This is a genomic window from Lysinibacillus sp. TE18511 (assembly GCF_054062295.1).
On sequence record NZ_JBSSFD010000026.1, the window covers coordinates 1 to 56,496 of the forward strand.

Below are 56,496 nucleotides of genomic sequence, written 5' to 3' on the forward strand. Positions count from 1 at the left end.
TTTCCGTCGCTCTGGCCTTTCTTTCCGTCGCTCTCACTTCTTTCCGTCACTTTGAGGGTTCTATCCGTCGTTTGGCCTGTTCTTTCCGTCGCTCTCACTTCTTTCCGTCACTTTGAGGGTTCTATCCGTCGTTTGGCCTGTTCTTTCCGTCGCTCTGGCCTTTCTTTCCGTCGCTCTCGCCTTTCTTTCCATCGCTCTACCTCAGCATTCAGTCGCTCTGATTCTATCCATCACTTTGCAGGTTCTATCTGTTTTTTTGCCTCTTCAATCCATCGCACTGGCTTTTTTTATCCATCGATCTGAATTCTATCCGTCGCTCAGGCTTTTCTATCGGTCGATTCAATTCTTCTATACATCGCTCCGATCTTCATAAAAAAACAGCAACCAAAATCGGCTGCTGTTTCAGGTTATACGGCAATTGGTGCTTTAATTGCAGGATGTGGATCATAGCCCTCAATAGAAAGATCTTCGAGTTCTATATCAAAAATTGACGTTTTATCCGGATTGATTTTTAAGGTTGGTAGTTCCTTAGGCTCGCGTGATAGCTGTTCGTTCACTTGCTCCACGTGATTTAAATATATATGAGCATCCCCAATGCTATGAATAAATTCGCCAACTTCTAAGCCACATTCATGGGCAATTAAATGTGTCAGTAATGCATAGGACGCAATATTAAATGGACAGCCCAACAATGTATCAAGACTTCTTTGCATTAGCTGACAGCTTAACTTACCATTCGCCACATAAAATTGAAACATTACATGACACGGAGGTAATGCGGCTTTACTGCCTTTCGCTCCAGCATTGATGACATCCTCAGGATTCCATGCATTGACAATAATGCGTCGTGAATCTGGATTGTGCTTAATTTGGTGGATCACATCTTGTAATTGGTCAATACTTTCTCCTGTTGATGTTGTCCAATTACGCCACTGCTTACCGTAAACATTCCCAAGCTCCCCGTATTGACGTGCAAATTCATCGTCTGTTAAAATTCGCCCACAAAACGATGCTAACTCTTGTTGATAGACGGCATTAAAAGACTCGTCCACTAAGCAACGACGTCCAAAATCCGTCATATCAGGGCCTGAATATTCATCAGACTCAACCCATTTTTTAAAAGCCCATTCATCCCAAATATGATTGTTGTTTTTCAGTAGATAACGAATATTTGTATCCCCTTTAATAAACCAAAGTAGCTCACTTGCTACAAGCTTGAAAGGTACACGTTTAGTCGTTAAAAGAGGAAAACCTTTACTTAAATCAAATCGCATTTGATAGCCAAATACACTATATGTACCTGTTCCTGTACGATCTTCTCTTTTAACTCCATTATCTAATATATGTTGTAGTAAATTTAAGTACGCGATTTCTGGGTGCGTCATGTCAATCAACAGCTCCTTCAAGTATGCTGTTGACCATTATAATCTAATAACTACATTTGGTCGACCAAAAATAAAAACAATCATTCCATGTTTACAAGCCTGAGCCAAAGGAATTGTATTCTAGCTCCTTTGAAATTTCGCTTGCAGTCGTGAAGAAAAACATTGGCAACAAAATAATATTAAATACAATAGGGCCAAAAATAAATAATAGATCCATGCCTGGGTTAAAATAAAGCCCAAACGCAGTCACTAACCCTGACATGACTAGAAAAACAATTTGCACAACAATAATCATTAACGGAATGATTTGATACATATATTTGAGCTTTCGGAACTGATGCATCGTTTCTGGATCTTCAATAATTCTCTTTTTAAAGTGCCTTGATAAAAGTATACAGGCAATAAGCTGTGCAATCATAAAGTTAAAATAAATGATACAATGTAGCATCATTTGACCTTTAATAACTGTTCCATTAAAATGTCCTACTCGCTGTTGTAATAGCTCGTTAACCGCTCCCTCAAATACATATTCCTGATCACTAAAGTAACTGAGCGGTTCCACAAAGCCGAGAGTTGTCCAATCCGTTGTGTTGACTTTCCAGTTAGTTAGTTTGCTCGCCAAAATACGTAATTGAATGGCATCATTTTCGCCAAACATTCCTAGTAAAATATTATAGGGTATCGCTACCTTCATCTGCCCATCTTGTTGTTCATGAATTAAATCATTAATAAAAAAAGTATACGTAACTTCCGACTGTTGGGCTTCATAATGGGCATCCCCGACCTTCCAATGCCTCGCTAATGAAGATTCAATGTTATTCTTCATTTCATAATACGGCGTATTATCATGTAAATGTTTTGGAATCTTATAAACAAAATGATTGTCACCCCCGCTAATGCAAATATCTACTTTCACCACATCATTTTCAAAGTTCTTAGCGATAGTTGTCATTGGGTACGACATTATGACGACTAGAAAAAAAAGGATCAGTGACAATCCACGCTTTTTCATGCAACGCTCCCCCTTTTCGTCACATATGCTAGGTTTACACTATCATATCCTTCTCCGAAAAGACTATTTCGTTATTCCGAAAAAGTAATAGTGGTTTTCCGAAACACCATATTTCGGTATTCCAAAATTACCAAAAATTATGGATAATATATAGCATACATAATGAAGAACGGGGCATTTCGATTATGCAAAAAGACGAGAGAATGATGAGCAAATGGACATATAGTGTTTTTATAACATACCTACTTCTTGGTATTTATGTGCTCGTAGTAGCAATACGAGTACCTTTTATTAGTATTTCCGTAGACACAACTAGCGGACAACCAGTGATTGTTGATTTCTATTATCCTGACTGGGCACAGCAACAAAACATTGAAAAAGGTGATATTTTACTAACAATCGATGGCAAGCCAGCACAAGATTTTAGGTCAATTCAGCGCTATTCTCTCGCTAGAAGTGCAAATGAGCTAACCATTTCCAAGCCAAATGGCGATATTCACAATATTTTAGTTCAGCATAAAGATATTCCCGAAGAATTATATTTACAAGTTATCTTTCCACTATTTTATTTCATCTTATCTTTTATCGTTGCCATCTACTTATGGCAAAGTAAGAAAGATCATCAACTAACAAATTTACTAATATTATTTTTATTAACATGTTCACTAGCCTATATAAGTACAGGAGCCTCAGCTAGAGGAGATGTAATCGGAAGGTTAATCATAGGTATTTGTATTGATTTATGCCTTGTGATATTTATTCACTTTTTACAATACTATTTCCGCTATCTTCATATAAAATGGCCCTATATCAATACCAAATGGCTATATGGAATACTGCTACTTATACCTTGCTTTATTCTCATTGAAGTATTTAATTCCGAATTTAATATAGCGGGTATCGTAAACCTTGCTATGTTTGCTGTTCTTGTACTTTATGCCATCTATATTTTACTAACGAGTTACATACGAACGAAATTGGCCAAGATCCGTCTTATCGCTATTGCATTTATAACTCCATTTCTGCCCTTTTTACTTTTTTTCGTCATACCTGAAATATTAGGGCATCAACCTATTTTAAAATCTGACTTAGCTGCATTATTTTTATTGTTTATTCCTTTTTCTTTTATCTTCATTCAAGTGAATGAACGATTATTCGATATTGAATATCAATTATCTCGTTTACGTTATTATTCAACACTAGCCTTTTTTAGTACATTAATATTGTCTTCGAGCTTGATGATCGTGTTTTTAGACCAATTGTCGATTGTTAAAATTACGAGTGTCTTTATCCTTACTTTCCTTATTTTCGTTGCTTGTTTCTATATTAAGGAGCAGCTTGATTATAAGTATCGGAAAGTTATCTTCTCTTCTACTGGAAATTATGTACATAATTTATATGGTGCCGTTAACCGTATGGGTAAAGCAAAAAATCAGCAAGAATTACTTAATCTGTTTAAATATGAAATAATAGAAAAGCTTGGTACTGCATCCTTTACTATTACAACAATAGCGGAAGATGTGCCAATTAGCCCTGGTGAAGTTAGCGCAGAGACTGACAGGACTTATCTGTTATTACATGATACGGGTGAAGAAAAGATTATTTTAAAAATTAGACATGCCCTACACAAAGAAGAACGTCTTTGGTTGGAGTTACTTGCACTCTATGTTTCAATGTTTATTGATAGTTTAAAGCTCATTGAAGATTTAGTGTGTGAAATACAGCATATGAAGGATAACCATGATACACAGCTTCCTTGGCTCGATAAATTGTTATGGACGATTACTGAAAAAGAAAAGAGTATTTTAGCACAAGAATTACATGACACTATTTTGCAAGAGCAGCTTCATATAGCGAGAGAATTAGATGTGCTAGCTGGCTCATCGATGATAAAAAAGGAAAAAGTTTTAAATATTCGGGAGCAATTACTAAATGCAACGAAAGATTTACGTGAATATTGCGAGAATCTAAGCCCTCCTTTGCTCGACACATTTGGGTTACAAATGGCCTTAAAAAAACTGATACAAAAAGTGAAAATACGTGCCGACTTTATGTTAACCACGCAAATAGAACGGGTTCAATTCCATGATGCAACCTTACATTTAGTCGTTTATCGCCTAGTGCAAGAACTTTTAAATAATGCGATCAAGCATGCTGAGGCTACCGAGGTATCACTAAAACTACAAGCGACCCATCGTGGTTTTATCCTCCAATACGACGATAATGGCATTGGCTGTAATATTGAAGATTTACTGCAATCTTCAACTTCTATGGGCATTAACGGTATTCGAGAACGTGTCCGTGCTTTCAATGGAAATATCGCCATCACCTCCAGCCAAAATGAAGGAATGCATATATTTATTCAAATACAAGAGGACGTGAAATCAAATGATTGATATTCTAATTGTCGATGACCATCCTGTGGTTTTAGATGGTACAAAAACATTATTACAGGATTTAACAAATGTTCGTATAGACACTGAGCAGGATAGTGCTTCTGTACTGTCGAGAATGGATGCTCAAGATTTCCAATTATTTTTGATTGATATTAATATGAAACCACTCAACGGCATCCAGCTTTCAGAAATGATTAAGAAAAAGCAACCAGAAGCACTTATTTTACTCTATACTGGATACGAACTTTCCGATTATTACGAACTACTTATCGAGAAAAAAGTCGATGGTCTATTATCCAAGCTTGCCACGAAAGAGCAAGTGATTCAAACGATTCAAGCCGCATTAAGAGGTGAAATCTTATTAGCAGCAGATTTTTTAGATTTTGTACATCAGCGCACCAATCGATCAAATGCTCAGCAAGACGTTTTACTAAGCGACAAGGAGCAAGAAATTTTACAGCTTGTCGCACAAGGCTGTACGAATAAAGCAATCGCTTCAGCCATAGGGGTTACTCAACGCACCGTTGAAAACTATTTATCCAAACTTTTTGTCAAACTAAATGTAGAATCTCGTGCAGAGGCAGTCATTGTCGCTAAAGAGAAAGCATGGATCAATTAATAATATAGAAAAACGAGGCTCATCACCAAAAGTAGTGGATGACATTTGTTAAAACGTATGGTTTGTATATACGTTGATTGTAGTGGAGACTGGGCGACTCCTTGGGAATTAGCGATAGAGGAACGAAGGCTAAGAACATCACGTCCTGTGATAACCCCTTCGTGACCAACATCCTGCTACTGTCGCTTCGCTTTCGCACAGACGAAACCCTTTTGCTGTAATGAGCCAAAAACGATGCGATGTAAATTTTTCTTTCTAAAAACGGAATATACTGGATAAATATACGAATTTGTTATATAATAAAAAAAATAATTATATTACTTCATCTTAATCATTAAAATCACGTATTCAAAAGTAATACGAGCTTTTGAATTCGTGATTCTTTGCGAGCGTTGAAGGAATTTGATTGTTGAATTTTTTTAGGAGGGTGTTCACATGACACAAGGTACAGTAAAATGGTTTAACGCAGAAAAAGGTTTTGGCTTTATCGAGGTAGAAGGTGGAAATGATGTATTCGTACATTTCTCTGCAATTCAATCAGAGGGCTTTAAAAGTTTAGAAGAAGGTCAAAAAGTGGAATTCGGCGTAGAAGAAGGAAACCGCGGACCACAAGCAACGAATGTTGTAAAGCTTTAATTCCAGCTTTATAATAAACAAATGCAAATTCAAGAGACATCCCAATTGCGGATGTCTCTTTTTAAGTTCTAACATAAATGAATGCAGCCTCTTATGCATAAGAATGTAAACCTGCAATGACTAAATTCACAAATACCTGATTAAAAACGATAATGCCAAATCCAACAATCGCTAACCAAGCTGTCCTCTCCCCTTCCCAACCTTTAGAAAGTCGTAAATGAAGGAAAGCAGCATAAAATAAAAACGTAATTAGAGCCCATACTTCCTTAGGGTCCCAGCCCCAATACCTACTCCAGGCAATCTGTGCCCAAATCATGGCAAACAAAAGTCCTCCTAAAGCAAACAACGGAAAACCTATAACAACGGCTCGATATGTAATCTCATCTATTAATGCTGGTTGTACACGGTTTGTTAATGGCTTTAATAAAACAATTAATGGTCTTCTCGCAATGAGTACAATTACAGCATATAAAATCGTTCCAGCTATAAATGCCCATACGATCGAATTCAATTTCTTCGCGTCTATCTTATTTGTAATCTGTAAAACGCCAACCTGTTCCCCACTAGATGTTACTGCGTCTTTCGTGACAATGAGCGGCTTCATCGTATAAACGGCTGTTTCTTCTTTTTCTTGTACATTTTCAAAATGAACCTCGATTTTATCTGCTGCTAAGTTAAAATAAGTGCCCACACCGATAAAGCCAATCACGACAACTAAACAATACATTACAAATTCCAAGGCAAATGTACGAATCGAAAATTTAGAAACATCTAATGTTCTTAATAAATAAATAATACCTGTTGCGAACGAAATCGATAGTATAGCACTTGAAAATGCAACGGTCATAACGTGAATCGTTAACCAGTGACTTTGCAGCGATGGAACAAGTGGTGAAACTTCTTTTGTAAAAACACTTCCATAACCGAGAATAATTAATGACACAGGAATGGTGAACAAGCCAACCACGATTTGCTTATATAAAAAATGAATAATCAAATAACTACCCGTAAGCATGATGCCAAAAAACGTCATAAACTCATACATATTACTAACAGGTGCGTGGTCAACAGCAATCCACCTTAGAACAAAATAAACTAGTTGCAAAGTAAAGGCAATATAGGTAAGTATAAGCCCTACTTTACCAAACATTTTTCCTTTTGATTTCACGGCAAGTCCAATCGGTATAATAGCGATTAGCAGTAAAATAAAGGCCACGAACAATGAATTACTACTCAAACTCAATAATTCTTCTTTACTCAATGTAAAAACCTCCAATGTATTATTTGGGAGGCTAGATATTTACTGGCGCATCACCATAACGTGTGGTTGATTTCCGTTCCGACTGGGCGCTTTCCTGGGGGCGTCCGATGAGCCGCTTCGCTTCGCTCCAGGGTCTCGGGCCAACAGATGTTTTTTGCGCGAAAGCGTAGTGCTAACGTAGCGGCAGCAGCACCGATGTTGGTCACGAAGGCGTTATCACAGGACGTGATGTTTTTAGCCTTCGTTCCTCTATCGCTGATCCCCAAGGAGTTCCCCAGTCTCCACTCCAATCAACTATATGCATGCCATAAGTTTTGACAGATGTCATCCACAATTTTTGGCGATGATCCTATTTACTCCCAATGAAAATAACGTCATTCATTAAAAAAAGTGCCATCATTTCCCTTTAAACGCTTTTATTTTTTTGAATTGTTACAATTTTATGACGCGAAAGGAGGATACAAACAATGCACAGTAATACTATTCCGATACATTTTAGCCATTCTTGAAAATCTGTTGTCACAGACATTTGTTGGCCATCACTCAAATAAAAAACATTCATCATGCCATGTAATAGTGCGACTGGAATAATTAGCAACTTCTCTTATAATAGAAAGTACTAGTGACAATGCAAAAAGTATGAACAAATATACAGGAACTGAAAGAACGGGTGTTGTATAGGATTTGTATAATAAGGCGATGGGCAAATGCCATAATGACCAAATCACACCTATGAACAAAGCAGTAGGCCAAAAACTAAAACGTTGACGCAAATAATAATGATAATTCCCCCGCCATACCACTTCCTCCACTAATGCAGAAAACGCACTAATCGTAAGTCCTATAAGTAGTAAGGCTATGAATTGCGAAGGTTTAGTAATGAGAAAAAAATCTCCATGTGTGACATAAAAATAGGTATGAAGCCCAATGCCCATTATGATCGGCACAATAATGCTTATGAATACCCATTTATTCGAGGGACATGTCAAAGAAAATGTTTTAAGAATAGGTAGCCCTCTCCCCATTTTTTGAACGAGGAAAACGGCAAGGAGTGGAATTATCATTGTAAATCCTAAAAAGGCTCTTCCATTTTCAAAAGAATTCAAGAAAAAATGAACCACAATGGTGAGGACATATATACATAAAGTGGAAGACAATATTACATATTTTTTCAGTTAACTCCCTCCCCGATTTCATCATAAAAAAATAAGGTTTTTTTCTAAAAAGTCCTTCATAAGAATTCTAGCATAATTGTAAAAGGTAAAAATCCGCTTCGCTTTCCGTGGGCAAGACACGAGCCGCATCGGTCGCTAACGCTCCCTGTTGGGTCTCTTGCTCTTGCTTTTCCCGCAGGAGTCTACGCAGATTTTTACCTTTAAATCAAAAATTACATTATAGAATTTCTTTAACCATTCTATATTTACTTTTAGGTCAGCTCTAATTGCAAAAAATTGACATGCCTCTATCTACATCTTACTAAAATTTGAAATATAAGTCTATTTCTTTTTCAATAGCTATGGGACAATAATTATGCGCAAATGTTACATAACGTTATGTAAAACTAGTGGAGGTTTGACATGAAACAAAACATTTATGATCATCTAGAATTTTTCCGACAATACCGGAAATTACGGCAAACACCTTATAACTATAACCATTTACTGGAGCAACCAGCATTCAAATCATTGCTCCCTGATTTAATCCATTTACAAATGCTTGATATCGGTTGTGGAATGGGAGAATTCGCATACTATTGTATTGAAAATGGCGCAAAGCATGTAACAGCCATTGATGTTTCCAAAAATATGCTGTCAATTGCTCAACGTGAACATGCTCATGCAAACATAGACTACCATTTGCAAGCATTAGAGGATTATCATGCGGCCCCAGAAAGCTTTGATTGTATTACAAGCTCTCTTTCCTTACATTATATAGCTGATTTCAATTGCGTAATTGAAAACATTACAAGAATGCTTCGTCCTAATGGCTTGTTTATTTTCTCAGTTGAGCACCCGATTGTTACAGCTCGTAAAACGATAGAGGGCAACTGGTTTTATGATGAACATGGTAATAGAAGCGATTATGCAGTCGACCATTACCACGATGAGGGCAAGCGTGAGCAAACGTGGTTTGTAGATGGCGTTGTCAAATATCACCGCAGTGTTTCTACAATAATCAATACCTTAATCGCGCATGGCTTGACGATTGAAAAAATACTAGAACCGATTCCTAGCGATGAAGCTATGCAACAGCTGCCTTCTCTCAAAAAAGAGATTAGTCGCCCTTCCTTTTTATTCATAAAGGCAAGAAAATAACGAATGGCAAGTCTCGCAGTAAACATTCTACGAGACTTGCCATTTATTTCATTTTCACATAGATAATCTCTGGATCATCATCGTCTAAGTTTTCAATATAGCCACTTTTTACAAATCCTGCAGCTTCAAATACTTTATGCATACCCGTATTTGATTGGTTCGTAGAAGAAAATATTTTTCTTGTGTCTGCCATTTCTACATAAAAAGGTAATAATGCAGTAGCAACACCCTTTCGTCTCTCAGATGGCTTGACGATGATTAGTGAAATAAAGTTATTGTCAAAAAAGTCATTTGTAAAAATGAGAAAACCAGCAATCCCCTGTTCGGACTGTTGAATAAGACAACGTTTTTCTTGAACGGCTGTGCGAATAGTTTCACTTCTTGAGAAATCTCCAATTACATCTTGATCAATCGCACATATCTCCTCAAATTGCTCCATACATGCTTCGATTACTTGTGACTCACTTATGTAATAACTCATCACTTTAATGTCCGTAAATCCAACTGCCATCTTGCCTTCATCGACAAATCCACATTTTTTATACAATGCCTGTGCAGCAGTATTCGGTAAATTAACGCCTAATACAAGCTCATTTACATGAGGAAAATGCTTCGTAACAAAGTCCGGCAATAGCTGTAAAGTTGCTTTCGCATAGCCTTTACCTTGTTCAAAAAAGTCTGTAGAAAAGGCACGGATTAATATTGCTTGTTTATTAGAGGAATATGGCTTGACACCTTCTTTTTCATGGAGCACAAAGAAAGTTACGAGCTTGTCTCCGTCTAATGCCAAAATCGCATGGCGGTTTTTGTCCTGCTTCACTAATTCAATGCAATCCATTGGAGACTTCGTATAGCGAAGTTGCTCCTTTGTTAGGGTATATCGTTCAAGCAAGTGATCATCATTTTCTTCTAGAAACTTTAATCTCATAGAAGCTTTCCCTTCCGACATTAGTCGTAGTCCTCCTCATAGAGCGCAGTAAATTCATACTCCCCATCCATCAGCTGCTGTAAATATGCCTCAAAGGAAGGTGCAATCACTTCATAGCTATCTGGGTCATGCATATAGCGAATCACTTGTCCTACTACCCCACAATCATTCGGCTTGAAGTCAATATATAAACTAGACGTACCCCCATTGTTCATGCAATCCGAAAAGCATAATCGTTCTTTTAGCGGTACGTGAAGATTAATACGCTCATCCACTTCCACCCAATCTAAAAAATCTTTATAACGATCATAAATACTTACACTATCTTCTACTCGGTAATCTTTAATGATTTGCTCTACGGACTTTAAATAATATGGATATTCATCAAGACCCGAGCCGAGTACAAGTACACAAATCGTTTCATCACCATGCTTACAATAGTACGTTCCATTAACATCCTTTAATAGATTCATAAGTGACTCCGGACACTCTGGAAATACTTCAAGCAACAATTGTATTTGAGACTCTGTTGCTCCGATTGCCCGTTGTAATTGAAGGTGCTCCTCTTCAGGTAAGTATTTCATTAGACCATTAAAATATGGAGTAAAAGTACGCATGTATTATTCCTTCTTTCTGTCTTATATTGTTCATAGCATTAGTACATCATATTCTATTAATCAACTAAAAATGGGCATACAGCAGCAAAAAAAACCCTTGTTTTGTTCCTAATAAAATATTGAACAAATGACAAATATAATGTATTCTAACATGATTTAGAAATAAATTTAAGGGTAGGTGTAAATTTTGGAAATATTAAAGAGAGCGCAAGAGCGAAAAGAAACTGCCTTGACAATTCTAAACGAATTGGCGTTATTAGAAAAATGGAATAAAATCGGACAAGCATATGTTGTTGGAGCTACGGCCTATGATTTGCTAGTAGATCAAGACATCGATATCGAAACCTTTAGTGTCAGTCCTAATCCGGCTGAAGCCATGACGATCCTATCAGATTTAACTAACCATCCTAAGGTTTTAGAGTTAAAGTACCGTAATTATTTTGAAACAGCCTATCATGGGTACTATTTTAAAATACAATATCAGCATACTCCTTCAGACATTTGGAATATTGATATGTGGCTGTTTTCTGAAACACGAAATGGCCCTTTATCAAGAGATTTAGTTTCGCTTATGAATGATTCTTTAACAATTGATCGTCGAAAGTGTATTTTAAAAATAAAAGAAGACCTGCTACAGAAAACTTTAATACTTCCTTCAATCTATGTCTATCAAGCTGTATTAGATCACAATATTCGAGACACGGAAACTTTTCTTCAGTGGATGGAGCAACAAGATATTAATAATCAGACAAACTGGCGACCTTCAAAAAAAGCTACGTGAAAATAATTATTTCTATAAATTTCTAAAAATGCTATTATAAAGGTATTCGAACATAAGGAGATGTGCCAATGAGTGCGAAAAGTGCAGTAGATGTTTTATTTATTCAACAAATAAATCAAGGGATATCGCTCTAACTGCAGCCCTTGAACAAGGGAGAAAACCAAACTAATGGAAAATTATTTTAAAGAATTTCTTACAGGTCAATCTATTACTTTACAGCAAATGACATCTTCTGACTTAGAAGCATTTGTAAAAATTGAAAGTGAAAAAAAGTCGTTATTACTTGCGAATGACGAGATCCCCTTTCCAAAAACCTTTGAGGATCACTCCTCATTTTTTCAAAGTATTAGTGGGAAAAAGGAAGAGTTTTTCTTCGGGATATTTGAAAATTCATCTAATGAACTAATCGGCTCCTGTGCTGTATATGCAATTAACTGGCAAAATAGCACATGCTTTGTAGGCATTTCAATCGGTGAACAATGGCAAGGTAAAGGGCTTGGAACAGATGCCATGAAAACCCTTATTCATTTTATATTTAATTACATTTCCATTAATAAGATTAAGCTTCAGGTGTTTAGCTTTAATGAAGCAGCAATACGTTCCTATGAAAAATGCGGCTTTACAAAAGAAGGTACTTTAAGAAATGAGATTTTCCGCTTCGGCAAGTTTTATGATCTACTATTATTTGGTTTATTACGAGAAGAATGGCAAAGATAAAAATTCTTGATTTTCTCAGTAAATTATTTAAAATTCTCGATAAAACGAAATAAGGGGCTGCCATTTCAGCCAAATTCAATAACGCTCGTATGTCATATTACATACGAGCGTTTAAAGTTGGGTTCCCTGATGAAAATACATGTTCCACTCTGAGTCGTACAACACCCAAATTGAGCTTCTTAATGATTTTTTGTCGCTTGCAATTGAAAATGTACAATATGTAGCATTGCTGAATCGCAAAATCGCTAACAACAAATGGGCTATTCTGAAATCCACCTTCGTTCTCCAGCGAATTTAATTGTATTAATTTATCATACATTGTGCCCGAACTTCCAAATTCTCGATAATTATCTGCCAATATATTCTCAAAATCCGCTTTCCTATAATCCATTAATTGCTTTTCTAGCTTCAATATTTGTTCACATAATTCTTGTTCTATCTCTCTTATCCTACTCTCTCCAAATTCTCTGAACATCCCTTAACATGAAGTTTTCAAATGTAAGTTCATAGACATCTGGCATTGCAAGATCCTTCCAAAAAGTGTAATCAAATTGTGTATCAAAATAGTGCATCATCAAAACCATTATATTGCCATGTGTACCAATTACTACATTGTCATTTGGATGTGCAAGTACTATTTTTTGCAAGGTGGTAATTGCTCGTTCCATTGCGGATTCATTTGATTCACCACCCTCAAATGCAAAATTGGGCTGACTCCATAATTGATAAATGGCATCGTCAAAATCAAGGATCTCCCTATTAGATAGTATTCGTTCTCTTAAAGAATCCATCGTATTAATCTGTAGATTATGTTCTTGCGCTATGCCTTCCACCGTTTGGATGGCTCTTTTATATGGACTTGAATAGGCTGCGTGGATTATTTTATCTTTAAATAATTTAGTGACACGCTCCCTATCCTCAAACCCTTTTTCAGAAAGCGGGCGGTTGTACTCATCAGCTGTATAAGAAGAATGAGCATGTCTTACAAAGTAAATTACGGTCATTATAATCTCCTCTAGGAATGAATGTATGTTACATCTCTATTTACCTATTATTCCATTTATTTCGAAAATTCTCAACATTATTAAACAAAATGAAATCTCCTCAATAACAAACAACAAAAAAGTTTATTTGATAAATTATGACAAGATACGAAGTTCCATACAGGTTAAATCTTTATAGTAAAAAAGTTGCAAATCTATTAAACCTATCTCTACACGTTTTCTATCGTCTAGCAATAAAAAACTTTAATATAGTCGTATATAAGTCATTAGAATGCATACAATAACAATAAAAGTAAATCGAAATAGGTCGAAATACTTTATATTGAATCCTTTTATCTTTCCCCTCTTTTAAGAATTAGGATAATTTCCTGTGACTATATTACGAATTTCTCACCCTATACACAATATGACATATTTTTCATTTTAAGTGAGATACAATGAAAAAGTTGAATCGAGGTCATATAAATATTTTATTACAAGAATATTGAGAAGAAATTAGGAGGAAAAGATCTTGGGAAATAAATCGCGTAAACAATTTTTAAAAATGGAAATTGAAGTTAAAAGAAGAATTATGTATAGAAAGGCTATGGATTTAGGTTTCACCCATCCTAGTGTGGTAGATTGTAGTCAAGAACTAGATGTCCTATTAAATAAATATTTAAACGCTTCCTAATTGCAAGGGGTATTTTATTGAAAATACTAAACGATCGATAAAGTAAAGCCAGTCCCATATTTCAATGATTTGACTAGTTTTATCCTGTACTAGGTTCCCGTTATAAAGAAACATTAGATCCTGATGTCATGTCTACAATTAGGTATACATCAATACAATCAGTAAATCTTCTTTATAGCACGAAAAAGGAGGCCTAAAAATACTAAGTATCGATGTTAACATTGGTCGTTATTTCAAACTTTTTACTACCGTAGCCTCAAGATTCAGTAGAAAACACAGCACCTACACTTAGCATACCATCTGAAACTACATCTTAATAATATCCTAATAATCAATATCAATCATTTCGTACTGATGAGGAATATAACGAATGCTACCTTGAATTTTCGTCAAACATAGCCTTTAGGGTGTTCCGCAGGCTGAGGAAACATTTCATCTAAAAACTCAAATTGTATACATGAAAAATAGACCTCTCAACATACTTTTACTCATTCCAATTGACAAGTATATTTTTTAGCATCCTTTTTAAATACCTTATCATCGATGCTGAGATACAAACCATCCAATAGAAATTAACATCAAAACAATAGCACCTTTTCGTATATAGTTCGTTTGTTATTTAATTTATTGTATGCTTGAAAATTGATTAATAGTAGCAAATAAATGAAAAAACTAACAATTTTAAGTAAATTTTAAAAAAATAGTTTTTCACAACATTGCTTTCATGGCTTGTTTTAGCTCGACTCTATGGCAGTGACTAATTTCGATTAGTTTCACATGAACTCCTAGATGACGAGCTACAAGCCTTTTTATTTATTATACAAACATCAAAGTAGTTTAATTTCCTTCATAAGATAAAGCTTTTTGTTGTATCTCTTGCTTAATCTCCTCGATAAACTGCGCTATTGATTTTTCGGATAAAGCTTGCTGACCATATTGACGAACAGTGACATTTTGTTGATCCATTTCCTTATCCCCAAGCACTAAAATATACGGTATTTTTTTCAGTTGCGCTTCACGAATTTTTTTACCGAGCTTTTCTTGACGATTATCGATCTTTACACGTATTTGTTCCTTTTGGAGAGCATCTACTACTTGCTGTACATAGCGTTGATGCTGATCGGCAACACCAATCACTGTTACTTGTTGAGGTGCAAGCCATGTTGGGAATGCACCGCTAAAATGCTCTATTAATATACCTAGGAAGCGATCAATTGAGCCAAATACTGCTCGATGAATAACGACAGGTCTTACTTTTTCATTTTGTTCATTGATATACGTTAAATCGAACTTCTCAGGTAGCTGGAAATCGAGCTGCACCGTTGCACATTGATGACTACGATGAATGGCATCTTTAATATGAATATCAATTTTCGGTCCATAAAATGCCCCGTCACCTTCATTTATTGTATAAGGGAAGCCTAAATTTTGAAGCACCTTTTCTAACGCCGCTTCTGCCTGATTCCAAAGTTCAATATCGCCCATATAATTATCTGGTCTTGTTGATAATTCAATGTCGTACTGGAAGCCAAAAACTTGATACACTTCATCAATAATTTTCAAAGCAAGCGTAATTTCATCCTCAATTTGCTGTGGAGTGACAAAAATATGTGCATCATCTTGGCAAAAAGTTCGTACTCGTAAAAGTCCATTTAATGCACCACTAAATTCATGTCGATGAACTTGACCGAATTCTGCCATACGAATCGGAAGATCTCGGTATGAATGCAAATCATTTTTAAAGATCAACATATGACCAGGGCAATTCATGGGCTTTAATGCGAAACTCTGGTTGTCGACCTGTGTAAAGTACATATTTTCTTTATAATGATCCCAATGCCCTGACTGTTCCCATAAACGCTGATTCATCATTAATGGCGTCCGTACTTCTTGATAATCAAATTTTGTTTGCAAATTACGTAAATAGGACTCCAATTCATTGCGTATTATCTGCCCATTCGCTAAATAAAACGGCATCCCAGGTGCTTCTTCTGAAAACATAAAAAGCTCTAGCTCTTTTCCAAGCTTACGGTGATTGCGCTTCTCTGCTTCTTCTAAGAAAACAAAGTATTCCTCCAGTTCTTTTTTTGAGGCAAATGCTACTCCATAAATACGTTGAAGCATTTGATTATTACTATCTCCACGCCAATACGCGCCTGACACATGCATTAATTTAAAGTGTTGTATTTTTCCTGTAGAGGGTACATGCGGTCCACGGCATAAATCGTAAAATTCTCCTTGTTCATAAACCGTAACAACTTCATGTTCAGGAATATCCTCTAGTAGCTCTAACTTTAGCGCATCCTGAGCAAATAGCTGCTGTGCCTCAGAACGTGTTACTTCTTTGCGCTGTATTTGTATATTTTCTTGAACGATTTGCTTCATCATTTTTTCAATTTGTTGTAAATCACTAGGTGCTAATGAATGCGCAATGTCGATATCATAATAAAAGCCATTTTCTATTACGGGGCCAACCCCAAATTGAGCATCAGGGTATAAACGCTTAATTGCTTGGGCTAGTAAATGGGCTGTTGAATGACGAATAACCTGAATTCCTTCTTTTGAGCTAGCATCGTACAGGGAAATTTGTGTATCTTCCAAAATCGGGCGCGTCAAATCAATGATGGTTCCGTTCACACTCCCTACGATTGCTTTTTTGCGTAAAGCAGGGCTAATCGCTTGTGCAATGTCGGTTAGTGTAACACCTTTTGAAAAAGCTTGTTGTTTCCCATCTGGAAATTGAATGTTAATTAATTGATTTGACATGTTCTCTACTCCTTTTAACCTTTTTTAAAATAAAAAAACACATATTCGTCCCATAAAGGGACGAGTATGTGTTGATTACCCGTGGTTCCACCCAAATTCCCACTAGATGCACTAGTGGCTCATTGATTTTGCAGTAACGTTGCAAATACGGTGCAAGTTTCCAAGCACAGCTCAAAGGTAGTAAGCTTTGATAGCTGCATTAGGAAGCTTTCAGCCAATGCCTCCCTCTCTGTAAATCGCTTTTCAAACCTCGTGTCCTCGTCATCGCCAATTCCATTGTTTGATGAAATTGTTATTTACTATAACGAATACACCAATACTTGTCAATAGTTGAAATTTTATGGCTGATCACCATAATGTGTGGTTGATTTCCGTTCCGCCTGGGGCACTTCGCTTGCGCTGCAGGGTCTTCATCTGTGACGCTATCCCCAAGGAGTCGCCCAGTCTCCGCTCCAATCAACCTCTATACATGGCATGCGTCTTAACACATATTTGTTCACCAATAGTAAACAGCTGGTTATCATAATTATCTGTTGAACGGTCATAAGATTCTTGAGTTATGTGAATCCTCCTATGTCATAAATTGTGTAAACCAAGCAATATATTTTGCTCCCGGTATAAATAACAGCTGCGCCACGAATGTGCCTAGCAACCTTGAACCCATCATCATCACAGAAGCTCGTTTAAGACTTAAGTAGCTGCCTCTTTGATTGATAACATCATCAGCTAGAATGGAAATTTTAGGGTCAATAAAGATAATCAATAACATCGTTGCTACACCATTAATAAGCCCTGACGACATCACAGCAGTTGTCGATCTTTCAGGAACTAATAAAGAGGCGTAAAGTGCAGATAGAACACCAATTGTATAGATGGCCGTAATGGCAACATTAACGACAAATAATTTAATAGGTATATCACGCCAACTAATGCCCTTTAAGTATGAAAAACTTGGCATATGAATATGTTTTATTCCCCGTTTGATATACTCGATACTAAAGCTTTTTTTGAATAACGCTGGGATGGAGCCTCTTTCCTCAGACAAATGGATTATAGCCCTTGAAAAAATTGCTACAAATGTCGGCAATAGAAGAATGCCTACCAATGTACCTAGTGAAGCGGCGCCAATAAGTACGCGAAACTGCTGCTCCACAAATGCTAGTGTGTTTTCCTTTGGTGCTGTGTCAGTCAAACTTCCAGTAAAAGGTTGCTGCATCATATTTGCAAGCCTTGAAACCATGACCATGACATTGAACAAGGATAGTGCAGAGGCTAATAATTTTACACGTGCACCTGATAATCGAACTGCATACGCAAGTGTTTCTATTGAATGAATGATGAGAATAAACAAACCAATCATTATTAATTTATCTGTCAAAATATCCAAAGTTTTTTACCTTCTTTTTTTGTTGTTGATTGGCTGTCACTCTTGTATGAAATTGAGTAATCGTTTGATCCAATCTCGTACATATACTTCCCACTCTTCATAAGGAATTGTCACTGATAAGGAGAGCGATTGCAATTTTTCTGGTATCGTATGCATCTTACTTCTTAACAACTCATTATCTTCGGACTCCTCGTCGATAAAAAGTAAGTATCTCCCCTCTACGGGCTCTCGATAAACCTTCGAGCAATCTCTAGTACGATAAACCCTTGTGGAATATAGTTTTCCATCAATTCCCACTTCATAATGGCCTCTACTCCTATGGTTAATTCTGACATGCGTCCCATCTAAACGTTGGATAGCCGCTTCAAACGCTAAAAACTGCTCATCATCCATCCGAATACCCGAAAGCCAATTATTCCTATGGGGACTACCCACATTAGCATCATATGTATCATATCTTATATTAAATTTAGTTGGATCTTCGCTACTTTCCTCTGTTAAATAGTTTGCAATCAGCTCATCAAAGGCTTCTTCATCTAGATTATTACCATAGGTTAAGATAGCGATGTGCTTTTGAAGCTTTTGGGCATATTGAGTAAGTTCCTCCTCATTGTCAATCTCCCAAGGTTTTTCCTTATAGTATAGTAATGAATACAATATAGACACCCCTTCCTTTTTATATTCTACGAAATCCACTTTAATAGGTTCCTTTATTTTCCTGTCAAATAGAAAAGCTATTCATCAGGACTTTTCTCCCAATGAATAGCTTTCGTCAGTATTTAATGCTGAACAGCAAAGTCATTATGCCAACTTGTTGAATCAGACAGCTGATACGTCACCATATTAGCGGTTACCGCAAGAATCACACCTGCTCTAGATTTATCTGTAGAAATAGAGCCCTCAAGTACTATTACAACATACCCCTCACCCCGACCAAGATGATCTATTGCATTTGGAGAGTTTATTTCAAAGGTTGTATAGTTTTTTTCATTTGTAGCTGTGAGTAAACGTTTCTCGTGATAGGCTCCATTTTCCTTTAAATTATAGCAAACGGGCATCCATCCTTCTGACCAATCAATACTGCCTATTATGTCTTTTTTACGATGCGCCAGTTTGCCAATTGAAAACGTAAAGTATATCTTCATTATTGCTTGATCTAATTCATTTTTTCCTTCATATGTAGATGTTACTGTCAGCATAACATCACCCTTCGGAAGCTTCCGAATAACCACTAAAATCACAGTGAATATACAGATAACAAGTACTATACCAATGATGACGACAAATTCCATCGGGTCCCTCCTAACACTGCATTACTGTTACTATTAGATTATCATGTTTTAGGAGGAACAGTATTTTTTCACCAAACAATCTTATGAAATGACACGGGCATAAATGATAAGACAAAAAACTAGCATATAGTGCATTAGACACTTAAATCTTTTTCCGGCATTAACTCCCCGTAAAAGCCCAATTGGTGAAAACTAATAATCTGTTGGGAAAAGAACCCCACTGATTATCGTTTCACTTTATTTTTTAGTTTGTAACTCTGCTGTAAGAGTAAATGGCAATTTTAAATAATTGTACTTAATCGTTATGGTCTTAATATTTGGTGCCTCAACCTTTACAGCATAATGCTGAGGCTGCTTTCCAACGGCTTCGCGATCTATGTATTTACTAGGAAAAATGTTAATTTGTCTTAACTTATGATATGTAATATTCGGGTTATTTTCCAGTTTCGTTTCCGCTTCAAACGCTTCAGACTTACTGACGACAAGCTCGACATTTTCAGGCAATTTATCATTGACGAGTATTTGCTGAAGCTGAATCTCATGTAGTCCTTTATTCTCGATTTCAACAATTCTAATAGTTGAATCATCAGTAGGATTCGTATAGCTGTTCATGACAAGTGGTGGATTGCTTTTTAAATAAATGATGAAGCCCGCTCCCACCATAAGAACGCTAAATAATAAAACAAATAGTATTTTTTTCATTTAAATTCCTCACTTTCAAGCTCTCCATCAAGTATAGCGAGAAATGGCAGCTGATGATACCTAGAATATCAATTTCGCCTTGGCGTAATTGTAGCTGACGCTTTGCTTTCGCATAGAAAACATTTGTAGCTGTCGCTTTGCTTTCGCTACATAAAATACTTGTAGCTGACGCTTCGCTTTCGCTACTGAAAACATTTGTTGCTGTCGCTTCGCTTTCGCACAGAAAAGATCCGCTGAATGAAGATAAAAACAATCTGACTCATTAAGAGCCAGATTGCTTTTCTAGTCGTATTTCATCACGTATTGGAATCCCGTCATTGCCGATTAATGGAATTTCAGGTTTATATGCTCGTGCTTTTTCTACAGCATTCTGTAATATTTCGACTAAGTGATAGCCACGTTTTTGATAAAATCCCAACGCGTGTAAATTATCATTGGTCGTAATGAGGGTAATCATTGTACAGTTTTGTTCGGATGCATTTTGTTCAACAGCTTGTACAAGCAATGAACCAATCCCTCTTCCTTCTACAATACTGTCAAGAGAAATAATTTCACATTCTTTTTGACGAATAATATACGTTATAAGACCTAAAATAGTATTTTGTTTATCTACATAGGCAAAACCATGTAATTTGCTACAGTCATAAACTCCGCTAGAAATAACCATTTCTGTACTTCCCCAATGCTCTGTAAAAAACTGCAACACATCCGTTTGAGGTAACTGTTGAATAGAAATTACTGTCATCTATTATTCTCCTAACTAAATAGAAATATTAAAAATACCAGCAATGGCTTTTTGAACCCCAAGAAATACCGCCCACGAAACGATTCCTAGTCCAATGGCAAAAACAATATGGATCGATGATTTCATCGCCATATATATTACAAATAGCATGAACATAGTTGCTGGTAGTCCAACGATTACACCATAAGTAAATCGCTGAATATGCTCACTCGACTCACTTTGCACTGTTAGCCAAATGATACTTAAAATACTAACAAGAGGTAGTGCTGCGATCATGCCACCATAGGAAGGAAATCTTCTCGCAACCTCTGTTACAATACCGATTATAGCTGCTGAGCAGAGAATTTTCACAAGTGTATACATTATTTAGACACCTCGCTTAATAGACGAAATGCCTGTAAAATCGTTTGTTGTTGTTGTTCTGATAATTGATTTAATGCATGTTGTAGTTTGTCATCATCTAATTCTGTGTTTTTCTTGACAATCTGAAGCCCTTCCGCTGTTAAATGCAGATTTACTTTGCGTTGATCATCGACGTCTCGCTCTTTTTTCACCCAGCCGTTACGCTCCAGCTTTTTTACGTGCTCAGAGGCAGTATTTTGAGAAATATTCAGTAACCCTGCGATATCGCGAACTGTTACTTCCTCTTCCTTCTGAATCATCTGTAAAATACGAACGCTTTGATGCGAAATCACATCTTCATGTGCGGTATGTAGATGATAAAAAATTGATGTAAAATAGTTATTTATGTCTGTAATCATCAAATTTACTCCTTCAATATATCGTTCGATTCGATTATATCGTATAACACGATATATAAAAAGAGATTTGATAAAGTTTATATTTTCAGATAGTTTTTTAATAGCAGAAAAAAGACATGTCCTATTATATCAAAATATTCTCGTTATTTTTGATAAAAACCTATCTTTCTTATCTTCTTGCTAAATACGCAAAACAGGGACTTGTAAGTAGTTATTTCGCACAGTATTATTATACTATTCTGAACACAAGATCGAGGGTTTCATATGTTATATATTCTATATTTTATAGTGGGCGGCTCTATCATGGTATTAGCATTACTGTTAAGCCAATCAAAATATTTGTTTTTATCAGGCATCATTACGGCATTGCCTATCCTAACACTAATCAATATGGGCATGCAGATGAAAAATATGAAGGAAGATACTTTCCATAGCGTTTTACAAAATACTGTGTTCGGGGCTGTAGGTATGTTACTTTTCACGGTTCTTGCATTTTTATTAACAAACTGGTTTAAACCAAGTATTTCCGTAATTAGCGCTCTCGCAGTTTATGCCGTTTTTATGTTATCAGGTAAGTATATTATGTCGATGTTTGCATAAAGAGAAGGGGCTGTCGACTGGCAGCCCCTTCTACTTCGTTTATCGAGAAAACTCGTGAATTTATCGACTAATATTGTTAATTTATCGAGAGTTTTATATGATTTATCGAAACTTTTTTGTGATTTATCGAGAAACTAACAATTCGAAATAACAAAAACCCCACCACAATGCGAAATTGGGTGGAACTCTAGTTGGCATAGTCCTTTTAATAAAGGGCTAATTTCCTCATAGATAAAGTAAAACTCATCATCATCCCAATAGCTAATACTGTCTTTACGACATTTTTCCAACTGCTCTTTTGTTTCAAAAGCGATATCGCCAATAAAAATTTTTCCTGTTGGTGTTAATTGCTGCAATAATGCTGTGATGTATTGTACTTTCATGTCATCTGTAAAATGATGCAGCGCATAGGTGCTAATAATGGCATCATATGTTTGATCCATTAGCGCTGGTGGCAAGCCTTTTGATAAATCCCATTCCATTAAGTTAGCATCCGGCATTTTTCCCTTCGCAATTTCGATCATTTTCGAAGAGAAATCGAACCCATTAATCATATGGCCATTATCATAAAGCTTCGCTGTTAATACCCCTGTCCCAAAGCCAATGTCCAGTACAGTTGATTTTGGACTATACATGACCTCGTTAAAAATCGTATTTAATACGGCCTTGTAACCTGCAAATGGGTATTGATTACTCTCCTCACTAAGCTGAACCGTTTTATCATAACCGTCAGCCCATAAATTAAATCCTTGTTGATTTAGCATATAGTTCCTCCTGTTGTTTCCTTAAATTTTCATCCCGCTCCAAACAACTAAACTTTTATCATACATAACCTGTTTCATAAAAAATTCCCCCTTTCAAACCAATACTACCATTGTACCAAATTTACCAATTTATTGTATATCCAACTTTACAAAAAAATGCAAACTACTACACCTTTTTCATTTATCAATTTCCCAAAAGATGCTATTATAATAGTAGTTTTCTTTTCAAGGAGGAATCGAAATGGACGCATTCTTTTGTAATGCTTGCTCTAGACTAAACTCTTTACAGGTCAAAGAGGTCTAGAAAAGTTAACATAAATTGAAGGATCTCTTTAGGCCACAAACCTTTATTAAAAGCCTAATATACAGGAGTGATTTCAAATGGAAAATCAAACAATTCAGCCGTTTCTAACGGTCGCAAACTTTAATTTACTTGAACAGCAAATGAATAAAATCATACAAACACTTGCAACGACAAAAGATAAAGACGTCATCCTTGCCGTACATGGTATTGTTGAAAGCGAAATTACTGCAAAATTAGCTTTGTCCGCTGTGGATGCTCAGCTAATCGAACAGCTTTTTGATGTTACAGATCGTGCACAAGGTGAAGCGTATTTAGAGCAATTAAAACCATATGTCATCCCATTCAAAGCACTGACTGCCAGCACACTGAAAAGCCTATTTAAAAAGGAAAAAAAGCTGAAGCTACCGAAGCTTGAAGACATGAATTTTCAACAGACATGTTATTTAGCTTGGGATGATCCTGGAACACATCGAAAATATGTCGTAATTGAACAAGATGAACAGCTAAAAGCAATTAAGGGCATTTTCTCTAACGATACAATTAAAGGAATATGTGCAATATGCAACCACCATTCCGAAGTAGGTCTATTTACTACTTCCGTAAAAGGGCAAGTCGTTGGAACGTTCACGAATTACAGTAATTACATTTGCGCAGATAGCCAACAGTGCAATCAGCATGTTACGGATATTGAAAAAACAAAAGCGTTTTTCGAGCGCATTACTCAATAAAAATAAGCCTTCTCCCATGACGGGGAAGGCTTTTTGATATCCACTTTTCAAATTTACTTACAATGACTCAAGAATTCATATTGTTAGCCAAAGCCGTCTTTTTCAAGACTACCGAAGCTGTTTTATTTTCCATATTAATAATAGACGATGCAATAATGACGAAACCAAGCATTAGTATAATAATTAAATCTAGTAGACCGGTATGCATAGACACCGTAAATACCGTAATAGTGAAGGCATATGCGACAGTATGGAAACTACGAATGCCTTCCTGCTTCACTTTATTGTAAATAAGTGAAATTAAAGCTCCGTATAAAAAGAAGCCAATTGCCACTAATAAATAGCCGCCATCTAAAAACAATTGACCGATAAAGGTTGGTGTCGTTGTACGATTTTCACGTGTAATAATCTTGCCCTTCTCCAAACTAACGGAATTGACAACCTCCGTTACCTCCGTACGAGGTGAAGTTTGCTCACCAGGTAATAACGTACTAAAGATACCTTTATGGATTTCTCCATTTAAATACCCGTTTTCCTGTGTATACTCAATAATTGTACTTAACACGATATGACCTGTTACACTCTCCTCATTTAGTGCACGTACCCATAACGGCGTTTGGTTTACCTTTTGTTCAGCCGTTAACAGGTTCTCTCTCTCGTCTTCCGTCAGTTCTACATCAGGTTGACTCCGGTCATTGAATTCTAATGACCTATCCTCCGTTAACACACGAATAAAACTAAACATAGAGAAAGCTACACCAATAACTAACAGCGTTGTTAAAAACCACGTTAATTTAACTCGTTTCACTACATAGTGGAAAATGATGATTCCTGTAAATAGCATAATAATTAATGGTGTTCGATAGGCCATTAACAAAAATAAAAAGATGACTCCTGCAAAGATAGAACCATAGACGAATGCTTTTTTCCATGTCATATTCTCTTCCAAAATCATTTTATAAGATAGTAGCAATAAAACGCCAAACCATAGTAATTGACTAAAGAAGTTTAGCTTTGGATCAAGATTTCGTCGATTTGACTCATCCGAAATTCCAAAGCCGCCTTCAAAAGTCATCAGTATGAAGGCACCTAAACCAAGTAACGTCAGAAACACAATAAAATGAATCACATATTTGCTTAAAAACGATAGACCAAATGAAGGGATCGTCCAATTCAGCTTGTCTATAACATACACACCTATGTAATAACAAATAACCGCTAAAATAACAGCTGGCCAAATAGATACATGTATATTGTACTGCTCAAACTTATGCCAATCAAACATACTCGTAAAGAAATAGAGTAATAAAATAAACGGTAAAAAGAAATACGGTGAAAATGTATCGATTTTATTTAATTTTCCAAATAATTTTTTCATGCCTTCCACACCCTAAGATGCTACCTCCCTAAACTTTAAATTATTCCCAAATATGTAAAACAAAAATAGTATATCATAATGATCGTTTGGTTAATATAGTTATTTATTATTTTTGTTAGTATTGTTAGAAATTCGGCTCACAATGTTTGATTGATTTCCGTTCCGACTGAGCGCTTTCCCGGGGGCGTCGGATGGCTAGTGATGAAACAGCCAAGAATATCCGCGAACCAAAGCTGTTTTACCGCCAATAAAAGGAGCAATCGAGGATCTTCTTTCATCGACAAATAGCCCATTCAGATCTATCTACTCACGTAACCGTCAAAACGAACGAGGAAACTCCTAGCTGTTTGAGCCACGCTTATCATATGATGCTCCTGTAGCACATTCCTAAGTCAATCTCCTCAAAGGAAAGGAATATCAACAATAACAATTCCAATGGTACTGTTAAATTGTTGATTTTTACTTTTTACAGAATTCCATGATTCTGTTCAAACTCTTGTTTTAGCATCCCATAGCAAATACCATCATGATAAGTTCCTTTTGTGAAAAGGATATTTCTTAGTTGCCCCTCTTTCACGAAACCTAATTTCTCATGCAAGCGCATGGATGGCTCATTGAAAGAGTAAACCGTTGTATTGACTTTTTGATATGCACGCTCTGAAAAGAAAAAGCGAAGAACCATAAGAATCATTTCTTTTGCATACCCTTTACCTCTGTACGGCTCAAATACAGCTAAATAATAATCAAAAATACCATTTTTCAAATCACAATCAAAAGTTTCAATCATACCAACAATATTATTGTCTTTATCTACTGCAATAAAGCGGAATTCATCATCTTCTTCAGATAATTGTTCCTCCACCCACTCACTCATTTGATCCGCAGAGCGAGGAAAATGTATGGAATCCATATTGCGTAGAATTTCATCATCTAATAATTCAAATACAACGATATCTTCAGGTTGTATCGCTCGTAGTGTAAGATTTTGTCCTGTCCAATAACTAACTGTCATATTTCTTTTTCCTCCATCATTCGGCTCATCTCCATAGTGTGTGGTTGATTTCCGTTCCGACTGGGCGCTTTGTTGCTGTCGCTTCGCTTTCGCACAGAGCAAAGCTTCCTGGGGGCGTCCGATGAGCCGCTTTTGTTGCTGCCGCTACGTTAGCACTACGCTTTCGCACAGATAACATCCGCTTCGCTGCAGGGTCTCATCTGTGACGCTAATCCCCAAGGAGTCGCCCAGTCTCCACTCCAATCAACCTATATACATGGCATATAATTTAACAAATGTCATTCACAACTTTCGTTGGAGATCCAACTATACGTATAAATGGTTTATATACCCAGTTATTTATAACGTTATGAGTTTAAAAATAGTTTCATAAAAATATATTTTTTCAGGCATGTTGATTAACCATTTTTATCCATCCTGATTAATTTGAAGGCTCTGATTTCCGCTACGTGCTACTCGCTTTCCTGCGGGCGAGTGTCGAGCCGCTTCCTCCGCTTCGCTCCGTGCAGGGTCTCGTCTGTCTCGCTTTCCCGCGGGAGTCGAGTAGCCCTACGCTACAATCAGTTAAAAATGTGAATATATTAGCAAAAATAGCAAAAAAAAATCCTTTTATCGCTTAATAATAAACCTATTTTTCCCTAATCAACACGCCTGATATTTTTTATTATTTATTCCCACTTAAGTTTTAAGTATGGGAATTCAGAAAATGAGAGCGCATAGGACGATGGTAAAACTGAAACGATATATGAGCATACCTTGAATGAAGTAGAATACATTCCAATTCGCATGGGAAGGACATGCGCAACTGCTCGATCGAGAGCAATTGCGTACTTCTAATCGTCAGTTTGAGGAGATGACTGCAGCTGAAGATGCGTGTAGATTGAAATTAAAAAAGACGTAGCTGGTAATTATTTCATCCCAATTAGCCAAATCTCATAAACATAACATCCAACATTTGTTTGTTTTGTAATCTCCCCATGCTAGTTGCTCTGTAAAAATTAAAAAACAACATCAAAATCGATGTTGTTTTTGAAATGTCATTCTCTATTTTTCTTCCATATAGGACACTTAAGGACTTGATGAGTAGAAACTTAAAATAGGTTCCCCGCTTCAAAATAGTAATCTCTATAATTATATTTAATGGAAAAATATTCACAAAGACTAATTTATTTAAAATACTGGTCGATATTATAATAAGTATGGTAAATACTAAAAATTCAATTAACTAGAAAGGTGGAAAACTTTTATGATTACTTCAAGAAATTCAACAACTATTCAATATTTAATGTCACGTAGATCCTATAAACAATATGGGCTCACTCAACAAAACAGTAACGAAATTAACCGTACTTCTAAGAGTCAAGAAAGAATAAACAATGTTAATAAAATTATCGAAGAAAGTAAAACATCTAAACTCTCTAGTAAACAGATTGAAACACTTAAAAGTGCTGCTAGGGATGGTTTATTAGGCTCTAGTACTACTAAATTAGGACCATGGGGGAAATACAACCTCCAAAAATTTTTATCAAACTCTAAGTACAATTCAACATTAAATGCTTATCGAAATTCAATATAAAATTATTAAAATCAAAACACCATTTACACTTTGAAGGGGGTTTTGAATACAATTAAACTTACAAGGTATTTCGTTTGGCGTTGTGCAATAAAAAATGGCCAGCTTGGCTAAATTTTTTTAGCTTTGCTGGTTTTGACGATTACTTAATATACTTATCATGATAGCGTTTAAGCATCGTTGCCGTTTGTTGACGCGTTAGAGCTCCTGCAGGATTTGTATCTTTTCCATCACCTTTCATGATGCCTTCTTTAATAGCCCATTCCCATGCGCCTTTATTGTACACGCCTCTAAACTTATGGATGAAATGATCAATTTGAGTTCATTTGAAAAATCTACAGAAATCGAAAAATGATGAATTTGGGGTACTTTTTGGGGCACCTGTTCCTTCTCTTCCTCCTCCACCCAGATCATGTGTAAATATAATAACTCAGCAAATCAAAATAGACGTTGATATCTCAATATTTACGCGCAAAAAAACACTCGTATTTTTAAACGAGTGTTTCGTAACTTTTAGGATAACCACTTCGGAGGTGTATTCTTCTCCCAATAAATATCCCCTAAATTGTTGTGTGCCATAAAACTGTCCTCTGCACTGTGATAGTGGAAGTTGTAATAATAGCCTTCCTGCGGTCTTTTTTCTGTACGGACATGGAAGCGAATTAAATCCTTGCCTGTTTCATTGCTAGTAATATTAAAAATTTTTTCGCCATAATTCCCACTTGGCTTTTCTGAAATTGATAAGGATGCTAATGATGCATCGTCTAAGCTCGCTACTGTCATGGCAATTGCTTCTTCCATTTTAGGGAAGATTATGGCGTCAAATTCATTGCTAATTTTCGGGCCAATTTTTGTGCCGAACTTTATGTAGGATTGCTCTTTAGCGGCATCAACAAGCAAAGATCCGTAGTCAACCGGTTCCTGATGTATCTCGGTCTTTTCTTCTATCGCAGAATTTGGTTCAGCTGCAACGGCAGTGCTTGTCCCTGGTGAAGAATCAATTGAAGAACGATTTGAAGCATTTTGATCGAATGCATCCCATATTTCATGTGTTGGCGTAATTAATCCTAATGTTAAAAACGCAACCATGATGACGATACTCTTTTTAACCCACTTTTTCATTAATTAACACCTTCTCTTTATGTACAAATTGGTAACTCTACTACTAATATATACGCACAAGTCAATAAAAGGTTTCATATTTCCATATTTCATTGTACAATATTTATGTATAAAGTGAAAACTCACTCAGCATTCACTCCCAGTTTTTGTGGGAAAAATGTGTCGTTTTTTAAAAGGAGGTACAAGCATGGAAATCGCAATGGGTATTGGTCTTTTATTAATGTTAGGTTATTTATCATCTTTATGCTTCACGGACTAATTTAGTCAACATGCAAAGTGAAATCAATTCGTTTGAATAATGCCGTGTTATCAAGGTTTTGCTATTATTTCTGAATTTTATTTGATGTAAAATAATGCTTCAAATTAAGGCTTGTTGGGGCTCTGTTAAGGGTAACTTCGGTCTAAATGGGGCTAATAAAATACGGCAAAGCGTATGTACATACATGCGTGTGTAAGAAAGGTTGAGGCTAATTTACTTCAACCTTTTTTTTTTCTTGTAAATTGTCTTCAAGAAATTTAGACATTCTGAAAGCTAAAATGTCACACATTGTTATTTGTTTTGTTCTTCCACATCTACTACTCCCCTATCTACCCTTCCAGCATTCTCTATATTTGGCCTGCTATTTATTTGTGTACGACCACCACGTTGTTTGATAATTATCAATAAATGAGGTTTTAGCATTTGTCCCCTACTCTTAACCACATAGGATAAATACAAAAAGGGGAAAAAGTCTATGAATAATTTTGGATGTAATAATGACTCGTCAACATCTAAAAAATGCGATAAATTCGAAACATTTTCGGCTGCTGATGCCAACTGTTTAAACACTTCTACCCCTGCTGATGGCTCAATTATTCCATTCTCCTCTGGCAATACACAATCCATAATTAATGAAATAGTCGATGTTAAAACAGCTAGTCTTATAGGATTTAGTACCGCTATAAATGTTGTAGTTATTATAGGCAATACAAAAAACTTAGCTGGATTCTTTATCCCAGCCTTCACAGTTCCACGTGAAGGGACTATTACAGCTATTTCAGCGTCATTTACAATAGTTAGCGGGCAAATTTTTTAGTATGGTTTGAAGATATTTATAACATCTTTGAATTTAGTTAATTTTCTAACTATTATCAATTTTTGTTCAATTATCAACAAAAATTGATTTTGAAATTATTATGTCTAATGATAGGTTATTAATATATCCAGGAAAAAGTAAAAAATGAGGTATTTAAAATTGAATAAGAAAATGTATTTGTTTTCTTTAAGATTTATTTTAATATTATCATTTGTTTTTCCAAGTATTAATGTAACTGCAAGTTCTAATAATGCTGAGGATGCATTACCAAGCTTTGAAGAGGCTTTAGAAGTATTGACGTTAGAAGATGAAAAGTTATATGAATCTATGACTGATGAAGAAAAAGATGAAATATTACAAAGTACTCAATTTAACTCGGGACAAGAAACACTGCCTTCTGGAATTGAGTTTACTTTTGGGGTCCCTCTATATACGAATGAATTTAGTGAGGACGATACTTTTGAAAGGGTCACAATTGATTCCGAACTACAAATAAAAGAAAATATAATATTAGACTCACTACCTGCAGTGACACCTTTCAGAATTGACCCAGGTGGGGCTACATATATTACTAAAGCACATTGGATAGAGAGAGATGGCGTAAAATCAATCTCTATATATCCAAATAAATCTGCCAAAGGTTGGACAAAAGAAAAAGCATTCGCAGAAATAAAGGAAAACTTTTCTCACTATTACGACTGGAAAAATGAAACATCCCTAGAAAAGCAATTTAATTGTCACGCTAGACCTATTCCGCCATATACAGGTAAAATTCCTTGGAATATAGAACCTAGCAAAAAAGCGACTAGTGTTATAACATGTAATTAAACAACAATAAAGAGTCCCCATTCGCATATGAATTGGGGATCCTTTTTTAACCACGACAATGCCAAGAGGGTTTGGGTGTAGCAAAATTGTCAACTCCTTAAACTCTCCCTCACAAGTTTATTTACAATAATTATGAACAAATGTTAAGTAATTAGTAGGTAACTTATTTAACTATTTTTCGTTTGAAGATATGAGGAGGGAGTATTATTATGATTAATTTATTTAGCATAATACTTGGATTAGTAGCTTTGATTTCCTCATTTGTTAATCTTTTAGGATATAAAAAACAAAAGAGCAAGAACTGGGTCGCATTTTCTATAATTAGTTTTAGCGCGTGCGCAATCGCAATTTGTTTACAAATGTTTTATAGCTATATATTGGTGAAAAATGAAGATTTTGCTTCTCTGATGGATACAATGGGTACTATGGCTTTTGTTTCAGCAATACTTGTCAGCGTTACTATATTATTAAACGTAGTTACATTTGTTTTGTACCGTGACAAAATTGCAATGTAATGCTATTGGGTAGATTTATTTAATAACGAAGATCGTCAATTTGACGGTCTTTTTATCGTTTAAAAGCTGACTAACTGCAGAAGAAAAAAGTGGTGTGATTTTCGTTAATTAACCTCCAATTAAGCACATTTATCTCACTAGGGCTTATCCTAATATGAGGTTGAGACAAAACTGGACAAAATCTAAAAAGGCGAGAGAAATCAATGGTAAAAACGTTGATTTCTCTCGCTTTTCTGATGTAATTTTTTTGAATTTTGCTTTTAATATGTACTTATGTCCTAGCCTCCTTTTTGTAAATCGCAATAGATTCATTTGCATAAATGTTTAGCTTATTTTCCTCGCTTTTAATCCTTAATTGGACAATCCTTTTGTAAGATATCTTGAAGGACGATTTTCAGCTGCTTATACTGCTGCTCTGTAATATTCGTTTGCTTCATTACTTGACGTGATACTTCAGGTAGCTTTTGGCGTACTTCAATCCCTGCTTTTGTTAAATAGATTTGCATTTGTCGCTCGTCTTCCTTGGAACGCTCACGACGGACGTAGCCTTTTACCTCTAACTTTTTTAATACTGGTGTTAATGTACCAGAGTCTAAAAATAAACGTTGCCCCAATTCCTTTACCGTAATTTGCTCTTCGTCCTCTAGAGCTAGTATGGCGATATAACCTGTATAAGTTAAATCGTATGGCTTTAATAACATCGTATATTGTCGAATGATTTCCTTTGAAGTCGCATACAAAAGAAAGCATAGTTGATTATCTAAATGATTCGGCATAGGAATCCCCTCTTAAAGTACTTTTGATACTTTTAATATTAAAAATAAAATTTCTACTTGTCAAACACAATTAAATTGTGTACAATCAATTTTGCAAAATTAAATTGTGTACAATCTAATTGATTGGTGCCGCAGAAAGGGAGTTTTTATCAATGAAAGAATTATATACAACAACAATGATTAATGACGGTGGCCGTAATGGTAAATCATATGCAGAGGATCAATCGTTATCATTAAATATTGCACCACCTGGCTCAAAATTAGCGGATGTTACAAACCCAGAACAACTATTTGCAGCAGGTTACAGCGCTTGCTTTAATAGCGCGCTAGATTTAATAAAACGTCAAAAGAAAATTCAAGGGGCATCAACAATTAAAGCAACGGTTAAACTAATGGAGCAAGCTGCATTTGACTACATGCTTGCTGTTGACATTGAAGGACATATTGAAGGCTTATCGATTGAAGAAGCACAGCAATTATTAGAGGTTACACATACTGTTTGTCCATATTCAAAAGCGACAATGGGCAATATCAACGTAACAATTAAAGCGGTTTAAATAATATATAGTAAAAGAGGGAAATAATATGACAACAACTACACCAGTAAAACAAATTATGCACGAGCGTAAATCGGTTCGTAAATACAATGCAAACACAACGATTTCTCGTGAAACGATCATGCAACTGTTACAAGATGCAACTTCAGCACCATCTTCAAGTAATCTACAGCCATGGCGCTTTATCGTCATCGATGATAAAGAAATTCAAAAGAACATTAACATTTTTTCATTTAATCAAGAACAAATCGAAACAGCATCTGCCATTATCGCTGTCATTGGAGATACAGAAATGTATTTAAATGCAGAGGAAATTCATGCAAAAAATGTTGAGCTAGGCTATATGCCTGAAGAAATTGCAAGTAAGCTTGCACAGGACTCACTAGCTATGTATGGTGCGGTTCCAAAAGAGGTACTACTAAATATCGTTCACTTTGACGCAGGTTTAATTTCAATGCAAATTATGCTATTAGCGAAGGAAATGGGCTATGATACAGTCGCAATGGGTGGCTTCGACAAATCAAAATTTGCTGAATATATGGAGTTACCACCGAACGAAGTGCCTGTTTTATTACTAGCGATTGGCGAGGCAGCTGGACCAGCTTATGGCTCTTCTCGTCTTCCGATTGAGCGACTTGTGCGATTCAATAAATAATTCACAGGTTGTACTAGCCGATTTGGCAATGTCCTAGAATACATTTGGTGGACATTGCTTTTTTATAAATAGAACAGAGCAGTAAGGAAAGCATGTGACAAGCATCCAGCAAGAAATAGTCTGAAAGGAATTATAGGTGTATAAACAAAAAAGACTAACATTTTTCATGAAATGTCTCTCTTTATTTAATTTTTTGTTTAATGTTACACGAACTAATATCATTTATTTTACAAAGAAAATCCGCGAACATCAGAGCTCGCGGACTTTTCTTTATTGCCATATCTGATATTCACAATCCCACTGTTTGAAAAATTCATCTTCATTCAACAATACTTCATAGACCGGTCTAAAGAATCGTTGCACCTGCTTTATGATATCCACAAATGCTACTGTCTGATCTGCCAATTGCTTCATGAAAAGCGGATGATTTCTTTCCAAAATTAGTTGCTGACAATCAAACATTTCTAGAATGCATTGTTGTAATACACGCCCTTCTATTTTCTGCGTTTTTAACAACGCAAAAACATCATAAAATGCTTTTATCGTCGTTTCTAGTGTTGGATATTGATACATTTCCACAAACTTTTGTGCCAAGGCAAACTCAGGTGACGCTGTTACAAGCACTGGTGAAGCCATGTCGAGTAATGGTGGAAAAACAATTGTTTTCGGTGCCAACGGAATAATTTCTGTAAAACGAATCGTTACTATTATGTATGTAGTGATGTGTGACAAAGTAGCAGGTATCTTCAAATGAATCATATCTTTTTTTAAAGATATTTCTATTTCACTTCCTAAAAATACAACGCCATCCTCCAGTAGATCCATTCCACAAATCTCCTGAAAGGCATGCTTCATCACGCTGATTTTTTGTGCGATAGGTTTTGCTATTAAAGATATTTCTTGTGGCTGCTTTATGAAACCATTTGTCAAAGCAATTAATAATATATCTCCTCCCACCCAAAATTGATCCTGATACGAAGACAATGATAACCGATAGATGAATCTCTCTTGTATATATCGTGCGACTAGTTCATCTACGTGTTCATCATTTTCTTGAGCTACATTCATTAATAGATCAAAAACATTCATTGATATAGAGCTTTTATTTCCCATTGTCAGCCTCGCCTTTGTCAAAATTTTATTAAAATTCCTTCTTTATTATGGCGTATTTTATAATTGGAGTAAACGGTAATAAAAACCAACCAACTTATCCCACTAATTTAGTGTCAATAAAAAAGACTGTAGGTAAAGTTGCGTGACATTTCCTACAGTCTGAAACGACCCCCTTTAATAAGGAAGTATTTCATATTTATAAATATTCAAGCATAATTCTCGCCATTAAAGTACGTGGCAAAATTGTGAAAATACCACTTTCTTTTCTAACTAGCTGCTTATGTTCTTCATTGTAGCCCATACTATTTAAAATAATTAAATCAACCTGGTAATCTTTAAGGTATTGAGCGGCTGCTTTAAAGTTGGCATAATCATAAGGCGAGGCTACAGCAACAGTAATATTATTCGAGACACCTTTCCACTTATTTAAAGTAATTCTCCTCTGTTCTTCTAGCGGAACAATTAAACCGATCTTCGGCTGATCGGCCATTGCAGCAATAACTTGTGTAACTATTCGACCAGGATAAAAAATGGGCTTTTCACATGTTAACGTCGGAAAATCATCTGTACATAGTATGATGACCATATCAACCTCTCGCTCTAACTTTGATAATTCATGCTGTAATAACGGCAGTAATTCTCTTTTACTGATGATAATCGATCTACCATCACGCAAGCGCGAAACAGAGATATTCTTCTCTTTTCTCGCAATCACTTTGAGTAATTCCGCTTCTTTTAAAGAATCTAATGCTCCTCTTTCCACAATTTCAATATTGTCATGAAAGAATTCTTTAAAAGTAGGGGTAATGTCTGAACGAGGCGATTGTCCGATTGTTAGTATCCCGACTTTATTCATTCGCAGCAACTCCTAAAGTTTGAAGATGTGTCATTGAACCATATAATTTCTGCAAATACTTACATTCATTTCCATCATAAAACTTAGCTGTACCTCCTCCGAATTCCTTCGCTACTTCAACAGTAACAATTTTCACAGAGTCCGTTGCCCCTTGCTCACCTTGTACCGTTTGAAAGGAGGCTTCTACCTCTCCATATTCATCAAATAGTTGTACCACTTTTTCACCATTCACTTTTAGCTGAACGAATACATCTAAAATCGTTAATGTCTGCTTAAATGCCATATTAACACCTCCACAATCATTTCCTCTGTAATTGGCTTAACTATCATAACAGCAATATTCGGTACTTTTTGTCTAAATTTTCAATCTTCTTAATATATATTTATATCTCAGTGCGTTGTAAAGGTGCTTCTATCCCCCTCCACTTTTCCATCATAGGAACTTCCATCACTTCAATACACGTCACTTCACGTTCAATTCCTCCATTACCGTATACTTTTATCTTCACCTTTTAAAAATTTTGCCCATGAACCTAACGTGCTTATTGCTATTTTTCACTCAAAAATGAATGGTAAGTTTCAATGTATAGTAATTATTGTTACATATGTTCTAATAAATTGGAACATCCATCCGCCAAAATAGTTATAAAGAACTATATCAATTTTGATAAAATACAAAATAGTAGACAAAATCTGTCTACTGACTAAAAGCTATTATCTATGTCTGTTCGATGATTATATTCGTCGTTTCAGCCCTTCTATCCTTCGCTTCGCTAATCCTATCCATAGCTTCTGTCTTTCTATCCGTCAATTCAGCCAACGTTGCCCGAAAAATTAGACAAGGGGCAGCCTCGCCTTTGCGAAGCCACCCCTTTAGTATTTAATAGGTAACATTTTTGTAAATTGTAAAGTCTCAACCCAATCATCTGGGGAATGTTATCTTGAAACGTATATGTTTCATCGCCGCGGTAAAATTCCACTGTGTGCCTTCTAACTTAAGCAACGCAAACCCAACCTTCTTTTGCGTCCTTGCAGCCCCAAAGCATGCGCCAGTGTGAATAAGTATCCTCAAAAACAAAAAGTAGAATGCCAGATTACAGAAATATGCCACCTAAAATAGCACTTTATATATTATACTAAAGTACATCTAAAAAGTAAAGCTTTCATTTCACTTTTCCTAGTATTTATTTTGAAGGTTTCATATCATACCCATGTTGCGCAGACCATAAAGTTCTCACAATCGATTACTGATGTAACTTTTTATCGCCCATTTATATCGCTATAACCTCTACTGTTTTCTTTTTTCCATCAAATTAAAAACTTCGTCCATATCCATTTCAAACATCACTAAGTCTTGTGAAATAGGTGCAAAATAATAGGTAACTTTTTCTGCCCCATATTCTTTCTCTAACTGCAACCACTTTTCCGTTGGTAGCAGACAAAAAGCTAAAGTATCTCCGCCGAGCGAATCCATGTACCAACGGATTTGATTATTTGGAGCCATAAAGTCCTGAATAGCTTTCAAGGTTGTGTCTCTATCGGTTCTTTCTTCATCATATGGGATTGCTTTCTTCATCCCATCTTTCATCAAGAAAATATCAACGCCCCTAGGCTTATCATTTTCAATGAGTTCAAATTTTAGATGATCTTCTTCAGGTAAGAAATCGTTAAAATATTCAATAATAGAATCGTCAAAATCTTTCCAATCCACCCACACCAATACTTCACTACCCCAAAACCTTTCTTCTTCCGCAGATGGATTTTTCAAAAATAGCTCGATTTCTTCATATACTTGGCTCATACATATCCTCCTTCAAAGACTTATAAAATTTTTCCACATCAACAGCATTTTCAGGTAATCCTGAGACTTGCCCATCTCCAACCTCAATAATAAGCCATCGACCATCAACCGTTTTTCCTATATCGATGGAGAAAAAGTTACTGTTAAACTGACTAGCTAACTGAATAAAAATGTCCAAATTAGGTTGCTCATAATCATAAGTAACCTCTTCCCAATAATCGAGTACTTGTAAAAGCTGACGCTTAAAAAACATCAATCTATATTCTCTCGACAGCGGCATACCACTCTTAGGGTGTTCAGCTACCTTCTCTAATGAAATAAATTCACGAAAGACAATTCCACCATTGAGATCCTGACCTTGTCTCTCAATAAAATTTTTGACTACAAAATCAAGCTGTTTTTTATCAGACGCATCAGGAATAAAGCACGCGTCTTCCCACTCATGCTTTCTTGATTTCACGTAGTCCTTAATGAGAATCGGTTGTTGATGGAATTCAGCAACACGCTCATAGATACTATTGTAATCTTGATGAACAGCATCTATCTCAAGCCATATACTTTTAGGCGTGTAATCTTTAATAATCGGATAGGAGTTTGGAAAGTAATGACAAGCCACATATTGCGCGGGGTCATTAATAAGCTCCAAGTTTTTCTTTAGCAACCCTTGATATAACTTTTCATAATGTTCAGGACTCAACATCCAGCCACGGTAAATGACCGTTTCCAGCGTATTCGAAGGCTCAATTAGACGTAATGCTTGCTGCACTTTAAGATCTAATAAGTCTTCGAGATGAACGAAATCAACCTTAAACCCAAGCGAATTCGCTGTATTCATTTCTAATTCATAATCAACATCAACAGATCTGCTGTTTAAAGGATCACTACAAAAAAGAATTCTCATGGCTATCCCCTTTCATCATCGAAATCAATCTTACCAATAAAATCAATCTGGCATGTATCATGATTGACAGTTGAAATCTGCCCATCATAATCAACACCATACATTAAAATAATCGTATTGTATGGTGTCGATAATTCATTTCCTACCATTGAAATAAATCTTTCTTTAAATTGCTCGGAATAAGAGAAATCATCATTGATTAATTGATGAAGATTAATAGAAGATGACTCATAACAAACGGCCTCACAAAAATCCTCATCAAAGGTTAAGCCAAAATCATATTCAAATTGATTGTAAAACTCATCATAAAGCTCTCTAAATTCAACTTCACAAGCGCGGTGTTGATTTTGCGGTAAGAAAAGCTGCTCTAGCTTTTTGGAGAACTCTTCATCTGTCTCGTCCTCACGCTGGTACACCGTGGCAAGATAGTGATCAAGCTGTTCATCATTTTTAAAATGGCCAACCCAAATCGATACATACCCGCTATTTTCTTCGTAGTAAATCATTGCATCACTTCCTTACCTAAATATGTATATTAATCTCCTACTGCACAACATGAAGGTATTTAATGTAAAACTACCTCTTTTTAAGGAAATAGTAACATTCCAAATAAATAACAACCCATTACTGTTTTATATTACCATATTTTCAATTATACCTCGGCAAAATTGCGTCCGGAATCGGCTTTGTGCTTAGGCCAACAGATGTTTTTGTGCGAAAGCGTAGCGATGCAAAAGGGTTTTATCTGCGCGAAAGCGAAGCGGCAGCGGTAACAACGCAAAGTTAAATTTTTGATAAAAAATAGAGGCAAGTCCAAAATGAACAAGCCTCTTAAGAATATTTCTACACATTCAGAACACCATAATGGAACTTCGCGGTTGTTCTTTCAAATTGTTGAAAATGATATTTGGCAAACCATTCTGAGCGAAAATGAGCCTTTAACACAACCCGTTTTCTCGCTACTCGCTTCGCCTCACTTACCCAATCATCCGTTAATGTCACATGTTCCCCAGCTAAGCGTAATGCCTCAAAATTATTCGCTTCTTCAATAACCTCTTCAAACATCGGATCCATATACACGACATCAAAAGCATTGTCTGGTAAAGTCTTCAAATAGCTAATTGCTTCAGCATGCACCACTTCAATTTGACGCATACATGCAGTTAACGGGAGCTCAGTCGTATCATAGGATTGCATCCCCTGCTTAACAATAAATGCCACATTAGGATTCGCTTCCAACCCAACAACTCTACCCGCTTCGCCAACTGTATAGGCCGCCAACATAGCATCCGCAGCAAGTCCCAGCGTACAATCAAGCACCGAATCCCCTATTTCAAGCTGTGCCGCTTCTAAAAACGGCTCCGCTTCTCCACGAGCTACACGCTTTAAGCGAAAAGCTGCTGAATTCGGGTGAAAGAAAAACGGCTCATTCGCGCAAAAAGCGTAATATTCAAAACGATTTTTCCCCGCAACGATCACATGCGCATGCGATTCCTGAGAAATCTTCCGAACAGAACGCTTTTTCCTTGGTTCAAACGAAGCATCTAATTGTTGACATGCAAAAGCAGCGAGCGCCAACGATAAATCGTCTGGTCTGCCCGCTGTCGTAACAATGGTTTTTACTTTTCGCATGTTTGCTCTAAAACACCTGTTAAATGTGTAACAATCTGCTCTACAGGGAATCCTTCAATTTGCTCGCGCGGAATGAAGTAAGCCAATTCCCCATCCTTTAAAATCGCCATCGACGGTGAGCTTGGTGGTACATCCTCAAAAAAGCCACGCATCGCAACAGTCGCCTCAGGATCCTGGCCCGCAAAAACCGTCACAAGATGATCCGGCTTCACCGCCGCCACAGCCTCACGAGCTGCCGGACGCGCCAACCCAGCCGCACAACCACAAACCGAGTTAATCACAACCAACGAAGTCCCCTTCGCCTCCGCCATAAATTCATTCACCGCATCAGCCGTTGTCAGCTCCGTAAAGCCAGCCTCCACTAACTCCTCACGCATCGGCTTCACTACCTGTTTCATATATTCATCGTAAGCGTTCATGCTATTACCCTCTTTCATATGTATTCGCAAAGCTTATTATAGCAAGGTTTCTCACGAATGTACAAAGACTTGCCTTTTCCCCGATTTCATGGGTTTTCGTGGGGAATGTGACTTTTTCGTGATTTTGGTGACTTTTTTGTGTAACGGAGGGTCATTTGGTTGATGCTCGTTACACACCTAAAAAATGGCTTTTAATCCGTATTAAGAATTTAGCAGTTGCTAATTCAACAGATACTAATTACATTTTTCTGATTTTTTATATGTACATTTACCCATTATTTCCTATATAGTTATATTGAAGGAGGAGAGTTTATATATGGATAATTTATTTATGATTTTATTGTTAGTTAGCATGTTGGCTTTACCTGTTTTTGTTATTATGTCTATTATTTCGTTTGTAAAGAAGGATGGATTGAAAGGTAAAAAAATGCTGAAATTTAGCGGTATTTCTTTTGCTGCTATAATTGTTACAGCTATAGGTGTTGGAGCTACTACTGATCCTATAGAAACATCAAACAAGGATAAAGAAAAAGTAGAAACTGTAGCCAAAGTTGAAGAGAAAGTTGAAGAAACACCCGAAGAAAAGGCTGCACGTGAAACTAAAGAAACTGAGGAAAAAGCATTAGCAGAACAGAAAGCAAAAGAAGAAACTGAGGCGAAAGCGAAAGCTGATGCAGAAGCCAAAGCTAAAGCAGAAGCTAAGGCGAAAGAAGAAAGCGTTCCAAGAGAATATAAATCGGCGTTAAAAAAAGCAGAAGCCTACGCGAAAACAATGCACATGTCAAAGGCGGGTATTTATGACCAGTTGACTTCTGAATATGGAGAGAACTTCCCTGCGGAAGCAGCTAAGTATGCTACAGATAACATTGTATTTGATTGGAAAGAAAATGCATTGAAAAAAGCACAATCATACGCAGAAACTATGAGCATGTCAGATGCAGCTATTTATGACCAATTAGTTTCAGAATACGGAGAAAAATTTACTCCAGAAGAAGCTCAATACGCGATTGATAATTTAAAATAAGTAATACCTCTAAAGATGGTGGAAGGCACACCAAAGGTCACTCAAATGTAGTGAACCCCCAAAATTAGACTTTAACCAGAATGGTTTCCCCATTCTGGTTCTTCTTTTATGCAGCCAATCTTTCACGATAGGTGACTGGAATACATCCAAATTGCTTTATTGTTTCATCTGATATGCCCATCCCTGATCTGAGTGAAATGTTCGAGGATAAGGGCAATCTGATGTTCGTTTAATTGCTTCTAGTTGAGCATCATGAATTACTTGTGCGTTTGGTCGTTCAGATAGATGATAGGGAATTATTTCACCGTTAAACATATCTAGAAATGCGTCTAAATAAGCCTTCTCAATTGTTACTTTTCCATCTTCTCCAGTAACGAAATACTTGAATTCAGAGGTATCCGTTGTCAATTTTTGATGTGGGATGGATTTATAGACACTGCGGTGAATACGGTTCTTCTCACGCTTCCGACAGTGCCTTTGTGATTTTCTAGTAAACTTCACGCTTTGTAGACCAAGTTTCCGCTAAATACGCTGAATTTTTTTATGATTCACAACGATTCCATGGTTACGCAATTCATCATCTATTCTGCAATAACCGTAATTACCATGGTTCTCTTCAAAAATTTCACTAATAACACGCTCAATTTCTTCATTAGGATTTTCTCTATCAAATCGTTTTTGCCAATACATATAAGTCGCTTGGTTTGATTGACAATGAAGAGACGTCTTTTCGATTTTGGAGAGATTCCATTTATACCATGCTTTCTATATGCAGAAGCCCAAGAAGAACCTTGCCCCCTTCCCGTTTTGGAATGCTTCTTGTTCTTCATACTTACTTTGCTCATTTTTCAACTGTTCAATTGATACCGGATAATCCTTATTCTTATCGACTGTTATGCCACTAGGCTTAGAAACATAAATAGACCGCAAAGCCTTTTTAAAGAAACGCTTTGCGGCCTATTTATCCCTTGTTTTAAGATTTTTGGACTAGAACCTCTTCTGCTAGAACCCCTTCTTTTCCTACCTCCCCCTCTTTTTCTAACATTTCTCCTTTTGAATCGTTTTCAAAAGTATCGTACATTTTCTCTTTAATGAATAATGCAGGAATTAACCCCATGAATGCATAAGAAATACCTAACACAGCTAGTCCAAATCCAATTGATTGTGTAGTAGCGATAATTCCAATAAGGATAGGAGCTAAAGCTGCACCTATTCTTCCCGTATTATAAGCCGCACCTACAGCAGTTCCTCTAATATGAGTCGGGAAGCTTTCACTTAAATAAGTAGCATTTACTCCATACGGCGCTCCATATACGAAACCTAGAACAGTCATTAAAATAATGATGTTTCCTGGTGATTGATAAAAATATATGACTGGTAGCATGACCGCTGTAGATAATCCTGCAATCACGAAAACCCCACGACGACCAATTACATTGGCAACCCAGCCAGCAAGTGCTTTACCAAGAATCGATGCTGTATATGTTCCAATTAAATATCCTGTCATTTCTTTGAAATTAAAGCCTAATTCTTTAACTATATACGTCGGTAACCATGTACCTACTCCGTAATATCCGAATTGCAATAGAGAAGAAGTTACTATCCAAAATAGAAAGATTGTAAAAACTTTCTTATCCCTAAACAACGCAAGCCATTCATTTGATTTCTTAACTTTAGATGTCTTAGCTTGTTTTTTAGCCAATTTCCAGCCAGTAGGTTCGGGTACTTTTACTCGAATATAGATCGCCACAACAACCGGGAAGATTGAAATTAAGAATAATGGTCTCCAACCATATTCAGGTAGAATCGCGCCCGCTAATAAAACAGCGACTAAATATCCTAATGAATAGGAAGAACCTAATACGCCCATAATAGTTGCTCTATTTTTAACTTTTACATATTCAGCCATTAACATTGTGGCTAATGAATATTCAGCCCCCATACCAATTGCTGATATGAAACGAACAATAATAAATTGTTCATATGTTTGTACAAAAGCTAAGAGAGCGGTTCCAACTGAGAATAATATCATCATATAGGTCATCATTTTAACGCGGCCAAAGCGGTCAGATAACCAACCTCCTAAGATTCCACCAAGTGCCATCCCTAATAGAGAGAACGTACTGATCCAACCAGCAGCCTTGGTATCTAAGACGAATTCGTCAATTAGGCTCGGCATCACCAATGACAACATTTGGATATCCATACCATCAACTGTTAAACCTATAAAACTAGCTACAAATACAATTTTCCATAGATTTGAGTTCTTTTCCATAACATATCTCCTTCCGCACCCCTAGATTGTTTTGAAAGAATTATCTACAAGCAAAATGAAGATACTGCATAGATTGTTTTGGAAAAAAAGTATAATAGTATTGTTTTCTAGTTTAGAATGTCAAGTAGAGGTAATATACATAGAGCGGAAGATTCTTATGAAGATTGAACATCTCCTACTTGTTTAATCGCGAATACTAGTTTTTAATTTATTTGGAAACTAACGACACCAAAACAATTTATACGGTATTTATTACCTCCCTTTAAATAATTATACATTTTACTGAATTATTTAACAATTCTAAATGTTAAGTTTCATTAGAGCGAATAGCAACCAGGAGAGTATTGCAACAGTTGATCAATTTGGTCATATTAGAGCCATTAAAGAAATCGTAGTTACTATAACTGCTCACATCGAAAATACTAATTTAACCGCTTATTTTATTGTTATTGTTAAAGTAGGTGCTGCAGAGGGTAACTTTATTTTCGTTTCAGCTTTAAATTTGCTCCGCTTCAGTTTCTTTTTTATGGTACGTTCCATTCGATTCATTCTCTACCAAACTCTGGACCTATCGGCTACTAGAACATGCCGGCCTTCTTTGGTATCTAATGTTCCAGAGATACTTCTCACCCGTAATCTAATCGTTGCAGTTTTCAAAGCATAATAAAAAGCCTTACCGTGCTAGTGATAAGGCTCGTCTACTGAGGTCAAATAGTTAATTAGGTTGTTCTTTTTCTCACGTACATTCCGAACTATTCTTTTGTAAAATACTTTGGATCAATTTGATCAATAAGTGAAGAAGATAAATAAGAATAATTCATCATTTTTATTTTCTCTTTATTTGTTGGTTCTTGACTATTTTTTATAAAACCTATCCAATCATTTTCTATCTCACTAATACTTTTCCCGTATACTTCCTCTATTTTTTCACCTATATTCTTTTCGTTGTATATCTTTTCAAACTTTTCTAACCCATAAGTGTCAATTAAATATTTAATAAATGAAGCTGAATGAATATAGCTCATCCACATAAGGGTGTCCCCTGTTTGGCTTGTAAGGTCTGGTCGAAAATAGGAATCGTCTTGATTTGGATCTATTAAATTGCGAATAGGTATTAATTTATTTGTATCGATAAAAGACTTCATAAACTGATGGGAATATGAGTTTATTTTCCCATACTTTTCTTCCATATAAGTAGCAAAACCCTCTGGCGTAAAATAGCCGTAGCCACTGCTTTTTTCAAAATTGTTACCATAACCGAGTAAAGAATGTGTCAGTTCATGAACAAGTGGATAACGGTCTTCTCTAATACCATATAGTAGGATTTTCGATCTCAGACCCCATGATATTTCATTTCCTTCATTGAGATATACATTTATTCTCTCAGATGGAACATAATCAGTATGAATTGAATCTTGAATATCATCATAGGCAGTAAGGATTTCGTCTTTTATTGATTCTACTTTTTCTTGAGGAACCTTAATATTATTAACAATCTCAAAGGTTATTTTTCCATCCGGTGTAACCACAATATTTTCATTATTTTTTTCTTCTTCTTTTTCTTTAGGAACAACTGTATCCTGAGTACAAGCAGTTAATAAGAATACTAATATAAGAAAGAAGCCTCTAAACTTTTTCATTTTTACCCCCAGAAAAAATAGTATTTTCCAATTTATACGGAATTAAAATTCGAAAGTTTCGTTTTTTAAAAATATTATAAAAATAAAATGTAACAAAAAGTTAATCAAACAAATAAAAAGTAGGGGTTGGTTTGTATACCAATTACCCTCGTTCATTGCTCCCCCCCATTTCTTCCATATTGTTCAGTAACCACTCGGCCCGTTGTGTAAATTACTTAACTACAGTCAACTTAAACTCATCTACAGTCAACTTCTGTTGAATATCTGATGCTATCTCAGTTCAATTACAATGGAATAAATCCCTAATTTCTCTACATGATTGCCTCGTATGAATAAATTTTTCTTTTCATTTTTTCAACGTGAAGCATATGATACAATATCGGACTTATTCTGAAGGAGGGATGGAACATAAATAACAGTAATGGTAATTCGAGTCAATCCAATGATTCTCTTGAGATTTATGCAGCCAAGTTGGCCTATGTCGGCGCAGCTATTTCTACATTAGGAGATGGAATTTCAACAATAGCTGCTGGTCTTGCATTAGATGCGTTAAGAAATTCCAATACCCAAAATTCTCAAAATGATGCAAAACAATCCTTGCAGAAAGATAATATGCAAAAACAGATTGATCATCTTATTTACGAATTAAAGCAAATAAAAAAAATAATCAAATAATGTACATACAATATTTCTAGATTTTTTCGTCGTTTAAAAGTAAAAAAAGGCGTGTTTTTCTTGGAAAACAACTTAACTGGCATACAAGAAATAATTACTGATGCTCTAAGTTTCATTAATGCAGCTTTTTGACAACTTCAAATTAAAAAGTTTTTAGGCATTTAACGTTTCTAGTTAAAATATGAATTCTTAGCCAATCGGAATTATCCAATTGGCTTTTTACAGTTTTTATTACTACAAAAAAACGTACTGTGTTCAAATGAAATGACAAAATGAATCTTTTTTAACTCTCTTTCGTAAATACATTAATAACAATTTCTATGGAGGTTCCTAATGAAAGATTTAATAAAAGGGGTTTTAGCAGTAATTTTAGCCTTGGCTTTATGGGATGGAATTAAATACATATGGAATCTTCTTGTTTAAATTTCGGTTGTCTATTTATTTTAATAAATGATATCTGAGGCATGCCATATCCCATTGGCGAGAGTTTAAATATTTTAATTGAACGCAATTTTTTTGGATATAAAACTAGCAAGCGCATCATACTGATTTTGATTAACGCTAACCAACCATTTTCAGCCTGCTTGACGTCAATGTCTAATGAATTTGTTGACATTTACCTATTTTTGTTTTATATTTACAATATCCATGTGCTGTTTAACAGGTAACTGTTAGGCAGCTTTTTTGTTTAATTCAAGAATATGCCGCGCTTAATCACTGTACCAATTGCTATGATGGTTAACCCACATATCGCACAAAACAAAACTTCTAATATTTCCGATCTTGTCCAACCTCTGCCATATAAAGATCATTCAATTAACCACTCCACCATCTGAACCGCCACTTGCCCTCTAAAACCAAGCATCCTTACATTTAGCACCTCCAACTGTTGAAGGCTATTAATAACCTCCCCCACTTCCTTGTAGTTAATTTTCTAACTAGCCTGTAGTGCTTCTAAACTACAAATAATGTCATAGGCCTTCCAATGGCTACATAGTAATCTTACATAGCCTCCATTCCGTACATCATGGTAGCCGTTGCCACTTGTCCGTCTGTGCATGAATGTTGGCATTTCAATTGGGTTTGATTCTTTTTCGTACTTAGAAATACGGCTACGATGTAATTTGTCTGTTAATTGTTGTTGTGTGAAATTTGCTTTTACTCATAAAGCGTATCAATTATGCGTCCGAAATCTACTTTGTAAATGAATGGCCTTTACCTTCTCTCTTTATAGCGATCTTTATTATTCAGTTTTGTAACTCTCAGCCAATTGGGTTGTCGTTAATACACGACGATTGTCATGGACGATACAAATGTGGAATTTTTACAAATAAAGGAGTTGTAATGAATGTCTTCAAAAAAGATATCTGTCGGTCTTACACAATTTACAGACTTTACTTTCAAGGGTGTTACTGGTAAAACCTCTATGGTAAGACAAATAAAATATCAAAATGAATACAATCCTGCTTTCGATTACTGGAAACCATTACGAGATGGTATCCGAAAATTTCATGAGAAAGAATTTAGTAACGATTACCTGCTTTCTCTTGTTGAAAAGGTTTCTCAAGCTAAACAAAATAATTACCTTGAAACAGTCAAAGCACATTTAAAATTTATTAAAAATAAAGAAATTGAATGGTTTGAACCTGGCAAATCCAATTGGAATAGCGAATATATAACCGTTCGTTCTTCACCAGAACTCGGATTAAAGATTAACGGAGTTCCGCATTTAATCAAGTTATATTTCAAAGGGAAGGACGAACGAATTGATAAAAACAAATGTCGCTCATCTTTGACACTATTAAATCAATCTGAGTTCACCATTGAACATGCTCCTGATGTAAAACCTGCAATATTAAACGTCCAAAAAGGTAAACTAATTTCAGATAACCCCTCCACTGAAGATCACCTAATTGCTCTTGAATCTGAAGCAGCACAATTCATGGTCATCTGGAATAAAATTTGATCAAGTTCTAAACCTATCACCTTTTTTTGATTTGATTAGATGGTCAGCTGATTTACCACCTACTAAAAAATACAACTCAAATTAATATAAACAATGTAGGTCATGCTTTACATCGAGAAAGCGAGTGCATGCCTGTACGCGGTACTTTGAGCAAAGGAAAAATTCATTGCTCATGCAGAATGTTTCGTTACGAGCAGTACCACTCTATTCATATAGCTAAACATAAAGCTAAATTAAAAGCGATGGAGCAGGAAATAGACGATTATGTCTATTTCCTCTTTTTTTCATATTGTTTAGCAAATGTTCCAGCATAATATAGTTGTTTAAAAAGGGTGAACCTTAAATTATCAGGGCTTTATAGTCCAATTTTAAACAACATTATTAATATCTATTTCGAGGATTATCTTCTTACGATCAAAACTAAACAACTTCCATGTATTCAACATTTGCTTCTTTAGCAGTCATGCTGGAACAACTACTATGAATGTTTATTTTAATTATTTTTCACTCTACCTTCCTTATTGTCCAAACAATTGTATTCAATATGAATAACTTATTTATAGGAGAGGAGGTGAATATAAAATGGCAACATTTGAAATAGGCTCGAGAAGTCTTTTCAATTTTCGAAACGAACGCTTTTTCCTATTAGTTGAAGATGAAATTACAATTCCAGATGAAGGTGTGGAGATTGATCCAGTTAATATCTATGAGATTGACCAACAAACTTTCAATTTTATCAGAGATGAAGGAGATACACCTGTGATTCGTCCAGTTAATACTCTTCCAACTGTACCACCTGGGTTTGAATTAGAACGAAAATGTATTTTTACAGTTGATAATGCATACTATGTCATCTATGATTTAGAAAATGGAACTGACACCAATGTTCTCTTAAGGATCGGTGCAGCTTTATTTAACTCCATGAGAAATTCTGGTGTTCGTGAATGTATTCCTCAAGATTTCATTAATTAAATGTTATTGCCCTTTTAAATGTAAGGGTCCAAACAAGCGACCAATTTTATTGGCTGCTTGTTTTTTATTTTGAAGGTATTTATGCATGTTTAACACTTCAAAATGAAACGACTTAATTATTACTAGACAGCAAATCAATTATCTTTAACTTTAATTACACCCACTAATTCTCGTGGGCCTGTAATAACTTGTCTAACTATCATCTTCCACATAAATTCCCCTCCTTTTTAGGGTTCATTAGATTGTAAATGCTCCTATTTTATTGTGTACCTAAGTAAAGTAATCAAAACCATGAAATTTTGTCAGATTATTTTTTCAAGCATACTATACATCAATAAAAGGATCGATTGGAGGCAATTATGATTAGCAACAAGAAAATTGCATCGACCAATATTGTGCTGACAATTTTACTTATTCTTGGTATCACCTACAATTATTTTTACAATCAATCACCCATTCAAATTGAACGCTTAGGGAATTTAGGGATTTGGCTAGCATTCTCTTTATCAATAATCAATATAGTACTGAGTTTAAAGCTACTAAAAAATAAAACGGGCAAATTTAGTACCTATGTCGCTTTTATGATTGCTGTGGTTATTTTAACCATTGCTTTGATTACATTATTTCGTTGGAGCTCTCCATAAAAACCAAACAACTCCAATTGCTAAAAAGCTATTGGAGTTGTTCACTCTAAAGAAATAAAACCATATAATCCTCATCAAAATATTGTTGACCTATTTTCATTGCCCTCTTCTCCGTTCCAAAAACCTCAAACCCTAAAGAAAAATATAGCCTTTTTGCTGAAGCATTCGTTGACACAACGGTTAAATTAAGCTGCTCAACACCCTTTAACTCCCTCGCCTTGTTAATTGCTTCAATCATTAAATGTTTGCCAACGCCAAGTCCACGCATTCTTGGAGAAACATAAACAGCAAAGATGCTTGCCTTATGCTTTAACTTAAGCTTACTTTCCTGAACTAACGTCGTAACGCCCACTAATTCTTCATGATCAAATACCCCGAACGTAAAGGTACCCTGTGATTCAAACCGGTTGGCAAACAGCTCAATCTGATCATTCTTTTCCTCCTCAAAGCTAGAACCAAATGCTTCAGGATTATTTTGTAATCCTTCTAATCTTAAATTCCGATATGCCTCAGCATCTGCCACAGTTAAAAGTTTACTATTCATCCGTTGCCCTCCTACGATACTTTTCATTTTTATCGACAATTACCAATGGTATTTTATCCCGCATTAACGGGCAGTAGGACTCCCACTTCAAAATTCAGCCAATAAGTTAGGTGCGAGTCTTACAACCCGTAAAAGCCCGATTGATGAAGACTATAATCATTGGGGATGAAAAACCACACTGATTACAGTTTCTCTTTATGTACTGTCATAAAGGGAATTCTCCAAATTGGAGGGTTCGTGAACCATTAATTCCATATAATTATTCCTTTGAAAAATATTTTGGATCAATTTGAATAATAATAGAATTAACTCTGTAAAAATATCCTATTTTAGATTTTTCTTCATATGTTAGCCCGGTTTGATTATTAATAAAAACTAACCAATCATTTTCTAGCTCACCCACACTTTTTCCATATACGTCCTCTATTTTTTTGACCAAGTCCTTTTCGTTGTATATCTGTTCAAACTTTTCTAATCCATAGGTATCAATTAAATATTTAATAAAAGAAGCTGAATGCGTATAGCTCATCCATCTAAGGGTGTTCAGCTGTTCTGGATTTGTAAGGTTTGGGCGAAAATAAGAGTCGTCTTGATTCGGATCGATCAACTTGCTAATTGGAATTAATTTGTTTGAATCCATAAAATACTTCATAAACTGATGGGAACTTGTCTTCGTTTTCCCATACATTTCTTCCATATAATCAGCAAAACCCTCTTGCGTAAAATAGCCACTGCTTGTATCAAAATTGTTGCCATAACCAAGTATGGAATGTGTTAGTTCATGGACAAGTGGATATTGATTTTCCTTAATGTCAAATAGTTCGATTTTCGATTTCAACCCCAACGAAACATCATTTCCTTCATTGAGATATACCTTGATTCTCTCGGATGGAACATATGCAGTATGAATTGAATTCTGAATATCATCATAGGCATGAAGGAGTTCATCTTTTATTGATTCTACTTTTTCTTGCGGAACCTTTATTGTATTAATAATCTCAAAGGTTATTTTCCCATCCGCTGTAACAACAATGTTTTCATCATTCTACTCATCTTGTAATTTTTCTTTAGGAACAACTGTATCCTGCGTACACGCTGTTAATAACAGAATAATTATAAGAAAGAAACCTCTAAACTTTAACATATTACCTCCAGAAAAATCAGTATTTTCTAATTAATACGAATGTAATATCCAAAAGTTTCATTTTTTAGTATTAAAAGATAAATATTGTGTAACAAAATCATATAAAAGCATGGGTTGGTATGTCTAAAATTTTTACGTTACTTCTAATGTTTTTTTGGAAACCGATTTTCGTTGTATTTGGCCCGACGCGCAATGCGGTATTTAATCAAATGTTCCTGACACATTACAATACTATTTTTCAAATTCAGCAAACAACAACTGTTTCTGCTTACGACAGTTATTCATACATAAAAAACGGCTTTTAATCGCAATGATTATAAGCCGTTTCATTTTTTAATCTACTTCTTTTAAATTTTTTTCAATGTCACTTAGTCGATTGTTCATTTCATCTATACGTTTCTGTAATAGGATAGCATTTTTCTTCAATTTCAAACATTTCATCTTTTCGCTTTTCATGCTTTTTAAAAAAGTAATAAAATTTTATGATAATAACAAATGGTAATATATAGAGTGAGATTACTAAGAGGAAACCAACGATATTACTAAAAATAAGGCTGGTCATTTTCATTCCTCTTACTACTGTGTTTATTAACGAAATTCACTATCCTCTAAGTGCTTCTTGTCAACTTTTACTTACTTAAAATATCTCTTAATATACCAATAACAACGTCTGGTTTATCAATATGTATCGCATGCCCAGCATCTTCAACGATAATGTGTTGCTTAATAGTTGACAAGTTTGCAAGCTCTCCCTGAAATTTCATCCAAATAGCCATAGATTCTTTTGTGTGAAAAGGCTGTAGACCGCCTGTAACGACAATCAATGGAATATTTCCAAAAGATTTATTTCGTACTTGCTCTAAACTTTCTTCCACTTCATGAAGAGATCCTTCCAAAGTAAATTGATTATAATACGCTTCCTGAACTTCTTTTGTAAATAAAGGAGGCAGTATTTTATTTTGATCCTCATGAGATGAATCTAAAAGAACTACTCCTGCGACTTCCTCTGGATATGTACTTGCAAATAATCTTATATTTAATCCTCCTAATGAATGGCCCACTAATACATAAGGAGGCTTTACCTCAGCTTTTTTTAGTAATATACGTAAGTTCTCGACACTTTGTCTACTATGTCGTGGTCTATCATCCATACCACTTTTTCCGATTCCTGCTCTGTCATAAATAAACATTCTTGAGAACTTTGACACTTCATCCTTAATCGAATGCCAGTTTTCTAAAGTAACTCCATACCCTGAATCAAAAACTAAAGTTGGACCTTCGTGATGCTCCCCTAACAATTCATAGTATAATTCAATGCCACCTATATTTAATTTTTTTCCTGCTTCATTTTCAATTAATTCACTCATATGTAATCCCTCAACTTCCTTTTTGATCTTATAAAAACTCACTTCTATCCTACTTTTGTAATTTCCAAGGCAAAGAAGTTCAATTAAATTGAACTTAATCGTAACATGTAATAATTGTCTTTTCAAGCTGAAGTTTAATATAATTGAACTTGCAAATTGAATTTCAAGGGATGTTAGAACATGAATGAGTTAGGACAACGAATCAAAAAATTAAGAGTAGAAAAAGGTATGACACTTGTAGAACTAGCAGGTGATAAAATGTCAAAAGGAATGTTGAGTATGATTGAAAACGGGCGCGCAAACCCTTCGATGGACAGTTTAAAATTTATAGCGTGCCAGTTAGGCTGTGACCCTCAATATTTATTAGGAAACCCTACTCCTGATGAGCTAAAAAATTTGTTTAATAAAATAGAGGAAGCGTTTGAAAAAAATAATGATGAACAAATAATTAGTTTGACTCAAGACATTTTTGACCGTCAGTTTCCCATTTCATTGGAATCTGCTAGGATATTAGAAATTGCAGGAAGGACAGTTATGAAGTCAGATCAAAACAATGGAGAAATGTTGATAAATCGGGCAGTAACAATCTATGATCGGTTATCTCTTTATAGTCACAGTTTGGCAGCTAAAGTATACGCAGTAGAATACCATGCGAAAAATGGTGAGTATCATAATGCCCTGAAAATGTTACGGAATGTAAGAAAAGAGTATGATGAAAAAGCAACAATGATTGATATGCTCGTTGAATTAGAGGCGAATTACGTTGAAATGGTCTTACTTTTCGGGATAGGTGAATATATAGCTGGGAAGGATAAGCTTCATCAATTAATTACAATGTCTAAGAAGAAAATGGTCCATTATAAGATGGATAATATTTTCCGGATTGCAGCGTTCCAAGCCCTTCTTCATAACAACGAAAAAGATTATGCTTATTTTATAAAGAAGTCAGAACAGTTTGCGGTTTTTAGCGAAAATGATAAGTCCTTGGCTTTCACTTTGTTACTTCAAGCTCATTATTACAATCAAATACCAAAAGATTATGATCTAGCTCTTTGTTATTTAGATAAATTTGCTACGGTATTAAAAGGGAATATTGGAAGTGATTTTTACTTTCTTGAAAAAGGAAAAGCTTTATTAGGAAAAGGACAGCTAACTGAAGCCTTAGAAGCATTTGAGAAATTTAAGATGCCAAGCTCCAATTGTTACCCGCTTGAACTATGTATTCTTTACACTGCTTATTCTTATAGAGCCATCTGTCTTATGCAACTAGGAAAAGCAGAGGAAGCACTTTTTTATGCGCAGAAAGCAGCTAGCAAAATAGATTCCCTACCCCAAACGCATTACCAAGATTTTATTAAAAATACCTTAGAGTTAGTAAATAAGAACTTTTTAAAATAAAAACGGTAAAGTGCTTGTTTGTTCTTTTTAGAATATTCCAGAACAAAAATTCTTAACTCATAGAAAGAGACCTGGTAATCACTATTATGTGTGAAATCTGGGCTTTAGTTCTATCAGTTACAGCCTTGGACATAACTAAGGAAGGTAACTATACGAGGAGGATAAATAGTGAAGCGATTATTAATTTCATTGCTTACGATAGCTTTTCTAATTGGTATAGGATACCTTTATTATACTAATTTAGATAAAAACTATTTTTTTCTAAATGATATGTATGATTTCCCTGTTCCTAAAAGTGCTGAATTAGAAAGCGAAAATGAAGTTGGTAAACACTATATTTGGTCAAAGGCTAGTGGCGATAATGGTATTCCATTGAGTTATAGATTGCTGATTAAGAAAAATGGTTGGCGAGAGATTGGGCGTGAAGGAGAGATTGTAAAGTATACAAAAGGAAAGTTCACGATTTATTTACATTCCTCAACGGATTACATTGGTATTATGAAATAGAACTGTATTAGTTGTATTAATCAACATTTAAAAAGCCGAAAAATGAGCCACAGATTTTTTTCCATCTGTAGCTCTGGTTTCTATCATTAAAAGTTTTAAGTATCAAATAATGTACCGCTCAGTGCTACTAAATGGCTTTGCTTTGATCATTATTGCACCTATCATTATTTCTTTTACAGTGATTGCGATAGCCTTTATTGTTGCATGGGTATTTGTGGCCAGCAAAGGAACTAGAAAAACGAATCGAGGAAATTGAAAGAAGTAAGTCATCATATTAAAAATACAAACAGAGGTATTACGATGGACATTTTACTGCCGATGCTATTGTGAAGTGTAAAATAAAAGACCTCTAATTCGAGGTCCAATAATTATTTGAGATCAGCTTAATTTTTCACCAGTAAGTATTTCAAATAGTTCTCCTGACTTCTTCTTGTCTAATTGACTATACTTACTTTGAGCATCTATTACGAGTTCCACCTTATCTTTATTCGGACTTATCCAAAGTTCATATAACACCACTTTTGCTTCTATTTCTGGATTATTAAATTGAAAATAAAATATGTAATCTGCAGGACGTGCCATATCTACTTTTGCATTTTTCCAATCAATATCATCTAGTATCTTTTGCACCTTTTTAACTTGCTCATGATCAGTGATTTCTTTGAAGTCTTCATAATTATTTTCATCACCAATACGCATTTGAACTTCTATCATTTGCTCTTCATTTCTTACATCTGAACAACCTGCTATAAAAACCAAGATTATTCCCATAAAAGTAATTAAATATTTCAAGTTGTATATGGACATCTCCTCCCCATAAATCACCTTTTAAAACACCTAAGTAAAAAATTACCACAACCTAAAGATTGTGGGCTCATCACCAAAAGTTGTGGGTGACATTTGTTAAGACGTATGCCTTGTATATAAGTTGATTGGAGTGAAGACTGGGCGACTCCTTGGGGATCAGCGTCACAAATGAGACCCTGGAGCGAGCAACGCGAGTGAAGCGGCTCATCGGACGCCCCCAGGAAGCTCTGCTCTGCGCGAAAGCGAAGCGTCAGCGGCAAATGTTTTATCTGTGCGAAAGCGAAGCGTCAGCAACAAAGTGCCCAGTCGGAACGGAAATCAACCACACGTTATGGTGATGATCCAGATTGTGGTAATAAATTTTATGCGATTTACTTTATTATTTATTACTTCTTGAGGAAGTGTTTTCGTTGCATTGTTTTTCTTTACTTGAATTGTTCTTTTGCTCTTTTGTCATATCATTTTCTTCACGTACATCTAAATCATCTGGGCTTAAATCTGATCCAAGTTCTACTTGATCTAGTTCAAGGTTATTACGCTTTTCTTTAGTCAAAATTATCACCTCCGATTTATAAATTATCCATTTTGGTGTCATTTATACACGTTATTTCCTCGGTAATAAGCTATTCTGCTATTATTTGAGATGGTCCTCACTCATGTGACTTCTATGAAGAGCACAGGTCAATTGTCTCTTAATAACGCTTCCTTCCATTCAACTATTTTTCTAGATCAATTATGCCTCGGCATAATTGCGTCCGGAATCGGCTTTTTGCTTAGGCCTGCACGATGCAGGTCAGTTAGCCGTTATCGCATGGATGCGATGATTTTAGGCTAACATCCTTTAAGAACTCCTTTTCGATTCCGTGACATCCGCCGGAGGCTTTAGGCCAACACGACGTTGGTCACTCAGGCGTTTTCACAGGATG

Annotated in this window: 68 protein-coding genes and 2 pseudogenes; 24 read left to right on the forward strand and 46 right to left on the reverse strand. The window is 35.6% G+C overall.

The features are described from left to right. Window positions 1–303: hypothetical protein (locus tag ACVWXS_RS17130; RefSeq protein WP_456959296.1), on the forward strand; the 303-nt coding region annotated here is incomplete at its 5' end. A 104-nt stretch (window positions 304–407) separates the two neighbouring features. Here ACVWXS_RS17130 and ACVWXS_RS17135 read toward each other — a convergent pair. Then, the gene (locus ACVWXS_RS17135) at window positions 408–1,385 is read right to left on the reverse strand and encodes a thymidylate synthase (protein WP_456959297.1); all 978 of its coding nucleotides are present in this window, start codon (window positions 1,383–1,385) and stop codon (window positions 408–410) included. A gap of 91 nt (window positions 1,386–1,476) precedes the next feature. Then, a complete protein-coding gene (locus ACVWXS_RS17140) occupies window positions 1,477–2,397 on the reverse strand; it encodes a hypothetical protein (RefSeq protein WP_456959299.1) in 921 nt (306 codons plus the stop codon). 185 nt (window positions 2,398–2,582) lie between these two features. Between ACVWXS_RS17140 and ACVWXS_RS17145 the strand changes: the two genes are divergently transcribed. The 3 genes from ACVWXS_RS17145 to ACVWXS_RS17155 all read left to right on the forward strand — a co-directional run bounded on the left by ACVWXS_RS17145 (window position 2,583) and on the right by ACVWXS_RS17155 (window position 6,048). Beyond that, on the forward strand, window positions 2,583–4,793 hold the full coding sequence (locus tag ACVWXS_RS17145) for an ATP-binding protein (protein WP_456959300.1): 2,211 nt from the start codon (window positions 2,583–2,585) through the stop codon (window positions 4,791–4,793). After that, entirely contained in the window at window positions 4,786–5,412 is a 627-nt protein-coding gene (locus ACVWXS_RS17150; RefSeq protein WP_368634648.1) for a response regulator, read from the forward strand. Before ACVWXS_RS17145 ends, ACVWXS_RS17150 begins: the two co-directional genes overlap by 8 nt. Window positions 5,413–5,847: 435 nt before the next feature. Beyond that, window positions 5,848–6,048: a cold-shock protein gene (locus ACVWXS_RS17155; protein WP_368634647.1), complete on the forward strand. Its 201-nt coding sequence runs from the start codon at window positions 5,848–5,850 to the stop codon at window positions 6,046–6,048. 91 nt (window positions 6,049–6,139) lie between these two features. Here ACVWXS_RS17155 and ccsB read toward each other — a convergent pair whose 3' ends face one another. The 3 genes from ccsB to ACVWXS_RS17170 form a co-directional block, all read right to left on the reverse strand. Continuing rightward, window positions 6,140–7,309 carry a c-type cytochrome biogenesis protein CcsB gene (ccsB, locus tag ACVWXS_RS17160; protein ID WP_368634646.1) on the reverse strand — a complete coding sequence of 390 codons (1,170 nt, stop codon included), beginning with the start codon at window positions 7,307–7,309 and terminating at the stop codon, window positions 6,140–6,142. A 50-nt stretch (window positions 7,310–7,359) separates the two neighbouring features. Continuing rightward, on the reverse strand, window positions 7,360–7,599 hold the full coding sequence (locus tag ACVWXS_RS17165) for a hypothetical protein (RefSeq protein ID WP_456959301.1): 240 nt from the start codon (window positions 7,597–7,599) through the stop codon (window positions 7,360–7,362). Between the two features lie 249 nt (window positions 7,600–7,848). Further along, window positions 7,849–8,415: a CPBP family glutamic-type intramembrane protease gene (locus tag ACVWXS_RS17170; protein WP_456959302.1), complete on the reverse strand. Its 567-nt coding sequence runs from the start codon at window positions 8,413–8,415 to the stop codon at window positions 7,849–7,851. A gap of 471 nt (window positions 8,416–8,886) precedes the next feature. Here ACVWXS_RS17170 and ACVWXS_RS17175 point away from each other — a divergent pair, with 471 nt between their 5' ends. Then, on the forward strand, window positions 8,887–9,624 hold the full coding sequence (locus ACVWXS_RS17175) for a class I SAM-dependent methyltransferase (RefSeq protein WP_456959303.1): 738 nt from the start codon (window positions 8,887–8,889) through the stop codon (window positions 9,622–9,624). Window positions 9,625–9,667: 43 nt separating this feature from the next. Here the strand turns inward: ACVWXS_RS17175 and ACVWXS_RS17180 are convergent, their stop codons facing one another. The 3 genes and pseudogenes from ACVWXS_RS17180 to ACVWXS_RS17190 all read right to left on the reverse strand — a co-directional run bounded on the left by ACVWXS_RS17180 (window position 9,668) and on the right by ACVWXS_RS17190 (window position 11,169). Beyond that, on the reverse strand, window positions 9,668–10,063 hold the full coding sequence (locus ACVWXS_RS17180) for a GNAT family N-acetyltransferase (RefSeq protein WP_456959386.1): 396 nt from the start codon (window positions 10,061–10,063) through the stop codon (window positions 9,668–9,670). 12 nt (window positions 10,064–10,075) lie between these two features. Then, window positions 10,076–10,552 (reverse strand): annotated as a pseudogene (locus ACVWXS_RS17185) (GNAT family N-acetyltransferase); the annotation flags it as partial. A 20-nt stretch (window positions 10,553–10,572) separates the two neighbouring features. Continuing rightward, window positions 10,573–11,169, reverse strand: coding sequence for an SMI1/KNR4 family protein (locus ACVWXS_RS17190; protein ID WP_456959304.1), 597 nt, complete (start codon window positions 11,167–11,169; stop codon window positions 10,573–10,575). Between the two features lie 187 nt (window positions 11,170–11,356). On the opposite strand from ACVWXS_RS17190, the gene ACVWXS_RS17195 reads away from it, so the two are divergent. Beyond that, on the forward strand, window positions 11,357–11,950 hold the full coding sequence (locus ACVWXS_RS17195; protein WP_456959306.1) for a hypothetical protein: 594 nt from the start codon (window positions 11,357–11,359) through the stop codon (window positions 11,948–11,950). A 168-nt stretch (window positions 11,951–12,118) separates the two neighbouring features. Continuing rightward, window positions 12,119–12,667, forward strand: a complete 549-nt coding sequence (locus tag ACVWXS_RS17200; protein ID WP_456959307.1) for a GNAT family N-acetyltransferase — start codon at window positions 12,119–12,121, stop codon at window positions 12,665–12,667. A 449-nt stretch (window positions 12,668–13,116) separates the two neighbouring features. Here ACVWXS_RS17200 and ACVWXS_RS17205 read toward each other — a convergent pair whose 3' ends face one another. Continuing rightward, entirely contained in the window at window positions 13,117–13,671 is a 555-nt protein-coding gene (locus tag ACVWXS_RS17205; protein WP_456959309.1) for a histidine phosphatase family protein, read from the reverse strand. A gap of 544 nt (window positions 13,672–14,215) precedes the next feature. Between ACVWXS_RS17205 and ACVWXS_RS17210 the strand changes: the two genes are divergently transcribed. Continuing rightward, entirely contained in the window at window positions 14,216–14,344 is a 129-nt protein-coding gene (locus tag ACVWXS_RS17210; RefSeq protein ID WP_068984465.1) for an aspartyl-phosphate phosphatase Spo0E family protein, read from the forward strand. 837 nt (window positions 14,345–15,181) lie between these two features. On the opposite strand, the gene thrS is transcribed toward ACVWXS_RS17210, so the two are convergent. The 9 genes from thrS to ACVWXS_RS17255 all read right to left on the reverse strand — a co-directional run bounded on the left by thrS (window position 15,182) and on the right by ACVWXS_RS17255 (window position 21,997). Further along, entirely contained in the window at window positions 15,182–17,110 is a 1,929-nt protein-coding gene (gene thrS, locus ACVWXS_RS17215; RefSeq protein ID WP_456959310.1) for a threonine--tRNA ligase, read from the reverse strand. 571 nt (window positions 17,111–17,681) lie between these two features. Continuing rightward, entirely contained in the window at window positions 17,682–18,470 is a 789-nt protein-coding gene (locus ACVWXS_RS17220; RefSeq protein WP_456959388.1) for a lipid II flippase Amj family protein, read from the reverse strand. 63 nt (window positions 18,471–18,533) lie between these two features. Beyond that, window positions 18,534–19,154, reverse strand: a complete 621-nt coding sequence (locus ACVWXS_RS17225) for a hypothetical protein (RefSeq protein WP_456959311.1) — start codon at window positions 19,152–19,154, stop codon at window positions 18,534–18,536. A 122-nt stretch (window positions 19,155–19,276) separates the two neighbouring features. Next, the gene (locus ACVWXS_RS17230) at window positions 19,277–19,789 is read right to left on the reverse strand and encodes a hypothetical protein (RefSeq protein ID WP_402987457.1); all 513 of its coding nucleotides are present in this window, start codon (window positions 19,787–19,789) and stop codon (window positions 19,277–19,279) included. Window positions 19,790–20,026: 237 nt separating this feature from the next. Next, a complete protein-coding gene (locus ACVWXS_RS17235) occupies window positions 20,027–20,491 on the reverse strand; it encodes a hypothetical protein (protein WP_456959313.1) in 465 nt (154 codons plus the stop codon). Continuing rightward, complete coding sequence (locus tag ACVWXS_RS17240) at window positions 20,460–20,744, reverse strand: hypothetical protein (protein WP_456959315.1); 285 nt, start codon at window positions 20,742–20,744, stop codon at window positions 20,460–20,462. The genes ACVWXS_RS17235 and ACVWXS_RS17240 overlap by 32 nt, the downstream gene beginning before the upstream one ends. A gap of 9 nt (window positions 20,745–20,753) precedes the next feature. After that, the gene (locus ACVWXS_RS17245) at window positions 20,754–21,236 is read right to left on the reverse strand and encodes a GNAT family N-acetyltransferase (RefSeq protein ID WP_456959317.1); all 483 of its coding nucleotides are present in this window, start codon (window positions 21,234–21,236) and stop codon (window positions 20,754–20,756) included. A 15-nt stretch (window positions 21,237–21,251) separates the two neighbouring features. Continuing rightward, on the reverse strand, window positions 21,252–21,599 hold the full coding sequence (locus ACVWXS_RS17250; protein ID WP_068984106.1) for a DUF3147 family protein: 348 nt from the start codon (window positions 21,597–21,599) through the stop codon (window positions 21,252–21,254). Next, on the reverse strand, window positions 21,599–21,997 hold the full coding sequence (locus ACVWXS_RS17255) for a MarR family winged helix-turn-helix transcriptional regulator (protein WP_456959319.1): 399 nt from the start codon (window positions 21,995–21,997) through the stop codon (window positions 21,599–21,601). Before ACVWXS_RS17255 ends, ACVWXS_RS17250 begins: the two co-directional genes overlap by 1 nt. A 264-nt stretch (window positions 21,998–22,261) precedes the next feature. Between ACVWXS_RS17255 and ACVWXS_RS17260 the strand changes: the two genes are divergently transcribed. After that, complete coding sequence (locus ACVWXS_RS17260) at window positions 22,262–22,597, forward strand: DUF3147 family protein (protein ID WP_402987471.1); 336 nt, start codon at window positions 22,262–22,264, stop codon at window positions 22,595–22,597. Window positions 22,598–22,731: 134 nt separating this feature from the next. Here the strand turns inward: ACVWXS_RS17260 and ACVWXS_RS17265 are convergent, their stop codons facing one another. Beyond that, window positions 22,732–23,361, reverse strand: a complete 630-nt coding sequence (locus ACVWXS_RS17265; protein ID WP_456959321.1) for a class I SAM-dependent methyltransferase — start codon at window positions 23,359–23,361, stop codon at window positions 22,732–22,734. 381 nt (window positions 23,362–23,742) lie between these two features. Here ACVWXS_RS17265 and ACVWXS_RS17270 point away from each other — a divergent pair, with 381 nt between their 5' ends. Beyond that, entirely contained in the window at window positions 23,743–24,393 is a 651-nt protein-coding gene (locus ACVWXS_RS17270; RefSeq protein WP_456959323.1) for a FusB/FusC family EF-G-binding protein, read from the forward strand. A gap of 67 nt (window positions 24,394–24,460) precedes the next feature. Here ACVWXS_RS17270 and ACVWXS_RS17275 read toward each other — a convergent pair whose 3' ends face one another. The 3 genes from ACVWXS_RS17275 to ACVWXS_RS17285 form a co-directional block, all read right to left on the reverse strand. Further along, window positions 24,461–25,771, reverse strand: coding sequence for an oligosaccharide repeat unit polymerase (locus tag ACVWXS_RS17275; protein ID WP_456959325.1), 1,311 nt, complete (start codon window positions 25,769–25,771; stop codon window positions 24,461–24,463). Window positions 25,772–26,237: 466 nt separating this feature from the next. Further along, entirely contained in the window at window positions 26,238–26,783 is a 546-nt protein-coding gene (locus ACVWXS_RS17280; protein WP_456959389.1) for a GNAT family N-acetyltransferase, read from the reverse strand. A gap of 25 nt (window positions 26,784–26,808) precedes the next feature. Next, entirely contained in the window at window positions 26,809–26,952 is a 144-nt protein-coding gene (locus tag ACVWXS_RS17285; protein WP_456959327.1) for a hypothetical protein, read from the reverse strand. Between the two features lie 1,077 nt (window positions 26,953–28,029). Here ACVWXS_RS17285 and ACVWXS_RS17290 point away from each other — a divergent pair. Continuing rightward, the gene (locus ACVWXS_RS17290) at window positions 28,030–28,359 is read left to right on the forward strand and encodes a hypothetical protein (protein WP_456959329.1); all 330 of its coding nucleotides are present in this window, start codon (window positions 28,030–28,032) and stop codon (window positions 28,357–28,359) included. A gap of 139 nt (window positions 28,360–28,498) precedes the next feature. On the opposite strand, the gene ACVWXS_RS17295 is transcribed toward ACVWXS_RS17290, so the two are convergent. The 3 genes from ACVWXS_RS17295 to ACVWXS_RS17305 all read right to left on the reverse strand — a co-directional run bounded on the left by ACVWXS_RS17295 (window position 28,499) and on the right by ACVWXS_RS17305 (window position 30,484). After that, window positions 28,499–28,642 carry a hypothetical protein gene (locus ACVWXS_RS17295; RefSeq protein WP_456959330.1) on the reverse strand — a complete coding sequence of 48 codons (144 nt, stop codon included), beginning with the start codon at window positions 28,640–28,642 and terminating at the stop codon, window positions 28,499–28,501. A 227-nt stretch (window positions 28,643–28,869) separates the two neighbouring features. Continuing rightward, window positions 28,870–29,478 carry a YpjP family protein gene (locus ACVWXS_RS17300; RefSeq protein WP_456959332.1) on the reverse strand — a complete coding sequence of 203 codons (609 nt, stop codon included), beginning with the start codon at window positions 29,476–29,478 and terminating at the stop codon, window positions 28,870–28,872. A gap of 550 nt (window positions 29,479–30,028) precedes the next feature. Beyond that, window positions 30,029–30,484: a hypothetical protein gene (locus ACVWXS_RS17305; protein WP_456959333.1), complete on the reverse strand. Its 456-nt coding sequence runs from the start codon at window positions 30,482–30,484 to the stop codon at window positions 30,029–30,031. Between the two features lie 229 nt (window positions 30,485–30,713). Between ACVWXS_RS17305 and ACVWXS_RS17310 the strand changes: the two genes are divergently transcribed. Both ACVWXS_RS17310 and ACVWXS_RS17315 read left to right on the forward strand, forming a co-directional pair. After that, on the forward strand, window positions 30,714–31,382 hold the full coding sequence (locus ACVWXS_RS17310; RefSeq protein ID WP_456959334.1) for a DUF2599 domain-containing protein: 669 nt from the start codon (window positions 30,714–30,716) through the stop codon (window positions 31,380–31,382). A gap of 209 nt (window positions 31,383–31,591) precedes the next feature. Next, window positions 31,592–31,897, forward strand: coding sequence for a hypothetical protein (locus ACVWXS_RS17315; RefSeq protein ID WP_456959336.1), 306 nt, complete (start codon window positions 31,592–31,594; stop codon window positions 31,895–31,897). 344 nt (window positions 31,898–32,241) lie between these two features. Here ACVWXS_RS17315 and ACVWXS_RS17320 read toward each other — a convergent pair whose 3' ends face one another. After that, entirely contained in the window at window positions 32,242–32,673 is a 432-nt protein-coding gene (locus ACVWXS_RS17320) for a MarR family winged helix-turn-helix transcriptional regulator (RefSeq protein WP_456959338.1), read from the reverse strand. 152 nt (window positions 32,674–32,825) lie between these two features. Between ACVWXS_RS17320 and ACVWXS_RS17325 the strand changes: the two genes are divergently transcribed. After that, window positions 32,826–33,230, forward strand: coding sequence for an Ohr family peroxiredoxin (locus ACVWXS_RS17325; protein WP_456959340.1), 405 nt, complete (start codon window positions 32,826–32,828; stop codon window positions 33,228–33,230). A gap of 28 nt (window positions 33,231–33,258) precedes the next feature. Beyond that, window positions 33,259–33,885: a nitroreductase family protein gene (locus ACVWXS_RS17330; protein ID WP_456959342.1), complete on the forward strand. Its 627-nt coding sequence runs from the start codon at window positions 33,259–33,261 to the stop codon at window positions 33,883–33,885. Window positions 33,886–34,155: 270 nt separating this feature from the next. Here the strand turns inward: ACVWXS_RS17330 and ACVWXS_RS17335 are convergent, their stop codons facing one another. The 9 genes from ACVWXS_RS17335 to ACVWXS_RS17375 form a co-directional block, all read right to left on the reverse strand. Beyond that, window positions 34,156–34,998 (reverse strand): nucleotidyl transferase AbiEii/AbiGii toxin family protein, encoded by an 843-nt coding sequence (locus ACVWXS_RS17335; RefSeq protein WP_456959343.1) that lies wholly within the window; start codon window positions 34,996–34,998, stop codon window positions 34,156–34,158. A gap of 196 nt (window positions 34,999–35,194) precedes the next feature. After that, window positions 35,195–35,854, reverse strand: a complete 660-nt coding sequence (locus tag ACVWXS_RS17340; protein ID WP_456959344.1) for an AroM family protein — start codon at window positions 35,852–35,854, stop codon at window positions 35,195–35,197. Then, entirely contained in the window at window positions 35,847–36,137 is a 291-nt protein-coding gene (locus ACVWXS_RS17345; RefSeq protein ID WP_456959345.1) for a DUF1177 family protein, read from the reverse strand. Before ACVWXS_RS17345 ends, ACVWXS_RS17340 begins: the two co-directional genes overlap by 8 nt. Window positions 36,138–36,237: 100 nt before the next feature. Beyond that, complete coding sequence (locus ACVWXS_RS17350) at window positions 36,238–36,363, reverse strand: hypothetical protein (RefSeq protein WP_456959346.1); 126 nt, start codon at window positions 36,361–36,363, stop codon at window positions 36,238–36,240. A gap of 779 nt (window positions 36,364–37,142) precedes the next feature. Next, window positions 37,143–37,655: a hypothetical protein gene (locus ACVWXS_RS17355; protein WP_456959347.1), complete on the reverse strand. Its 513-nt coding sequence runs from the start codon at window positions 37,653–37,655 to the stop codon at window positions 37,143–37,145. Then, window positions 37,639–38,556 carry an ATP-grasp domain-containing protein gene (locus ACVWXS_RS17360; protein WP_456959348.1) on the reverse strand — a complete coding sequence of 306 codons (918 nt, stop codon included), beginning with the start codon at window positions 38,554–38,556 and terminating at the stop codon, window positions 37,639–37,641. Before ACVWXS_RS17360 ends, ACVWXS_RS17355 begins: the two co-directional genes overlap by 17 nt. A 2-nt stretch (window positions 38,557–38,558) precedes the next feature. Beyond that, window positions 38,559–39,062 (reverse strand): immunity 22 family protein, encoded by a 504-nt coding sequence (locus ACVWXS_RS17365; protein ID WP_456959350.1) that lies wholly within the window; start codon window positions 39,060–39,062, stop codon window positions 38,559–38,561. Between the two features lie 337 nt (window positions 39,063–39,399). After that, window positions 39,400–40,188, reverse strand: a complete 789-nt coding sequence (locus ACVWXS_RS17370) for a class I SAM-dependent methyltransferase (protein ID WP_456959351.1) — start codon at window positions 40,186–40,188, stop codon at window positions 39,400–39,402. Continuing rightward, entirely contained in the window at window positions 40,176–40,607 is a 432-nt protein-coding gene (locus ACVWXS_RS17375; protein ID WP_375200788.1) for a BrxA/BrxB family bacilliredoxin, read from the reverse strand. The genes ACVWXS_RS17370 and ACVWXS_RS17375 overlap by 13 nt, the downstream gene beginning before the upstream one ends. A gap of 316 nt (window positions 40,608–40,923) precedes the next feature. On the opposite strand from ACVWXS_RS17375, the gene ACVWXS_RS17380 reads away from it, so the two are divergent. After that, complete coding sequence (locus tag ACVWXS_RS17380; RefSeq protein ID WP_456959353.1) at window positions 40,924–41,631, forward strand: Ltp family lipoprotein; 708 nt, start codon at window positions 40,924–40,926, stop codon at window positions 41,629–41,631. A 156-nt stretch (window positions 41,632–41,787) separates the two neighbouring features. On the opposite strand, the gene ACVWXS_RS17385 is transcribed toward ACVWXS_RS17380, so the two are convergent. The 5 genes and pseudogenes from ACVWXS_RS17385 to ACVWXS_RS17405 all read right to left on the reverse strand — a co-directional run bounded on the left by ACVWXS_RS17385 (window position 41,788) and on the right by ACVWXS_RS17405 (window position 45,546). Next, on the reverse strand, window positions 41,788–42,132 hold the full coding sequence (locus ACVWXS_RS17385) for a DDE-type integrase/transposase/recombinase (RefSeq protein WP_456959354.1): 345 nt from the start codon (window positions 42,130–42,132) through the stop codon (window positions 41,788–41,790). Between the two features lie 21 nt (window positions 42,133–42,153). Then, window positions 42,154–42,321 (reverse strand): IS3 family transposase, encoded by a 168-nt coding sequence (locus ACVWXS_RS17390; RefSeq protein ID WP_456959356.1) that lies wholly within the window; start codon window positions 42,319–42,321, stop codon window positions 42,154–42,156. Window positions 42,322–42,468: 147 nt separating this feature from the next. Continuing rightward, window positions 42,469–42,588 (reverse strand): annotated as a pseudogene (locus tag ACVWXS_RS17395) (IS6 family transposase); the annotation flags it as partial. Between the two features lie 16 nt (window positions 42,589–42,604). Continuing rightward, entirely contained in the window at window positions 42,605–43,906 is a 1,302-nt protein-coding gene (locus tag ACVWXS_RS17400) for an MFS transporter (RefSeq protein ID WP_456959358.1), read from the reverse strand. Window positions 43,907–44,658: 752 nt separating this feature from the next. After that, complete coding sequence (locus ACVWXS_RS17405; RefSeq protein WP_456959360.1) at window positions 44,659–45,546, reverse strand: peptidase MA family metallohydrolase; 888 nt, start codon at window positions 45,544–45,546, stop codon at window positions 44,659–44,661. Between the two features lie 471 nt (window positions 45,547–46,017). Between ACVWXS_RS17405 and ACVWXS_RS17410 the strand changes: the two genes are divergently transcribed. From ACVWXS_RS17410 to ACVWXS_RS17430, 5 genes are all read left to right on the forward strand, one after another. Continuing rightward, on the forward strand, window positions 46,018–46,221 hold the full coding sequence (locus tag ACVWXS_RS17410; protein ID WP_456959362.1) for a translation initiation factor 2: 204 nt from the start codon (window positions 46,018–46,020) through the stop codon (window positions 46,219–46,221). Window positions 46,222–47,569: 1,348 nt separating this feature from the next. After that, window positions 47,570–48,187 (forward strand): hypothetical protein, encoded by a 618-nt coding sequence (locus ACVWXS_RS17415; protein ID WP_456959364.1) that lies wholly within the window; start codon window positions 47,570–47,572, stop codon window positions 48,185–48,187. A 128-nt stretch (window positions 48,188–48,315) separates the two neighbouring features. Continuing rightward, on the forward strand, window positions 48,316–48,501 hold the full coding sequence (locus ACVWXS_RS17420) for a hypothetical protein (RefSeq protein WP_456959366.1): 186 nt from the start codon (window positions 48,316–48,318) through the stop codon (window positions 48,499–48,501). 268 nt (window positions 48,502–48,769) lie between these two features. Beyond that, window positions 48,770–49,159, forward strand: coding sequence for a spore coat protein (locus ACVWXS_RS17425; protein WP_456959368.1), 390 nt, complete (start codon window positions 48,770–48,772; stop codon window positions 49,157–49,159). 359 nt (window positions 49,160–49,518) lie between these two features. Continuing rightward, complete coding sequence (locus ACVWXS_RS17430) at window positions 49,519–49,803, forward strand: hypothetical protein (protein ID WP_456959369.1); 285 nt, start codon at window positions 49,519–49,521, stop codon at window positions 49,801–49,803. A gap of 46 nt (window positions 49,804–49,849) precedes the next feature. Here ACVWXS_RS17430 and ACVWXS_RS17435 read toward each other — a convergent pair whose 3' ends face one another. The 4 genes from ACVWXS_RS17435 to ACVWXS_RS17450 form a co-directional block, all read right to left on the reverse strand. Continuing rightward, window positions 49,850–50,347, reverse strand: a complete 498-nt coding sequence (locus ACVWXS_RS17435; protein WP_456959371.1) for an N-acetyltransferase family protein — start codon at window positions 50,345–50,347, stop codon at window positions 49,850–49,852. 259 nt (window positions 50,348–50,606) lie between these two features. Beyond that, window positions 50,607–51,185, reverse strand: a complete 579-nt coding sequence (locus tag ACVWXS_RS17440; protein ID WP_456959372.1) for a peptidase MA family metallohydrolase — start codon at window positions 51,183–51,185, stop codon at window positions 50,607–50,609. 691 nt (window positions 51,186–51,876) lie between these two features. Then, on the reverse strand, window positions 51,877–52,053 hold the full coding sequence (locus ACVWXS_RS17445) for a hypothetical protein (RefSeq protein ID WP_456959373.1): 177 nt from the start codon (window positions 52,051–52,053) through the stop codon (window positions 51,877–51,879). Between the two features lie 67 nt (window positions 52,054–52,120). Further along, window positions 52,121–52,858 carry an alpha/beta fold hydrolase gene (locus ACVWXS_RS17450; RefSeq protein ID WP_456959390.1) on the reverse strand — a complete coding sequence of 246 codons (738 nt, stop codon included), beginning with the start codon at window positions 52,856–52,858 and terminating at the stop codon, window positions 52,121–52,123. A gap of 180 nt (window positions 52,859–53,038) precedes the next feature. On the opposite strand from ACVWXS_RS17450, the gene ACVWXS_RS17455 reads away from it, so the two are divergent. Next, complete coding sequence (locus ACVWXS_RS17455; RefSeq protein ID WP_456959374.1) at window positions 53,039–54,256, forward strand: helix-turn-helix domain-containing protein; 1,218 nt, start codon at window positions 53,039–53,041, stop codon at window positions 54,254–54,256. Between the two features lie 168 nt (window positions 54,257–54,424). Continuing rightward, on the forward strand, window positions 54,425–54,763 hold the full coding sequence (locus ACVWXS_RS17460; RefSeq protein ID WP_456959375.1) for a hypothetical protein: 339 nt from the start codon (window positions 54,425–54,427) through the stop codon (window positions 54,761–54,763). A 378-nt stretch (window positions 54,764–55,141) separates the two neighbouring features. Here the strand turns inward: ACVWXS_RS17460 and ACVWXS_RS17465 are convergent, their stop codons facing one another. Continuing rightward, window positions 55,142–55,570 (reverse strand): hypothetical protein, encoded by a 429-nt coding sequence (locus tag ACVWXS_RS17465; RefSeq protein ID WP_456959392.1) that lies wholly within the window; start codon window positions 55,568–55,570, stop codon window positions 55,142–55,144. 149 nt (window positions 55,571–55,719) lie between these two features. On the opposite strand from ACVWXS_RS17465, the gene ACVWXS_RS17470 reads away from it, so the two are divergent. Further along, the gene (locus ACVWXS_RS17470; RefSeq protein WP_456959377.1) at window positions 55,720–55,908 is read left to right on the forward strand and encodes a hypothetical protein; all 189 of its coding nucleotides are present in this window, start codon (window positions 55,720–55,722) and stop codon (window positions 55,906–55,908) included. Window positions 55,909–55,949: 41 nt separating this feature from the next. Here the strand turns inward: ACVWXS_RS17470 and ACVWXS_RS17475 are convergent, their stop codons facing one another. Further along, the gene (locus tag ACVWXS_RS17475) at window positions 55,950–56,132 is read right to left on the reverse strand and encodes a hypothetical protein (protein WP_456959394.1); all 183 of its coding nucleotides are present in this window, start codon (window positions 56,130–56,132) and stop codon (window positions 55,950–55,952) included. Between the last annotated feature and the right edge of the window lie 364 nt (window positions 56,133–56,496).

Coding starts and splice junctions, on each gene's coding strand:
- ACVWXS_RS17135 (WP_456959297.1), bottom strand. CDS start 1,385: ATGACGCACCCAGAAATCGCGTACTTAAATTTACTACAACATATATTA.
- ACVWXS_RS17140 (WP_456959299.1), bottom strand. CDS start 2,397: ATGAAAAAGCGTGGATTGTCACTGATCCTTTTTTTTCTAGTCGTCATA.
- ACVWXS_RS17145 (WP_456959300.1), top strand. CDS start 2,583: ATGCAAAAAGACGAGAGAATGATGAGCAAATGGACATATAGTGTTTTT.
- ACVWXS_RS17150 (WP_368634648.1), top strand. CDS start 4,786: ATGATTGATATTCTAATTGTCGATGACCATCCTGTGGTTTTAGATGGT.
- ACVWXS_RS17155 (WP_368634647.1), top strand. CDS start 5,848: ATGACACAAGGTACAGTAAAATGGTTTAACGCAGAAAAAGGTTTTGGC.
- ACVWXS_RS17175 (WP_456959303.1), top strand. CDS start 8,887: ATGAAACAAAACATTTATGATCATCTAGAATTTTTCCGACAATACCGG.
- ACVWXS_RS17180 (WP_456959386.1), bottom strand. CDS start 10,063: ATGGAGCAATTTGAGGAGATATGTGCGATTGATCAAGATGTAATTGGA.
- ACVWXS_RS17190 (WP_456959304.1), bottom strand. CDS start 11,169: ATGCGTACTTTTACTCCATATTTTAATGGTCTAATGAAATACTTACCT.
- ACVWXS_RS17200 (WP_456959307.1), top strand. CDS start 12,119: ATGGAAAATTATTTTAAAGAATTTCTTACAGGTCAATCTATTACTTTA.
- ACVWXS_RS17205 (WP_456959309.1), bottom strand. CDS start 13,671: ATGACCGTAATTTACTTTGTAAGACATGCTCATTCTTCTTATACAGCT.
- ACVWXS_RS17210 (WP_068984465.1), top strand. CDS start 14,216: ATGGAAATTGAAGTTAAAAGAAGAATTATGTATAGAAAGGCTATGGAT.
- thrS (WP_456959310.1), bottom strand. CDS start 17,110: ATGTCAAATCAATTAATTAACATTCAATTTCCAGATGGGAAACAACAA.
- ACVWXS_RS17220 (WP_456959388.1), bottom strand. CDS start 18,470: ATGATTGGTTTGTTTATTCTCATCATTCATTCAATAGAAACACTTGCG.
- ACVWXS_RS17230 (WP_402987457.1), bottom strand. CDS start 19,789: ATGGAATTTGTCGTCATCATTGGTATAGTACTTGTTATCTGTATATTC.
- ACVWXS_RS17235 (WP_456959313.1), bottom strand. CDS start 20,491: ATGAAAAAAATACTATTTGTTTTATTATTTAGCGTTCTTATGGTGGGA.
- ACVWXS_RS17245 (WP_456959317.1), bottom strand. CDS start 21,236: ATGACAGTAATTTCTATTCAACAGTTACCTCAAACGGATGTGTTGCAG.
- ACVWXS_RS17250 (WP_068984106.1), bottom strand. CDS start 21,599: ATGTATACACTTGTGAAAATTCTCTGCTCAGCAGCTATAATCGGTATT.
- ACVWXS_RS17255 (WP_456959319.1), bottom strand. CDS start 21,997: ATGATTACAGACATAAATAACTATTTTACATCAATTTTTTATCATCTA.
- ACVWXS_RS17260 (WP_402987471.1), top strand. CDS start 22,262: ATGTTATATATTCTATATTTTATAGTGGGCGGCTCTATCATGGTATTA.
- ACVWXS_RS17265 (WP_456959321.1), bottom strand. CDS start 23,361: ATGCTAAATCAACAAGGATTTAATTTATGGGCTGACGGTTATGATAAA.
- ACVWXS_RS17270 (WP_456959323.1), top strand. CDS start 23,743: ATGGAAAATCAAACAATTCAGCCGTTTCTAACGGTCGCAAACTTTAAT.
- ACVWXS_RS17275 (WP_456959325.1), bottom strand. CDS start 25,771: ATGAAAAAATTATTTGGAAAATTAAATAAAATCGATACATTTTCACCG.
- ACVWXS_RS17280 (WP_456959389.1), bottom strand. CDS start 26,783: ATGACAGTTAGTTATTGGACAGGACAAAATCTTACACTACGAGCGATA.
- ACVWXS_RS17290 (WP_456959329.1), top strand. CDS start 28,030: ATGATTACTTCAAGAAATTCAACAACTATTCAATATTTAATGTCACGT.
- ACVWXS_RS17300 (WP_456959332.1), bottom strand. CDS start 29,478: ATGAAAAAGTGGGTTAAAAAGAGTATCGTCATCATGGTTGCGTTTTTA.
- ACVWXS_RS17315 (WP_456959336.1), top strand. CDS start 31,592: ATGATTAATTTATTTAGCATAATACTTGGATTAGTAGCTTTGATTTCC.
- ACVWXS_RS17320 (WP_456959338.1), bottom strand. CDS start 32,673: ATGCCGAATCATTTAGATAATCAACTATGCTTTCTTTTGTATGCGACT.
- ACVWXS_RS17325 (WP_456959340.1), top strand. CDS start 32,826: ATGAAAGAATTATATACAACAACAATGATTAATGACGGTGGCCGTAAT.
- ACVWXS_RS17330 (WP_456959342.1), top strand. CDS start 33,259: ATGACAACAACTACACCAGTAAAACAAATTATGCACGAGCGTAAATCG.
- ACVWXS_RS17335 (WP_456959343.1), bottom strand. CDS start 34,998: ATGGGAAATAAAAGCTCTATATCAATGAATGTTTTTGATCTATTAATG.
- ACVWXS_RS17340 (WP_456959344.1), bottom strand. CDS start 35,854: ATGAATAAAGTCGGGATACTAACAATCGGACAATCGCCTCGTTCAGAC.
- ACVWXS_RS17345 (WP_456959345.1), bottom strand. CDS start 36,137: ATGGCATTTAAGCAGACATTAACGATTTTAGATGTATTCGTTCAGCTA.
- ACVWXS_RS17355 (WP_456959347.1), bottom strand. CDS start 37,655: ATGAGCCAAGTATATGAAGAAATCGAGCTATTTTTGAAAAATCCATCT.
- ACVWXS_RS17360 (WP_456959348.1), bottom strand. CDS start 38,556: ATGAGAATTCTTTTTTGTAGTGATCCTTTAAACAGCAGATCTGTTGAT.
- ACVWXS_RS17365 (WP_456959350.1), bottom strand. CDS start 39,062: ATGATTTACTACGAAGAAAATAGCGGGTATGTATCGATTTGGGTTGGC.
- ACVWXS_RS17370 (WP_456959351.1), bottom strand. CDS start 40,188: ATGCGAAAAGTAAAAACCATTGTTACGACAGCGGGCAGACCAGACGAT.
- ACVWXS_RS17375 (WP_375200788.1), bottom strand. CDS start 40,607: ATGAACGCTTACGATGAATATATGAAACAGGTAGTGAAGCCGATGCGT.
- ACVWXS_RS17380 (WP_456959353.1), top strand. CDS start 40,924: ATGGATAATTTATTTATGATTTTATTGTTAGTTAGCATGTTGGCTTTA.
- ACVWXS_RS17390 (WP_456959356.1), bottom strand. CDS start 42,321: ATGTATTGGCAAAAACGATTTGATAGAGAAAATCCTAATGAAGAAATT.
- ACVWXS_RS17400 (WP_456959358.1), bottom strand. CDS start 43,906: ATGGAAAAGAACTCAAATCTATGGAAAATTGTATTTGTAGCTAGTTTT.
- ACVWXS_RS17405 (WP_456959360.1), bottom strand. CDS start 45,546: ATGAAAAAGTTTAGAGGCTTCTTTCTTATATTAGTATTCTTATTAACT.
- ACVWXS_RS17415 (WP_456959364.1), top strand. CDS start 47,570: ATGTCTTCAAAAAAGATATCTGTCGGTCTTACACAATTTACAGACTTT.
- ACVWXS_RS17420 (WP_456959366.1), top strand. CDS start 48,316: ATGCCTGTACGCGGTACTTTGAGCAAAGGAAAAATTCATTGCTCATGC.
- ACVWXS_RS17425 (WP_456959368.1), top strand. CDS start 48,770: ATGGCAACATTTGAAATAGGCTCGAGAAGTCTTTTCAATTTTCGAAAC.
- ACVWXS_RS17430 (WP_456959369.1), top strand. CDS start 49,519: ATGATTAGCAACAAGAAAATTGCATCGACCAATATTGTGCTGACAATT.
- ACVWXS_RS17435 (WP_456959371.1), bottom strand. CDS start 50,347: ATGAATAGTAAACTTTTAACTGTGGCAGATGCTGAGGCATATCGGAAT.
- ACVWXS_RS17445 (WP_456959373.1), bottom strand. CDS start 52,053: ATGACCAGCCTTATTTTTAGTAATATCGTTGGTTTCCTCTTAGTAATC.
- ACVWXS_RS17450 (WP_456959390.1), bottom strand. CDS start 52,858: ATGAGTGAATTAATTGAAAATGAAGCAGGAAAAAAATTAAATATAGGT.
- ACVWXS_RS17455 (WP_456959374.1), top strand. CDS start 53,039: ATGAATGAGTTAGGACAACGAATCAAAAAATTAAGAGTAGAAAAAGGT.
- ACVWXS_RS17465 (WP_456959392.1), bottom strand. CDS start 55,570: ATGTCCATATACAACTTGAAATATTTAATTACTTTTATGGGAATAATC.